This window comes from Kitasatospora sp. NPDC094015, from assembly GCF_040304075.1.
GTDB lineage: Bacteria > Actinomycetota > Actinomycetes > Streptomycetales > Streptomycetaceae > Kitasatospora.
The window spans coordinates 170890-227460 of sequence record NZ_JBEOUL010000007.1 but is presented as its reverse complement, the minus strand read 5'-3'; the positions used below and the strand labels follow the sequence as shown (position 1 = coordinate 227460).

The following is a 56571-nucleotide window of genomic DNA, read 5'->3' as shown; positions in this document are numbered from 1 at the left end:
TTCAGCCCCTCACGGCTCGCCGGACCCGGCCCAGCAGCCCGCCGCCGCGCGGGGCGGCGGCCGCCCGCACCTCGGCGCGGATCAGCTTCGCCAGTGCCTCGCGCTCGGCCGCCTGCTGCGGCAGCGTCACCGCGCCCTGCTGCTTGCTGACGGCCTTTCGGACGCCGTAGCTGAAGGCCGCGACCTTGACCAGCGGGCCGCCGATGGTGGCGGCCACGGTCGAGGAGAGCGCGTTGGCGTTGGCGGCGGCGTCCTGCACGTTGGCGGTGATCTCGTCCACCCGCTCCAGCTGCTCGTTGGCGCTGCGGACCGCGCTGCCCGCGTCCACCAGCAGCGGCACGGCCTGCTCGGTCACGGCGGCGACCAGGACGGTGGCCTCCTTGAGCACCCGCGCCAGCCGGACCAGGACGACGGCGAGCAGCGTGACCAGCACCGCCCAGAAGACGGCCACCAGCAGGCCGGCCAGCTCTCCCACGGACACCGGTGCGCTCCCTCGCCTTGCCTCTTCAGCGGATCTTCCTCAAAGGTGAACCCTATCGCGGCCGACCGGCTTCGCCCGACCGGCTTTCCGGGAGCCGCGGCCGCCGGGGCCCGGGCCGCTCGCCCCGGCGCCGGGCGTGACCTCGCGCGGGCCGGGTCGTTGGGCCGGGTGGGCCCGTGCAGCGCGGGTCGCAGGGGCTCTCCGGGGTGCCCGTCCGGCCAGACAGGGGGCGGCAGTTGAGCAGCGAGCCGACGGTGGAGCGGAGCGGGGCCCCGGCGGGCCGGCTGCCCGCCGACGTGACCAGTTTCATCGGACGCCGCGCGGAGCTGGCCGCGCTGGCCGGGCTGCTCGCCTCGGCCCGGCTGGTGACGGTCACCGGGCCCGGCGGGGTCGGCAAGTCCCGGCTGGCGCTGCGCGGCGCCGCCGCGGCCGCCCGGGCCGGCCTCTTCCCGGACGGGGCCTGGCCGGCCGAGATCGGCGCCGTGCGCGATCCGCTGCTGCTCGGCCACGCGGTGCTGAACGCGCTCGGGCTCACCGACGCCACCGCCCGCCCACCGCTGGAGGTGCTGGTCGAGCAGCTGGCCGACCGGCGGCTGCTGCTGGTGCTGGACGGCTGCGAGCACCTGGTGGGCCCGTGCGCGGAGCTGGTCGACGCGCTGCTGCGGGCCGCCCCCGGGGTGCGGGTGCTGGCCACCAGCCGGCAGGCGCTGGGCGCGACCGGCGAGCACCTGCTGCCGGTGGCCCCGCTGGCGCTGGAGCCGGCCGCGGGCGGCGGGGCCGCCGACGCCGTCGCGCTCTTCGTCGACCGGGCGGCCGCGGTGCTGCCCGGCTTCGAGCTGACCGAGGCCAACCGGGCCGAGGTGGCCCTGCTCTGCCGCCGGCTGGACGGCATCCCGCTGGCGGTGGAGCTGGCCGCCGGCCGGCTGCGCGCGCTCTCGGTGGCCCAGCTGAACCTGCGCCTGGACGACCGCTTCCGGCTGCTCACCGGCGGCGCGCGGACGGCTCCGGAGCGGCACCGCACGCTACGCACCACGATCGGCTGGAGCCACGAACTCTGCAGCATGCAAGAACGTTTGCTCTGGGCCCGGCTCTCGGTCTTCGCCGGAGCCTTCGACCTGGAGGCGGTGGAGTACGTCTGCGCGGGCGGGGGCATCGAGGCCGAGGAGCTGCTGGAGCTGGTCGCGGAGCTGGTCGGCAAGTCGGTGCTGCTGCGCGAGGAGGGCCCGCACGGGGTGCGGTTCCGGATGCTCGACACCCTGCGCGAGTACGGCGGCTACTGGCTGCGGGCCGGTGGCGAGCAGCACCGGTTGCTGCGGCGCCACCGCGACTGGTACCTGGGGGTGGCGACCTGGGGCGAGGTGGAGTGGTTCGGGCCGCGCCAGGCGGAGACCGCCGAGCGGACCAGGCTCGCCCACCCCAACCTGCGGGCCGCGCTGGAGTTCTCGCTGGGCGAGCCGGGCGAGGAGCAGCTCGCCCTGGTGCTGGCCGGCACGCTGTGGTTCTACTGGGTCGGCTCCGGCCACCTCGGCGAGGGCCGGCACTGGCTGGACCGCGCGCTCGCGCTGGCCCCCGAGCCGACCGAGGCCCGCGCCAAGGCACTCTGGGTGACGGGCTACATGGCGATCCTCCAGGGCGACCTGGCCCGGGCCCGGCCCGCGCTGGAGGAGTGCCGCCGGCAGGCGCTGACCACCAGCGACGACCGGGCGCTGGCGTACGCGGTGCACCGGCAGGGCTGCGCGGCGCTGATCGGCGACGCCCCGGAGCGGGCGGCCGAGCTGTTCGAGGAGGCGCTGTGGCACTACAACGCGCTCGGCGAGCTGAACAGCAACGTCCTGATGGCGATGTTCGAGCTGGGCATGGCGTACCTGTTCCTCGGCGACGGCGACAGCGGCGAGGTGTGGATCGACCGGGTGCGCGAGCTGGCCGAGGAGCACGGCGAGCAGTGGGCGTACGCGTACGCGCTGTACGCGCTGGCCTACGCCCGCTGGTCGGCCGGCGAGGTACGGCGGGCCCGGGCGTACGCACGGGAGTGCGTCCGGCTGAACCACCTGTTCCGGGACCTGCTGGGGATCGTGCTGGCGATGGACGTGCTGGCGCTGCTGGAGACCGAGGGGCCGGACGGTGACCTGGTGGAGGCCCGGGTGCTGCAGGGCGCGGCGCACCGGATCTGGCAGGCCGTCGGCAAGCCGTTCTTCGGGTCCCGCTCGTTCAACGGGCCGCACCTGGAGTGCGAGCAGCGGGCCAGGGACGGGCTGACCGACCAGGAGTTCCACGAGGCGTTCCGGCTCGGCGGGCTGCTCGACCTGGACGCCGCCGTCTCCCGGGCGCTGGGCCGTGGCGGCCGGCCCGGTCCGGGGGGCCTGCCCGGCCCGCGCCCGGTGCGGCCCTCACCGGTGCCGGCGGGCTGACCCGGGCCGCGGGGCCCCGGACAAGGGCCGAGCCCCGCGGCCGGAAGGCCACGGGGCTCGGTGTGGTACTCGCTCGCGGGTCAGCGCGAGTAGTACTCGACGACCAGCTGCTCGTCGCAGATCACGGGGATCTCGCGACGCTGCGGCTGGCGGTCCAGGCGGAAGGCCAGCGCCTTCAGGTTGACCTCGAGGTACTTCGGGGTCTGGCCCTCGCCGGCGTTGCCGCCCTCGCGAGCCACCTGGAAGGGGGTCTTCTCCTTGGACTTGTCCTTGACGGTGACGACAAAGCCCGGCTTCATCTGGAACGACGGCTTGTTGACCTTGCCGCCGTTGACCTCGATGTGGCCGTGCACGACCATCTGACGGGCCTGGTAGATGGTGCGGGCGATGCCCGAACGCAGGACCAGGGCGTCGAGACGGGTCTCCAGCTCGGCGATGAGCGCCTCGCCGGTCTTGCCCTCGACCTTCTTGGCACGGTCGAACGCCCGCGCCATCTGCTTCTCGCTCAGGTCGTACTGCGCGCGCAGACGCTGCTTCTCGGTCAGACGGACCTTGTAGTCAGAGTTCTGCTTGCGGCCACGGCCGTGCTGGCCGGGCGGGTACGGGCGGGCCTCGAAGTACTTGACGGACTTCGGGGTCAGCGGGATACCAAGGGCACGAGCGATCTTGACCTTGGGACGCTTCTGGTTCGCCATGAACCAAACCTTCCTTGCTTTTCGAATACGGCTTCACCAGGTGTTGACGGAGGTCGCTCCTCGCGACCCGGAGAAAAACCACCCGCAGGGGTGGTCAGCCGCTCTCCGGAGCCGGGCACATCCGTGCATGCACACGAGAGGCCCACCGGCCGCGAAGGTGGTGGGCTGCCCGCGACACCGTGAAACGGTGCGCGACGCTCCATGGGCCGCTCCCGGAGGAGGGCCCGTTGGCCGGTGCCCCGCTGGTGCGGCCGGTCGGTCGGGTTCTCACCCGCCGCCGTGCCCGGGACATGGCACTCCGGGACAGTGTACAGGCGATCTCAGCCCGCCTGGTCCGCGCCCCCGTCGGGCTGCGACGGCTTCGGCGGCTGCTCCGCCGGCTGCTCCTGGGGCTGCCGGGCGGCGGGTCCGGGCTCGCCGCGCAGCCGGGCCCTGGTCCAGGCCACGGTGTCGGCGTACCGGGCCTCGGCGCCGCGCCGGGTCGGGGTGTAGTACTCCCGGCCGTGCACCGTGTCCGGCGCGTACTGCTGCGCGGCGATGCCCTCCGGCAGGTCGTGCGGGTAGCGGTAGCCCTGGCCGTGGCCGAGCTTGCCGGCGCCGCCGTAGTGGGCGTCGCGCAGATGCGGCGGGACGGCGCCGGCCAGGCCCTGCCGGACGTCGGCCAGGGCGGCGTCGATGGCCAGGTAGGCGGCGTTGGACTTGGGCGCGAGGGCGAGCGCGACCGCGGCCTGGGCGAGGATGATCCGCGCCTCCGGGAAGCCGATCAGGGCGACCGCCTGCGCGGCGGCCACGGCCGTCGACAGCGCCGTCGGGTCGGCCAGCCCGACGTCCTCGCTGGCCGAGATCATCAGCCGGCGGGCGATGAACCGCGGGTCCTCGCCGGCCTCGATCATGCGGGCCAGGTAGTGCAGGGTGGCGTCCACGTCGCTGCCGCGGATCGACTTGATCAGGGCGCTGGCGACGTCGTAGTGCTGATCGCCGTCCTTGTCGTAGCGGACCGCGGCCTGGTCCACCGCGGTCTCGGTGGTGGCCACCGTGATCCGCGGCTCGCCCTGCTCGAGCGCGGCGCCGGCCGCCGCCTCCAGCGTGGTGAGCGCCCGCCGGGCGTCGCCGCCGGCCAGCCGGACCAGGTGGTCCTCGGCCTCGGCGGTCAGCTCGACGGCGCCGGCCAGCCCGCGCTCGTCCTCCACCGCGCGCCGCAGCAGGGCCCGCACGTCCGCGTCGGTGAGCGACTCCAGGGTGAGCAGCAGCGAGCGGGACAGCAGCGGGGAGATCACCGAGAAGTACGGGTTCTCGGTGGTCGCGGCGATCAGGGTGACCCAGCGGTTCTCCACCGCGGGCAGCAGGGAGTCCTGCTGGGCCTTGGAGAAGCGGTGGATCTCGTCCAGGAACAGCACCGTCTCGCGGCCGGACATGCCGATCGCGCGGCGGGCGCCCTCGATCACCGCCCGGACCTCCTTGACGCCGGCGGTGATCGCCGAGAGCTCCACGAACCGGCCCTCGACGGCCTGGCTGATCACGTGCGCCAGGGTGGTCTTCCCGGTGCCGGGCGGGCCCCAGAGGATCACCGAGCTGGTCGCCGCCGGGCCGCGCGAGCCGGCCACCAGGCGCCGCAGCGGGGAACCGTCCTTGAGCAGCCGGCGCTGCCCGGCCACCTCGTCCAGGGTGCGCGGGCGCATCCGTACCGCCAGCGGGGCCCGGCCGGGCTCGGCGGCCTGGCGCTCCTCGGCGGCTGCGGTGAAGAGGTCCGGTTCTTCCACGCCTGAAGCGTATGCGAGCGGACCGACAGTTCGGGACCAGGTAGTTCGAATTTGAACGGGACGGCGTAGGCTGGTCGGACCACCTGGAAGGAGCAGTACGCCATGGCCGTACGCCGTCTCAACCACGCCGTGCTCTGGATCCGCGACATCGACCGCTCGGTCGAGTTCTACCGCGAGGTCCTCGGCTTCGGGGTCGACCACCTGATGCCCGGCCGGGCCGCGTTCCTCAGCGCCCCCGGCAGCGACAACGACCACGACCTCGGCCTGTTCGCGATCGGCGCGGACGCCCCCGGTCCCGAACAGGGCCGGGTCGGGCTCTACCACCTGGCGTGGGAGGTCGGCACCCTCGGCGAGCTCGCGGCGCTGGGCCACCGGCTGGCCGAGCGCGGCTCCCTGGTCGGCTCCACCGACCACCTGGTCTCCAAGTCCTTCTACGCCAAGGACCCGGACGGCAACGAGTTCGAGCTGATGTGGCGGGTCCCGAAGGCCGACTGGCCGGCCGCCGACTCCGCCGCCCGGCCCGGCCCGCTGGACCTCGCCGCCGCCATCGACCGCTGGGGCTCCGACCTGGCCACCGGCGCGGCGGCCGGGTCGGCCACCTGACGCGGGAGCGCGCTAGGTTCTGACCCGGATCATCGCACCGGGGGGAAGGACCGCAGTGACGCACGCAGACGAGCACGGCGACGGGAGGCTGGCCGCCGAGGGGGAGGTGGCGCTGGCCCGGCTCGCCCTCGCCGACCGGGACCTGACGCACGCGGCCGGCCACCTGGCCAACGCCGCCGCGCTGGACCCGGCCCTCCCCGAGGTCCACGAGGCGCTCGCCGAACTGGCCGTCCGCGCCGGCGGCCCGGCGGCCGCGCTGGACTGCTTCCCGCTGGAGCAGCCCACCATCGGCGAGGTCGGCTGCCGCGCCTCGCTCGCCGCGGCGGCCGGCCACTGGGAGGAGGCGGTCGGGCTGCTCTCGCACGTCCTGCGCGAGGAGCCCGACCGCCCGTGGGCCTCGGTCGCCTGGCTCGGCCACCCCGAGCTGCCTGCCCGGATCGGCCCCGAGGCGGCCCTGCGGGCGATCGCCCGGGTGGTCGGCGGCGGCCTGCCGGACCCGCTGCCCACCGCGGCGGCCGAGCGGCTGCGCCCGTTCTACGACCTGGTCCGCGGCTGCGTGGCCCGCTCCCCCGAGCACCCCGGCCTGCTCACCATGGCCTCCGGCCTGGCCCGCCGGTACGGCGACCACACCACCGCCGTCCGCTGGGCCCGCGAGTCGCTCGCCGCCGCGCCCTCGCACAGCGGCGCGGTGATGCTCGGCTTCGCGCTGCGCTCGGCCGGGCGGCCCGAGGAGGCACTCACCGTCTGGGAGCGGGAGCTGCGCGAGGAGCCGTCGGACCTCTCGCTGCACGTGGACGTCGGCGAGCTGTACGCCACCCTGGGCCGCCCCGCCGAGGGCCTGAGCTGGATCGAACGGGCACTCGCCGCCGACCCGGACCACCCGCAGGCCGGACCCGCCCTGCACGGCGTGCGGTTCGCCCTCGACCAGGACGGCACCCACCTGGCCGCGCTCGCCGACCACCTGCGCGACCACCCCGACCACGGCTACGCCTCCACCGTGCTGGCCCGGTGCAGCGAGGGCCGCCCCTGGCTGCGGCACGTCGCCTCCGCCTCCGAGGCGATCATCGGCGTGCTGCACCAGGTACTCGAACAGGAGGGCTCGACCGCCGGCGCCTGCACGCTCTCCGCCCCGGAGCCGCCGAGCGCGCTGGCCCTCTTCCGCGCCACCCTGCCCGGGTCCCGGGTGAGCATCCGGGCCGTGCCCGAGCCGGACCTGCGCGAGCCGCTGCGCCCGGTCGGCGTCCGGCTCTGGCACTACGAGGGCACCGAGGCCCGGCCCGCCGTGCCACCCCCGTCCGCCGAGGCGGCCGAGCTGCTGCGCTCGGTGGCCGACCTGTCCTGGCCGCACCTGCCGGCCGCCTACGACCACGCCGTGGCCCTGTCCTCGCTGCCGCTGGAGGACCTGCTGGGCTGCCTCGTCCACCCGCCCGCGCCCGGCGAGGACGCGACCGGCCGCCGGCTCGCCGACCGCTGGCCCGACCTGTGGGTCCGGGCCACGCAGACCTTCGCCTGCCTCGGGCTCACCCACCACCGCACCGACCAGCCCTGGGCCGGCTCGGACCGCCGCCGGGTGCTGGCCGACCTGCTCCACGGCCCCGAGGACTGGGTCACCGAGACGGCCGCGCTCGCCCTGGTCGCGGTCGCCTGGACCGACCCCGGCGCCCGCCGGGACGCCGCCGAACTGGTGGCCGGGCGGATGCTGGACGCCGTCCGGGCCCGCCGCACCCGCGCCGTCACCGTCCTCGACTCGCTCTGCCGGCTGACCCTGGCGATGCCCGGACTGCCCCCGGAGGTCACCGCCGCCGCCCGCCGGGAGCTCGCCGCCACCGGCCCCGACCACCCGACCGACGGCCGACGCCGGGCCGAGCGGCCGGAGCGCCCCGGGCGCCGCTGGTTCCGCCGCCGCGACCGGCCCCCGACGAGCCCCTGACGAGCCCCGGCCGAGCCTGGAAGAGGCGGCCTAGCCCCGCCGCTCCAGTGCCGCCGCGTGGTCCGGCACGTACTTCTGCAGGTCCCGCGGCGGCCGCTGGTAGCCCTGCGGCCGCGGGCGGGGCGGCAGTTGGACCTCCGGCCGGCGCACCTCCCGGTACGGGACGGAGCCGAGCAGGTGGGCGATCATGTTGATCCGGGAGCGCCGCTTGTCGTCGCTCTCCACCACGTTCCACGGCGCCTCGGGGATGTCCGTGTGGACGAACATCTCGTCCTTGGCCCGCGAGTAGTCCTCCCAGCGGGTGATCGACTCGACGTCCATCGGCGACAGCTTCCACTGCCGCATCGGGTCCTCCATCCGGTCCCGGAAGCGCCGCTCCTGCTCCACGTCGCTCACCGAGAACCAGTACTTGCGCAGCTGGATCCCGGCCTCGATCAGCATCCGCTCGAAGGTCGGGCACTGCCGCAGGAACTGCTGGTACTCCGCCGGGGTGCAGAAGCCCATCACCTTCTCCACGCCGGCCCGGTTGTACCAGCTGCGGTCGAACAGCACGATCTCGCCCGCCGCCGGCAGCTGCTCGACGTAGCGCTGGAAGTACCACTGGCCGCGCTGGCGCTCGGTGGGTGCCGGGAGCGCGGCGACCCGGGCCAGCCGCGGGTTGAGGTACTCGGTCACCCGCTTGATCGCGCCGCCCTTGCCGGCCGCGTCCCGCCCCTCGAAGACCACCACCAGCCGGACGCCCTCGCTGCGCACCCACTCCTGGAGCTTCACCAGCTCGTACTGCAGGCGCAGCAGCTCGGCCTCGTAGGGCTTCCTCGGCAGACGATCCTTTTGCTTCCCCGCCACCCTGACCTCCGCTCGCGTTCAGCTGACGGTCACTCACGCTACGGGCGATCGGACCGGCGCGCAGTTCGGCGCGGCCCGGGAGGTGGCGAACGGACGCGGGGCCCGGACCGCGGCAGGTCCGGAAACGCCGATCGGGCGGCCCGGTCCGGCAGTCCCCTGCGCTGCCGGCGCCGGGGGCCGCCCGACGAGTGATCAACTGTCCCCCGGACCCCGCCCGCGGGGCAAATTACCCGACTCATAACCTTGCGGCATGGACATCGACACCCGCCTGCTGCGCTACTTCGCCGCGGTCTACGAGGACGGGCAGCTGACCGGGGCGGCCGCGCGGCTGTCCGTGAGCCAGCCGACCCTGACCAAGCAGATCCGGCAGCTGGAGGCGCAGCTCGGGGTCCTGCTCTTCGAACGCTCCCGGGAGGGGATGGCACCCACCCCGGCCGGCGACGCGCTGGCCGCCCGGTCGGCGGCGCTGCTGGCCGGCTGGGAGGAGGCCCTGCGGGCCACCCGTCAGGCGGCCACCCGGGCGGCGGGCACCCTGCGGGTCGGCTTCGAGGGCAGCACCATCAACGTGGTCGACCGCGCCACGGTCGAGGACTTCACCCGCCGGATGCCCGGCTGGCAGGTCCAGATGCGCCAGAACAACTGGTTCGACCCCACCTCCGGACTGGCGTCGGGCGAGATCGACCTGGCGCTGTGGCACGCGCCTGAGTCGATGGCGGACGAGTACAACCACGCCGAGCTGGGGGTGGAGGAGCGCTGCGCGGTGCTGCCGGCCGGGCACCGGCTGGCCGGCCGGGAGCTGCTGGACCTCGCCGAGCTGCTGGACGAGGACTTCGTCGCCATCCCCCGGGAGGCCGGCACCTGGCGGGACTTCTGGCTGGCGGCCGAGGAGCGCGGCGGCCGGCCGGCCCGGATCGGCGCGGTCGCGCACAACGCGGACGAGTGGCTGACCGCGGTGGCCTGCGGCCAGGGCATCGGCTTCGCGCCGGCGACGATGAGCCGGCTGGCCTCCCGGCCCGGGGTGGTCTACCGGCCGGTCCGCGGGCTCGCCGCCAGCCGGGTCGGCCTGTACTGGCCGCTGGACCAGCCGCTCACCCCGGCGATGGCCGCCTTCATCCGCAGCTGCCGGGAGACCGTCCGGGTCGGGGCGGGGATCACACCGCCGCCGGGGCGGGACTCGGTGCCCGCGCAGCGCCGGACCGGCCGGACCGCTCCGCCCGCCCGGACCGCCCGGCAGGCCGCTCAACAGTCCGCTCAGCAGGCCGCTCAGACCGCAGCGAACGGCGCCGGGTAGCGGCAGACGCCCTGGGTGCTGCCGTCGTAGCCGCCCAACCGCAGCACCTGGAAGTAGGCGTCGGGCGCCTCGAACGGCCCGGTCACCTGGTGCCGGGAGGCCGGCTCGAAGCCGAACCTGCCGTAGTAGTCGGGGTCGCCGAGCACCACCACCAGCTGCTCCCCGGCCGCCTCGGCGGCGGCCAGCGCGGCCCGGACCAGGGCGTCGCCGACCCCCTTGCGCTGCCACTCCGGGGCGACCGCCACCGGGGCGAGCGAGAGCGCCCGGCCCTCGCCGACCTGGAGCCTGCTCATCAGCACGTGCCCGATGATCAGGTCACGCTCGTCCACCGCGACCACCGAGAGGGCCGGCACCCAGGCCTCGTCCCGGCGCAGCGCGTCCACCAGGTCCGCCTCCTCCGGGCCGGGGAAGGCGGCCATGTGGACCCGTCTGGTGGCGGGGGCGTCCGCCGGGTTCTCGACTCTGGTACGGATGGTCATCCTCGACCCCTCTGCTGTGGCACGTCGTTGTGCACCGGCCCCGGGCGGGGTGAGCCTACCTTGCGGAGGTTCACCCCGGCCGGGGCCGTGAGCATGGTGTTACTGACCGGGTGTCAGGCCTTGACCTCGGACTCCGCGGCGCCGGCCGCCGGCTTCTCCTCGCCCTTCGGCCGGGCGTCCACGCCGGCCTCGCGGCGCTGGGCCGGGGTGATCGGGGTCGGCGCACCGGTGAGCGGGTCACCGCCGGTGCTGGTCTTCGGGAAGGCGATGACGTCCCGGATGGTGTCGTACCCGCCGAGGAGGGTGACGATACGGTCCAGGCCGAAGGCGACCCCGCCGTGCGGCGGCGGGCCGTAGTTGAAGGCGTCCAGCAGGAAGCCGAACTGCGACTGCGCCTCCTCCTCGGACAGGCCGATCGCGTCGAAGGCCCGCTTCTGCACGTCGCGCTGGTGGATACGGATCGAGCCGCCGCCCAGCTCGGAGCCGTTCAGCACCAGGTCGTAGGCGTTGGACAGGGCGCTGCCCGGGTCGGTGTCGAAGCTCGCCAGCGACTCGGCGGTGGGCGCGGTGAACGGGTGGTGCACCGCGTGCCAGCCCTGGAACTGGCCCTTGTCGTCCTCGATCGGCTCGAACATCGGGAAGTCGACCACCCAGAGGAAGGCCCACTTCGACGCGTCGATCAGCTCGCAGCGGCGGCCGATCTCCAGCCGGGCCGCGCCGAGCAGCTCCTGCGAGGCGGTCTTCTTGCCGGCCGCAAAGAACACCGCGTCGCCCGGCTTGGCGCCGGCCGCGGCGGCGAGGCCCGCCAGGTGCTCCTCGGAGAGGTTCTTGGCCACCGGGCCGCGCAGCTCGCCGGTCTCGGCGTCGACCAGCACGTACGCCAGGCCGCGGGCGCCGCGCGCCTTGGCCCAGTCCTGCCAGGCGTCCAGCTGCTTGCGCGGCTGGGAGGCGCCGCCGGGCATCACGACCGCGCCGACGTACGGGGCCTGGAAGACCCGGAACTCGGTGCCCCGGAAGTACTCGGTCAGGTCGGTGAGCTCCTGGCCGAAGCGCACGTCCGGCTTGTCGGAGCCGTAGCGGTTCATCGCGTCCGCGTAGGTCATCCGGGGCAGCGGGTTCGGGATCTCGTACCCGTGCACCTCGCGCCAGATGGCACCGACGATCTTCTCGCCGAGGGCCAGGATGTCCTCCTGGTCGACGAAGGAGGCCTCGATGTCCAGCTGGGTGAACTCCGGCTGGCGGTCCGCGCGGAAGTCCTCGTCGCGGAAGCAGCGGGCGATCTGGTAGTAGCGCTCCATGCCGGCCACCATCAGCAGCTGCTTGAACAGCTGGGGCGACTGCGGCAGGGCGTACCAGTGGCCCGGCTGCAGGCGGACCGGGACCAGGAAGTCGCGGGCGCCCTCGGGAGTGGAGCGGGTGAGGTACGGCGTCTCGATGTCGAGGTAGTCGTTCTCCTCCATCACCGTGCGGATGATGTGGTTGACCTTGGAGCGCAGGCGCAGCGCGCGGGCCGGGCCCTCCCGGCGGAGGTCCAGGTAGCGGTAGCGCAGGCGCACCTCCTCGTTGACCGTGCCGGGCTCGTACTCGGCGACCGGGAACGGCACCGGGGCGGCCTCGGAGAGCACCTCCAGCTCGTTCACCACGACCTCGATCGCGCCGGTCGCGATGTCCGGGTTCTCGTTGCCCTCCGGGCGGACCCGGACCTCGCCGGTGACCTTGACGCAGTACTCGGCGCGCAGGCTGCCGATGGCCTCCAGGTCGCGGGCCACGATCTGCACGGTGCCGGAGGCGTCGCGGAGGTCGATGAACGCGACTCCGCCGTGGTCACGGCGGCGGGCGACCCAGCCGGCCAGGATGACGGTGGTGCCGGCGTGCTCCGCGCGGAGCGTGCCCGCGTCGTGCGTGCGGATCACAGCTGCTTCTCCTTCAGGGTGGTGACGAGTGCTTCGAGGGCGACGGGCGCCTGCTCGCCGGTGGTCATGTCCTTGAGCTGGACGACGCCTTCGGCGAGGTCCCGGTCGCCGGCGATCAGCGCGAAGCGGGCGCCCGAGCGGTTGGCGGACTTCATGGCGTTCTTGATGCTCTTGACGCCGAACGCCAGGTCGGTGGCCACGCCGGCCCGGCGCAGCTCCACCACCTTGGCGAACAGGACGTTCTTGGCCTCCTCGCCGAGCGCGACCGCGTACACCTCGGTGGCGGCCGGCAGGTCGAGGACGATGCCCTCGGCCTCCATCGCCAGGTAGGTGCGGTCCACGCCCAGGCCCCAGCCGACCGAGGGCAGCGCCGGGCCGCCGAGCATCTCGGACAGGCCGTCGTAGCGGCCGCCGCCGCCGATCGCGGACTGGGCGGCGAGGCCGTTGTGCACGAACTCGAAGGTGGTGCGGGTGTAGTAGTCCAGCCCGCGGACCAGCTTGGGGTCGTCCACGAAGGCGACGCCGGCCGCGGTGAGCAGCTCGCGGACCTTCTCGTCGTACGCCTTGCAGTCCTCGCACAGGTAGTCGCGCAGCATCGGCGCGTCGGCGAGCTGGGCCTGCACGGACTCGCGCTTGTCGTCGAGCACCCGCAGCGGGTTGATCGCGGCCCGGCGGCGGGTGTCCTCGTCCAGGTCGAGCCCGGCCAGGAAGTCGACCAGTGCGGCCCGGTAGACCGGACGGCACTGCTGGTCGCCGAGGCTGTTGATCAGCAGCGAGTAGTTCCGCAGGCCGAGCGAGCGGAAGGCGTCGTCGCCGAGGATGATGATCTCGGCGTCCAGCGCCGGGTCCTCGGCGCCCAGCGCCTCGGCGCCGACCTGGGAGAACTGCCGGTAGCGACCGGCCTGGGGGCGCTCGTAGCGGTAGAAGTTGCCCGAGTACCAGAGCTTGACCGGCAGGTTGCCCAGCTTGTGCAGGTTGGCCTGGAGGGTGGCGCGGACCACCGAGGCGGTGCCCTCGGGGCGCAGCGCGAGGTCCTCGCTGCCGCGCTTGGTGAGGGTGAACATCTCCTTGGTGACGATGTCCGTGGACTCGCCGACGCCGCGGGAGAACAGCCCCAGATCCTCGAAGACCGGCGTCTCGACGTAGCCGTAGCCGGCCCGGCGCAGCGGGGCCGAGAGCCGGTCGCGGATCGCCAGGTAGACCGCGGAGTTCGTCGTCGGCAGCAGGTCGTAGGTGCCCTTGGGGGCGGTGAAGGTGCTCAACTTCTCTTCCGTCACATTCCTCGTCGCGGGAAGGCCGGAGCGTCGAGCGCTCCCGCCGCCTGCTTGAGGTAGGGGTTGGTGGCGCGCTCACGGCCGATGGTGGTCTGGGAGCCGTGGCCGGAGAGGACCACGGTGGCGTCGTCGAGGGGCAGGCACACCCGGGCCAGCGAGCGCAGGATCGCTTCGCCGTCCCCGCCCGGGAGGTCGGTACGCCCGATGGAGCCGGCGAAGAGCAGGTCGCCGGAGAACAACACCGGGGGGATGTCGTCGCTCGCGGGCGTCCTGAAGGTCACCGACCCCTTGGTATGGCCCGGCGCGTGGTCGACCGTGAGCCGCAGGCCGGCCAGCTCCAGCACGCTGCCGTCGGTGAGTTCCCGGACGTCGTCCGGCTCGCCGACGGTGAGGCTGCCCATCAGCTGCTGCCCGAGCGAGCGGCCGAGCGCGCGCTCCGGGTCGGCCATCATGTAGCGGTCCTCGGGGTGGATCCAGGCGGGCACGCCGCGGGCGCCGCAGACCGGCACCACGGAGGCGATGTGATCGATGTGGCCGTGGGTCAGTACCACCGCGACCGGCTTCAACCGGTGCTCGCGGATCAGCTCCTCGACGCCGTCGGTGGCCTCGTGCCCCGGGTCGACGATCACGCACTCCTCGCCGGCGGCCGGCGCGACCAGGTAGCAGTTGGTGCCCCAGGCCCCGGCGGGAAATCCGGCGACGAACAACGCGAGTCCTCCACGGTCGGGGGGCGGGTCCGCTGGAGTCACCGCCTGGTCACACCAGAGCCTACCGGCGCGACACCGCCGCGGGCGAACCGGTTCCCGGGCGTCGCGGCGCGCCCCGCCCGGCCGCCCGCGGCCCGCGGCCGGGCCCGCTTGACCTCGAACTTACGCACAGGGTCCTTACACTTGGCCGCCGACGGGTGCGATGATCCGCATCGACACTTTCCCAGACGTCCAGCGCACACGTAGGAGACCCGCCCGGTGGCCAGCAGCAACGAACAGCGACGGCGGCAGCTCGCCCGCGAGAAGTACGAGCGTCAGGCGGAGCGTCGGGCGCAGGCCCACAAGCGCCGCAAGCAGCGCAACGCGATCATCGGGGCCGCGCTCGCGGTCGTGGTGGTCGCCGCCGGCGGCGCCTGGGCCGGCGGGGTCTTCGACTCCGACGCCAAGGCCAAGACCCCGCAGGCGGCCCCGACCGCGCCGGTCACCCAGGTCAAGGGCTGCAACCCGCCGGCCGACGGCCAGCCGAACGGCAAGCAGTGGAAGACCGAGCCGGCGATGACGCTCGACACCAAGGCCGCCTACACCGCGACCCTGACCACCAGCTGCGGCCCGGTGACCGTCTCGCTGGACGCCGCCAAGGCGCCCCACACGGTCAACTCCTTCGCCTTCCTGGCCGGCGAGCAGTACTTCGACCACGTGAAGTGCCACCGCCTGACCACCGAGGGCATCTACGTCCTGCAGTGCGGTGACCCGACCGGCACCGGCTCGGGCGGCCCCGGTTACCAGTTCCCGGACGAGAACCTGACCGGCGCCACCTACCCGGCCGGCACCCTGGCGATGGCCAACGCCGGCCCGGGCACCAACGGCAGCCAGTTCTTCCTGGTCTACAAGGACACCCAGCTGCCGCCGAGCTACACCCCGTTCGGCAAGATCACCGGCGGCCTCGACGTGCTGCAGAACATCGCCACCGGCGGTGTCCAGGGCGGTGGCGGCGACGGCGCCCCGGCGGCGAACGTCGTGCTCGACAAGGTCACCGTGGCCAAGGGCTGACCTGCCGGGCGTCCGGGCCGGGCGCCGCGTACCACGCAAGGGGACGCGGCGCCGCCGGAAATCACCCGGGCGGGGATGCGGACAGCACCGGCGCTGGTCGCCTATGTTGCTGTTGTATAGGGTGCCCTGACCGTCGGCCGTCACCCTCGGCGCAAACAACGGACGGCTCGGACGGCGGACCTGCATCGGGCCGCCGCACATCAACTGTGGACGACGCACGCGCCCCGCACCCGCGGGCCCGCGGCGTCATGTGGAGGAGGCGCTGTGAGCAGCGACCCGTGGGGCCGTGTCGACGAGCAGGGGACCGTGTACGTCAGGACCGCGGACGGCGAACGCGCCGTCGGCTCCTGGCAGGCCGGTTCCCCGGAGGAGGCCCTCGCCTACTTCGAGCGGAAGTACCAGGGCCTGGAGGCCGAGATCGGCCTGCTGGAGCACCGCGTCCGCAAGACCGACCTGGCCGCGAAGGAGGCGCAGGTGGCCCTCGACCACCTGCGCGCACAGGTGGTCGAGGCGCACGCGGTCGGGGACCTGGACGCGCTGGCCAAGCGGCTCGACACCCTGGCCGGCGAGATCGAGACCCGGCAGACCGAGCGCCGCGCCGCCCGGGCCAAGGCCCAGGACGAGACCCGCACCGCCAAGGAGGCGCTGGTCGCCGAGGCCGAGCAGCTGGCCGAGTCCACCCAGTGGCGCGAGGCGGGCGACCGGCTGCGTGCGCTGGTGGACAGCTGGAAGGCGCTGCCGCGGCTCGACCGCAAGAGCGACGACGAGCTGTGGCACCGCTTCTCGCACGCCCGCTCGGTCTTCTCCAAGCACCGCAAGGCGCACTTCGCCGCGCTGGACACGGAGCGGGACCAGGCGCGTGCGGAGAAGGAGAAGCTGGTCGCCGAGGCGGAGGCGCTGTCCGGCTCCACCGAGTGGGGCGCGACCGCCGCCGCGTACCGCGAGCTGATGACCCGGTGGAAGGCCGCCGGGCGCGCCCAGCGGGACGCGGAGGAGGAGCTGTGGGCCCGGTTCCGGGGCGCGCAGGACGTCTTCTTCCAGGCCCGTTCGGCCACCTTCAGCGAGCGTGACGCCGAGCAGGGCGAGAACCAGAAGCTGAAGGAGGCCCTGCTGGTCGAGGCGGAGGCGATCCTGCCGATCACCGACCTCAAGGCCGCCAAGGCCGCGCTGCGCGAGGTCAACGAGCGCTGGGAGGCCGTCGGCCACGTGCCGCGCGACGCCCGGCCGAAGCTGGACGCCCGGCTGAACACCGTCGAGCGGGCCGTCCGCGAGGCGGAGGACGCCGAGTGGCAGCGCTCCAACCCGGAGGCCAAGGCCCGGGCGGCCGGCATGACCGGGCTGCTCCAGCAGGCCGTGGACAAGCTCCAGGCCGACCTGGACAAGGCCCGCGCGGCCGGCAACGCAGGCCGGGTCGCCAAGCTCGAGGGCGAGCTGGCGGGCCGCCAGGCCCTGCTGGACCAGGCGCTGAAGAGCCTCCAGGAGTTCAGCGGCTGATCCCGTTGCTTCCGTAGCTTCCGTGCGCGGATGCAGCAGGGCCCCCTCGGCTTCGAGGGGGCCCTGCCCCGTTCCGGGGGCCGGGGGCGGGGGCTCAGACGGTGGTGGTGGGCCCGGTGGCGCCGGACTCGCGCTGCAGCTCGTCGAGGTCGAGGGTCTGCTCGGGCGCGGGCGGGGTGGCGGCCACCTGGGCGCCGAAGTCCTTGAAGTCGAGCCGTCCGGCCTCCTCCCCCGCGACCTTCTCCAGCCGGACGGGGTACGGGCGGCCCTCCACCGACACGTAGAGCGTGCCCGGCCCGCCGTCCTGGGTGGTCATCACCGAGACCACCTGGGCGCCCTCGACCGTGCCGCGGGTGCCCGCGCTGAGCGGGCCGTTGTGGGTGCTGATCAGGTCGACGATCGAGTTGAGGTTGCAGAGCGCGCCGACCTCCGCGAAGTCCTGGTTGTCGACCGTGGTCCTGAGGTACTTGTCGCCGATCAGCTTGGCCACCGCAGGGCCGGCGTTCGCCGCCAGGAACGCGGCGTCCGGCTTGATCCACAGCTGTTGGCCGACCTTGACCAGGCGGAAGCCGCCCTGCCCGGCCATGTTCATGGTGCCGGCGCAGTTGGCGTCGGCGTCCAGCGCGAGGTCGATGCTGATGCCCTCGCCGCTGGCGTCCACGTCGCCGGTGACCCGGACGCTGCGGCCGTCCCGCAGGGCCTGCGCGGACCGCTCGACGATCTCGCGCGGTTCCAGCGCCTCGACGCCGTTCGGGGAGGCGGCCGGGGTGGCCGGGGAGCCGGACGCGCCGGTGGCGGCCGATCCGGAGGGGGTCGCGGCCGGGGCGGGGTCGGCTCCCTGGGAGCCGCTCCCACCGCTCGCGCACCCGCCGGCGCCCGCCGTCAGCCCGGCTCCCACCAGCACCGCCACGACCATCTGCCTGCCACGCATGGCGGCCTCCGCGACTCGACACATCAGCACCGCATCGGACGGTGACATTCTGTGCCGCCCGGGCGGGCCCCGCATCCGCAGCGGACGCGGGGCCCCCGGGCCGGCGGACTACTTGCGGGCCGAGGTGACCCGGTAGACGTCGTAGACGCCCTCGACCCCGCGGACCGCCTTCAGGACGTGGCCCAGGTGCTTCGGGTCGCCCATCTCGAAGGTGAAGCGGCTCATCGCCACCCGGTCCCGGGAGGTCTGCACCGCCGCCGAGAGGATGTTGACGTGCTGGTCGGAGAGCACCCGGGTGACGTCCGAGAGCAGCCGCGAGCGGTCCAGCGCCTCGACCTGGATGGCCACCAGGAAGACCGAGGACTGGGTGGCGGCCCACTCGACCTCGATCATCCGCTCCGGCTGCTGGGTCAGGGACTCCACGTTGACGCAGTCCGCCCGGTGCACCGAGACCCCGTTGCCCCGGGTGATGAAGCCGACGATCGGGTCGCCCGGCACCGGCGTGCAGCAGCGCGAGAGCTTGACCCAGACGTCCTCGACGCCCTTGACGATCACGCCCGGGTCGCCCTTGGCCCGGCGGCGCACCGCCCGGCTCTGGTGGGTCGGGGTGGCGGTCTCGGCGAGGTCCTCGACCGCGCCCTCCTCGCCGCCGAGCGCCTGCACCAGCTTCTGGACGATCGACTGCGCGGTGACGTGGCCCTCGCCGATCGCGGCGTACAGCGAGGAGATGTCCGGGTAGCGCATCTCGTGCGCCAGGGTGACCAGGGAGTCGCCGGTCAGGATCCGCTGGATCGGCAGGCCCTGCTTGCGCATCGCCCGGGCGATGGCCTCCTTGCCCTGCTCGATCGCCTCCTCGCGGCGCTCCTTGGAGAACCAGGCCCGGATCTTGTTGCGGGCGCGTGGGGACTTGACGAAGGTCAGCCAGTCTCGCGAGGGGCCGGCGTTCTCCGCCTTGGAGGTGAAGACCTCGACCGTGTCGCCGTTCTCCAGGGTGGACTCCAGCGGCACCAGGCGGCCGTTGACCCGCGCCCCTATGCAGCGGTAGCCGACCTCGGTGTGCACCGCGAAGGCGAAGTCCACCGGGGTGGAGCTGGCCGGCAGCGCTATCACGTCGCCCTTGGGCGTGAAGACGAAGACCTCGTTGTTGGAGAGGTCGAAGCGCAGCGACTCGAGGAACTCGCTCGGGTCCTCGGTCTCCTTCTGCCAGTCCAGCAGCTGGCGCAGCCAGGCCATCTCGTTGACGGCGTCGGCCTTGTCCTGCTTGCGCTCCTGGCGGGGGGTGTCGGTGCGGACCTTGGAGGTGCCGGCCACCGCGCGCTGCTTGTACTTCCAGTGCGCCGCGATGCCGTACTCGGCCCGGCGGTGCATGTCGAAGGTGCGGATCTGCAGCTCGACGGGCTTGCCGCCGGGGCCGATCACGGTGGTGTGCAGCGACTGGTACATGTTGAACTTGGGCATCGCGATGTAGTCCTTGAACCGGCCGGGGACCGGGTTCCATCGCGCGTGGATCGTGCCCAGCGCCGCGTAGCAGTCGCGGACGGTGTCGACCAGGACCCGGATGCCCACCAGGTCGTAGATCTCGGCGAAGTCGCGGCCGCGGACGATCATCTTCTGGTAGACCGAGTAGTAGTGCTTGGGCCGCCCGGTCACCGAGGCCGTGATCCGCGCACCGCGCAGGTCGCCCTGGACCTGGTCGATCACGGTCGCCAGGTACTCGTCGCGCTTGGGGGCGCGCTCGGCCACCAGGCGGACGATCTCGTCGTACATCTTGGGGTAGAGGATCGCGAAGGCGAGGTCCTCCAGCTCCCACTTGATGGTGTTCATGCCCAGCCGGTGCGCCAGCGGGGCGTAGATCTCCAGCGTCTCGCGGGCCTTCTTCTCCTGCTTCTCCCGCTTGAGGTACCGCATGGTGCGCATGTTGTGCAGCCGGTCGGCGAGCTTGATCACCAGGACCCGCGGGTCCTTGGCCATCGCGACGACCATCTTGCGGACGGTCTCCGCCTGCGCGGCCTCGCCGAACTTCACCCGGTCCAGCTTGGTGACCCCGTCGACCAGCAGCGCGACCGAGTCGCCGAAGTCACGGCGCAGCGTCTCCAGGCCGTAGTCGGTGTCCTCGACGGTGTCGTGCAGCAGCCCGGCCATCAGGGTCGGGGCATCCATGCCCAGCTCGGCCAGGATGGTGGCGACGGCCAGCGGATGGGTGATGTACGGGTCGCCGCTCTTGCGCTTCTGGCCGCGGTGCCACTTCTCGGCGACCGCGTAGGCGTTCTCGATGTCCTTGAGCAGCGCCGGGTCGGCCTTCGGGTCCTGGGCCCGGATGGTGCGGAACAGCGGCTCCAGCACCGGGTTGACCGTGGAGCTGCGCTGGCCGCCGAGGCGGGCCAGGCGGGCGCGCATGCCGCCGGAGGACGGCCGGGGCGCGGCGGGCGGCCCGGGGCGCACCGGGGCCGTACCGGAGGGCGCGGGCCGGGTCTGCTCAGCCGTGGGCACAACCTCGTCGGGCAAGGACACTCCTCGGGGGCGCGGGGCCTGCCCCTCGCACAAGTGGGCAGGGGTGAACCTTCATGGTACCGAGAGTGCAGGCCGGGCGTTCGGCCGCCCGGCCGGGAACGCCGCAGGGGGCGCACGGCAGATGCCGTGCGCCCCCTGCGGGACAGCGGTCGGAACCGCGGTCTCAGACGGTGACCAGGGTCTCCAGCGGAGCGCCACCGAGGTGCGGCAGCAGCCGCTCCCGGCCGGGCAGGAAGCTCAGCTCCATCAGCACCACCACGCCCACCAGCTCCACGCCGGCCTGGCGGACCAGGTCCACCGAGGCACCGATGGTGCCGCCGGTGGCCAGCACGTCGTCCACCACCAGGACCTTCTCGCCCGGGGCGAAGGCGTCGCACTGCACCTCGAGGGTGGCCGAGCCGTACTCCAGGTCGTAGGACTTGCGGAACACCTCGCCGGGCAGCTTGCCCGCCTTGCGGATCGGCACGAAGCCGAGCCCGGCCGCGAAGGCCGCCGGGGCGGCCAGCACGAACCCCCGCGCCTCCAGACCGACCACCTTCGTCGCACCGAGCGCCTTCGCCCGGTCGGCCAGCGCCTGGGTGAGGGCCGCGAAGGCCTCGGCGTCGGCCAGCAGCGGCGCGATGTCCTTGAACAGCACGCCGGGCTTCGGGTAGTCCGGTACGTCCCGGATCCGGCTGGCGAGCAGCTCGGCGAGGACGGGGTCAGGGGAGGTCACGGGGGTCCTTACGGAGTACGGGCTCAGTGCTTGCCGGAGGGGCGGCCCTTGCCGCGGGCCCGGCCGACCGGCTGGTTGCGCTGACCAACCATACCCGCCGCCGGCTCGGAACCGTCCTCGCCGCTCTCGTCGCCGTCGGTCGGCTCGGCCTCCCGCTCGGTGGCGGCCTTGGCGTCGGCGGCCCGGCGGGCCGCGACCCGCTTGGTGAGGTCCTTCATCTCCGGCGTCAGCTCCTTGAGCTGCGCCAGCAGCGGGGTGGCGACGCAGATGGAGGAGTAGGCACCGGCCGCGAGACCGATGAACAGGGCCAGCGAGATGTCGTTCAGCGTGCCGGCCCCGAGGATGCCGCCACCGATGAACAGCAGCGCGGCGACCGGGAGCAGCGCCACCACGGTGGTGTTGATCGACCGCACCAGGGTCTGGTTCAGGCCCAGGTTGGCGGCCTCGCTGTAGGTGCGCTTGTTCTGCTTGGTGATGCCCTTGGTGTTCTCCTTCACCGTGTCGAAGACGACCACGGTGTCGTAGAGCGAGTAACCGAGGATGGTGAGGAAGCCGATCACGGTACCCGGGGTGACCTCGAAGCCCACCAGGGCGTACACGCCGATGGTGATCAGGAGGTCGTGGATCAGGGCGACCAGGGCGGCCAGCGCCATCCGCCACTCGAAGGCGACGGCCAGGTAGATGGTGACCAGCACCATGAAGATCACCAGGCCGAGCAGCGCCTTCTGGGAGATCTCGTGGCCCCAGCTGGGACCGATCACCTGGGCGTTGACCTCGTTGGCCGGGATCGACAGCTCCTTGGAGAGCTGGTCGGTGAAGGTCGTGGCGTCCACCTCGGAGGCGGAGCTGACCTGGATCCGGATGTCACCCTTGTCGGTCGACTGCACCAGCGCGGTCGAATCGTGGGTGATCTTGTTGGCCACGTCCTGGGCCTGCGAGACCGACAGGCCCGGCTTGTTGACGGTGTAGACCGAGCCGCCCTTGAACTCGATGCCCAGGTGCAGCCCCATGGCCAGACCGATGGCCGCGACCAGGACGATCACGCCGGAGATCGAGTACCAGAGCTTGCGGCGGCCGACGAAGTCGAAGCTGATCTCGCCCTGGTAGAGGCGGTGGCCGATGTTGCCGAAGCGCGACATGGCGTCAGGCCTCCTTGGGGGCGCTGGTGGCGGGGCCACGACGGCGGCTGCTCCGGATCGGCGGGCGCGCGCCCAGCCGCTTCGGGTCCAGGCCGGACCACTTGTGGCCGCTGGAGAAGAACTTGGTGCGGGCCAGCAGGGTGATCAGCGGCTTGGTGAACAGGAAGATCACCACGACGTCGAGCAGCGTGGTCAGGCCCAGGGTGAAGGCGAAGCCCTGCACCTTGCCGACCGAGACCAGGTACAGCACGGCGGCACACAGGAAGGACACGAAGTCCGAGACCAGGATGGTGCGCCGGGCCCGCGGCCAGGCGCGCTGCACGGCCGGGCGCAGCGGGGCGCCGTCGCGGACCTCGTCGCGGATCCGCTCGAAGTACACGATGAAGGAGTCCGCGGTGATACCGATCGCGACGATCGCACCGCAGACCGCGGGCAGGTTGAGCGCGAAGCCGATGGTGCCGCCGAGCAGCGACATGATCGTGTAGGTCAGCGCGGCGGAGACCAGCAGACCCGCGATCGAGACCAGGCCGAGGCCGCGGTAGTAGATCAGCGAGTAGATGACCACCAGGACCATGCCGATCAGACCGGCGATCAGGCCGGCCTTCAGCTGCTCGCCGCCGAGCTGCGGGGAGACGGTGGTGACGTCGCTCTTGGTGAAGTCGAGCGGCAGGGCGCCGAAGCTCAGCACGTTGGCGAGGCCCTTGGCCTCCTCCTGGCCGAAGTTGCCGGAGATGACCGCGTTGCCGCCGGTGATCGACTGGCTGACGTACGGGTGGGACACCACCTGGCCGTCCAGCACGATGGCGAACTGGTTCGCCGGGGACTGCTGGGTGGCGAGCTGACCGGTGACGGCGGCGAAGGCCTTGGAGCCGGCGTCGGTGAAGGACAGCTGGACCTGCCAGCCGGCCGCCTGCTGGGTGTCGAAGCCCGCGGAGGCCTTGGCCACGTCGGCGCCGTTGATGGCGACCGGGCCGAGGATGAACTTGTTCCAGCTCTGCTGGCCCTTGACGCCGGTGTCCTCCTGCTTGAGCGAGCAGGCGACGGTCGGCTTGGTCGGGTCGGTCTGGAGGTCCTTGCGCTGCTTGGGGTCCGAGCAGTCCAGCGCGGTGAACTGCTGCTGCAGCGCCGCGATGGCCGGGTCGGCGGCCGGGTCCGGGGCGGTGCCCGGGTCGACCGGCGCGCCCGGGGAGGCGGCGGCGCTCGGGGAGGCGGCACCCGAAGCGGTCGGATCGGCCTGCAGGGCACCGCTGACGGCGCGGCCGGCCTTGCTGGCGCTGGCCGAGGCGCTGGCGCCGGTGCTCGGCTTGGTGGCGGCGGCACCGGTGGCCGAGCCGCTCGGGGCCGGGCTCGGCGAGCCGCTGCCGGAGGCCGAGGCGCTCGGCGAGGCCGAGGGGTCGGCGGCCGGCTGGCCGCTGGGCGCGTAGGTCAGCACGGGGCGGAAGTAGAGCTTCGCGGTGTCGCCGACCTGCTTGATCGCGGTCTGCTGGTCACCACCGTCCGGGATGTTGACGATGATGTTCTTGTCGCCCTGGGTCTGCACCTCCGCCTCGGAGACACCCATGCCGTTGACGCGCTGCTGAATGATGCCGACCGCGATGTCCATGTTGGACTTGTTGATCGCGGCGGGATCCTTCGACGTAGCGGTCAGCGTGATGCTGGTGCCACCGGCGAGGTCGATTCCGAGACGCGGGGTCTTGTGACCGGTCCCGAACATGAGGGCGACCAGTCCGACGGTCGCCACCAGGATGAGGGCCAGCGCCCGTCCCGGGTAACCGTCGCGCGGGCGCGACTTTGGTGTTGCCACCTTGCTCGTTTCTCCCTGTCCATGCCGCCGCGGGCACCGCCGCCCCCGGTCCGGCTTGTGGCGGGACGGGGGACACCGGCGCGGGACGGCCCTGAGGTCCTGTTGGCTAGCGGCGGGCTGCCGCTCGGTCGGGCAGGCCCGACCGTACTACTTGCTCTCGGGGGCCCCACCGTCGGCGCTGCCGTTGCCCGACTTGTCCTTGTCCAGGCTGAGCGGCCGGTCCTCGGCGGCCGGCTCGTCCGCGTCGTCCGCGTGCTCGGCGGCCTCGACCTCGGCGAGCTCCGCGGCCTCGTCCTCGACCGGACGGCCGTTGATGATCGCGTCGTACTCCAGCGGGTCCAGCACCGCCGCGACGGCGCCCTTGGTGAAGTGGGTGACCACACCCGGCGCGATCTCCAGCTCGATGGTCTCCTCGTTGACCGACTTCACCAGCGCGTAGAGGCCGCCGATGGTCCGCACGCCCGCGCCCGGCTCGAGAGCCTGCTGCATGGACTGCTGCTGCGACTGGCGCTTCTTCTGCGAGCGGAACAGCAGGAAGATCGCCACGAGCGGGAGGAGGAGGATGATCAGGTTCACAGCCAGGGTCCTTAACAGGCCACCTGCCGGGGCGGCCCATGGTATGCGTCGGCCCATCGGGCGAGAGGGGCGGTCCGGCGGAGTCTAGGCGACCCGCACTGATCGGACAACGCCAAGCATCGCATCATGCCGCCGAAAGTGGCGACCCTCAGCCTGCACGGATTCCGTCCGGTTCGCTCACGCCCCGATCGCGGCGCCCGCTCAGACCGTCCGCTTCCCGTCGGCCCCCTCGCCCGCCGCGCCCCACAGGCCCGGCTGGGCGGACGGCACCGGTCGGGGCTGCTGGAGCGGCGGGGTCAGGCCCAGGTGCTGCCAGGCCGCGGCGGTGGCGACCCGGCCCCGCGGGGTGCGGGCGAGCAGGCCCTCACGGACCAGGAAGGGCTCGGCGACCTCCTCGACGGTCTCGGCCTCCTCCCCCACCGCGACCGCCAGGGTGGACAGGCCCACCGGGCCGCCGCCGAACAGCCGCAGCAGCGCGTCCAGCACCGCGCGGTCCAGCCGGTCGAGCCCGCGGGCGTCCACCTCGTAGACCTCCAGGGCCCGGCCGGCGATCTCCTGGGTGATCATGCCGTCATGCCTGACCTGGGCGAAGTCCCGGACCCGGCGCAGCAGCCGGTTGGCGATCCGGGGCGTGCCCCGGGAGCGGCCGGCGATCTCGGCGGCGCCGGCCGGGTCGATCTCCACGTCCAGCAGGGCGGCCGAGCGGTGCACCACCCGCTCCAGCTCGGCCGGGGTGTAGAACTCCATGTGCCCGGTGAAGCCGAACCGGTCGCGCAGCGGCGGCGGCAGCAGGCCGGCCCGGGTGGTCGCGCCGACCAGGGTGAACGGCGGCAGCTCCAGCGGGATCGCGGTGGCGCCCGGGCCCTTGCCGATGATCACGTCGACCCGGAAGTCCTCCATCGCCAGGTAGAGCATCTCCTCGGCGGGCCGGGACATCCGGTGGATCTCGTCCAGGAAGAGCACCTCGCCCTCGGTGAGCGAGGAGAGGATCGCGGCGAGGTCGCCCGCGTGCTGGATGGCCGGGCCGGAGGTGATCCGGATCGGGGCGTTCAGCTCGGCCGCGATGATCATCGACAGGGTGGTCTTGCCGAGGCCGGGCGGGCCGGAGAGCAGGACGTGGTCGGGCGCGCTGCCGCGCCGGCGGGCCGCCTGGAGCACCAGGGAGAGCTGCTCGCGCACCCGCTCCTGGCCGATGAACTCGTCCAGCGCCTTGGGACGCAGCGCCGCCTCGACCGCCTGGTCCTCGCCGTCGGCGGCCGCCCGCACCAGCCGGTCGGCGCCCGGGAGGTCGGTGGGGTCGGGGTCGTACGGGCTCATCGGGGCGGGCTCCAATGTCGACAAGGGAACAGGTCGTCAGATGGCTGAGGCGACGGAACGGGGTGTCAGCGGGTGCGGTTCAGCCCGCGCAGGGCGGCCTTCAGCAGGACCCCGACGTCCGGCACGGCCTGCGCCTCGGCCTCGGGGGCGACCGCGGCGACCGCGTCGTCCGCCTCGCGCGGGGCGTAGCCGAGGCCGACCAGCGCGGCGTGCAGCTGCTCGTGCCAGGGGGCGGGCCCGGCGGCGATCGGCTTCTGCGCCGGCACGGTGCCGTGCGGGGCGCCCAGCTTGTCCTTGTACTCCAGCAGCAGCTTGGCCGCCTTGGCCTTGCCGATGCCGGGCACCGCGATCAGCGCCCGCTCGTCGCCGCCGGCGATCGCCACCCGCAGCGCCTCCGGGCTGTGCACCCCGAGCATGGCCTGCGCCAGCCGGGGGCCGACACCGGGGGCGGCCTGGAGGACCTCGAAGGTGGCCCGCTCGTCGTCGTCCGCGAAGCCGTACAGGGTGAGCGAGTCCTCCCTGACCACCAGTGAGGTGGCCAGCCGGACGCTCTCGCCGAGCCGCAGCCGGGCCAGCGTGGCCGGGGTGCACTGGACGGCCATCCCGACGCCGCCCACCTCGACGACGGCGGTGGTGGCGGCGACGGCCGCGACCGGGCCCTGGACGAACGCGATCATCGGCGGTACTCCTGACGGACGGTGGGACGGGTGGTGCGGGAGGCCGTGGTGCGGGCCGCGGGGGCGGCCTCGGCGGCCCGGGCGATCGCGGCGGTGAGCCGGTTGGTGGCGCCGCCGCGCCAGATGTGACAGATGGCCAGTGCCAGCGCGTCGGCCGCGTCGGCCGGTTTCGGTGGGGCGTCCAGCCGCAGCAGCCGGGTGACCATCGCGGTGACCTGGGCCTTGTCCGCCCGGCCGGAGCCGGTGACGGCCGCCTTGACCTCGCTCGGGGTGTGCAGGGTGACCGGGATGCCGCGCCGGGTGGCGCAGAGCATCGCGACCGCGCTGGCCTGCGCGGTGCCCATCACGGTACGGACGTTGTGCTGGGCGAAGACCCGCTCGACCGCGACCAGGTCGGGCCGGTGCTCGTCCAGCCACTGCTCGATGCCCTGCTCGACCAGCAGCAGCCGCGGCCCGATCTCGGCGTCCGCGGGGGTGCGCACGACGCCGACCCCGACCATGGTCAGCGGCCGGCCGGGCGTACCGTCCACCACTCCGACGCCGCACCTGGTCAACCCAGGGTCCACACCCAGCACCCGCACTGCCAGCCCCGCCTCTCGTCCGACTCGGGAAGGCTACCGGTCGCCTCCGACAGCCGGACCGACGACACCGGCCCGGCGGTCCGAGGCGGACGGCCGGGCCGGTGTGCGAGGGGGTGCCTACTCGGCGTCGAGCTCGGCCCCGACCTCGTCGCTGATGTCGAAGTTGGCGAAGACGTTCTGCACGTCGTCGCTGTCCTCCAGGGCGTCGATCAGCTTGAAGATCTTGCGGGCGCCGTCGACGTCCAGCTCGACCTGCATGCTGGGGACGAAGTTGGCGTCGGCCGAGTCGTAGTCGATCCCGGCGTCCACCAGCGCGGTGCGGACCGCGACCATGTCGGTGGCCTCGGAGATCACCTCGAAGGTGTCGCCCAGGTCGTTGACCTCCTCGGCGCCGGCGTCCAGCACGACCTCGAAGACCTTGTCCTCGTCCACGCCGTCCGCCTTCGGGACGATGATGACGCCCTTGCGGTTGAACAGGTAGGACACCGAGCCCGGGTCGGCCATGTTGCCGCCGTTGCGGGTCATCGCGACCCGGACGTCGGAGGCGGCGCGGTTGCGGTTGTCGGTGAGGCACTCGATGAGCACCGCGACGCCGTTGGGGCCGTAGCCCTCGTACATGATCGTCGAGTAGTCGGCCCCGCCGGCCTCGGCGCCCGAGCCGCGCTTGACGGCGCGGTTGATGTTGTCGATCGGGACGGAGCTCTTCTTCGCCTTCTGGATGGCGTCGTACAGCGTCGGGTTGCCCGCCGGGTCGCCGCCGCCGGTGCGGGCCGCCACCTCGATGTTCTTGATCATCTTGGCGAAGAGCTTGCCGCGCTTGGCGTCGATCACGGCCTTCTTGTGCTTGGTGGTAGCCCACTTAGAGTGGCCGGACATCGCCAGCTCCTTTACGTCGCCAGATGGAAATGAACAGAGGAGATCCTACCGGTGTCGTCACCGGCACCTCGCACACGGTCAGCGCGAGCCGTCCAGAGCGCTCTCGACCATGGTCACGAAGTAGGCGTGCACCCGGTGGTCACCGGTCAGCTCGGGGTGGAACGAGGTGGCCAGCAGGTTGCCCTGGCGCACCGCGACGATCCGGCTGTCGGGCCCGTCGGCGGCCGGCACCTCGGCCAGCACCTGGACGCCCTGGCCCACCGACTCCACCCAGGGGGCGCGGATGAACACGCCGTTGACCGGCTCGCCGCCCAGACCCTGGAACGGGATCGCGGACTCGAAGGACTCGTTCTGCCGGCCGAAGGCGTTGCGGCGCACGGTCATGTCGATGCCGCCGACGGTCTCCTGGTCGTCCCGGCCGTCGAGGATCTTGTCCGCCAGCATGATCATGCCGGCGCAGGTGCCGTAGACCGGCATCCCGGCGGCCACCCGCTCGCGCAGCGGGTCCATCACGCCGAACAGGATCGCCAGCTTGGACATGGTCGTGGACTCGCCGCCGGGGATCACCAGCGCGTCGACCTCGGCCAGCTCCTCGGCCCGGCGCACCGGGCGGGCGAGGGCGTCGGCGGCGGCGAGCGCGATCAGGTGCTCGCGGACGTCGCCCTGCAGGGCGAGGACGCCGATCACGGGGTTGTTGGAGGACACGGTTGTTACCCCTTGGGATTGCGGTCTGGGTACGTGGCGCGGCCCGCCGCGCAATGGAGCCGCGGCGGGCCGTCGAGCGTGCTGCGGGCGGGTTACCAGCCGCGGTTGGCGTAGCGCTCGGTCTCCGGCAGGGTGTCGCAGTTGATGCCGACCATGGCCTCGCCCAGGTTGCGGGAGGCGTCCGCGATGATCTTCGGGTCGTCGTAGAAGGTGGTGGCCTTGACGATCGCGGCGGCGCGCTTGGCCGGGTCGCCCGACTTGAAGATGCCGGAGCCGACGAAGACGCCCTCGGCACCGAGCTGGCGCATCAGCGCGGCGTCGGCCGGGGTGGCCACACCACCGGCGGAGAACAGCACCACCGGGAGCTTGCCGAGCTCGGCGACCTCCTTGACCAGCTCGTACGGGGCGCGCAGCTCCTTGGCGGCGGCGTACAGCTCGTTGTTGTCGAAGCCGCGCAGCTTGGCGATCTCGTTCTTGATCTGGCGCAGGTGGCGGACGGCCTCGACCACGTTGCCGGTGCCGGCCTCGCCCTTGGAGCGGATCATGGCCGCGCCCTCGGCGATCCGGCGCAGCGCCTCGCCCAGGTTGGTGGCGCCGCAGACGAACGGCGTGGTGAAGGCGAACTTGTCGGAGTGGTTGACCTCGTCGGCCGGGGTCAGCACCTCGGACTCGTCGATGTAGTCGACGCCCAGCGACTGGAGGACCTGGGCCTCGACGAAGTGGCCGATCCGGGACTTCGCCATGACCGGGATGGAGACCGCGGCGATGATCTCCTCGATCATGTTCGGGTCGGACATCCGGGCCACGCCGCCGTCCTTGCGGATGTCCGCGGGGACCCGCTCCAGCGCCATGACGGCCACCGCACCGGCGTCCTCGGCGATCTTCGCCTGCTCGGCGTTGACCACGTCCATGATCACACCGCCCTTGAGCTGCTCGGCCATGCCGCGCTTGACGCGGGCGGTGCCGATCTGCGGCTGGTCTGCGGTGATGGGGGTGGTGGACACGTGAGACCTCACTCGAAGATGAACCAGTGCTATCGCCCTATCGTAGGCCCGAAGAGCCCGTGACCCATGCGCCATCCAGTCCATCGCCGCGATCCGCATACGACAAACAGGCTGGATCCGGGGAGCGCCGCTACGCGGGAGCACCCTCCGGAGTCAGGGCCACCGGCGGCTCATCGTCCATCTCGAAGGCCAGCGGGAAGGGCGCCCGTCCGGCCAGCCGGAAGTAGCGAACCAGCCGGTGCTCGCGTACGGCTCGGGCCGCCCGCACCGCGTCGTTGTGGAACCGGCGCGCCATCGGCACCCGGCGCACCGCCGCCGTCAGGTCCTTCACCGCCTCCGCGCCGCCCGGCGCCGCCAGCAGCGCCCGGACCTGCTCCGGCTCCGCGAGGACCGCGCGCAGCGCCAGGCTCAGCTCGCTCTCGGCCACCTCGCGGTGCTCGTCCTCGCTCTGCCGGGCCGCGTGCGAGGCCTCGTACAGCAGGATCGAGGCCGCCGGGTCGAGCAGCGAGGAGGTGGCCAGCTCCATCGCCACCGAGGCGCGCCGGACCAGCTGCGCGTCCAGCGAGGCCTTCGCCGCGTCGATCCGCGCGTGCAGCCGGTCCAGGCGCCCGGCCGTCCAGCTCAGGTAGACGGCGAACAGCACGACCGCCGCGGCGGCCCAGATCCAGGTAGTCACGGGGCGTTACGCTACCCCGCCGCCGAAACCGACTTCCGGTAGGTCCGCCGGTCCATCTCCACCACGTCGACGGCCAGGTGCAGTTCCACACCTTCGGCCGGCACCGCGTGCCGCTCCAGCAGGGCCAGCAGCGCCTCGGACAGCGCGGCCTTCTGCTCGGTGGTGCGGCCGTCCAGCAGCCGGATCTCCAGCAGCAGCAGCTCGCGGGACGGGTCGCCGTCCCCGACGTAGCTCTCCTCGACCCGGCGGAAGCGGGTCTTGCACGACGGGACGTCGGCGTCGACGGTCGCGGCGAGGAGCGGATGCAGCTCGGCGGCGAAGGCCCGCCGGTCCAGCCGCACCCGGTCCGGGTGTTCGACGATGATCTGCGGCACGGGAGCCCTCCCCTGGGCACGGACGACGAAGACCCCATCTTCGCGCACCCGCCCCGGGGCTCGGTCCCGGGTCTCAGTCCCGGGCCAGCCCGAACCGCTCGCGCCAGCCGGACCGCTCGTCCTCGGCGACCGGCGGCATCCCGTCCGTCACCGTCTCGTACACCGAGAGGATCTCCGCCCCGACGGTGTCCCAGTCGAACCGCCGCACGTGCCGCGAGGCCGCGTCGCGCAGCTCCGCCAGCCGCTGCGGGTTGCCCAGCAGCTTCACCGCCGCACCGGCCAGCGCGTCGGCGTCCTCCACCGGGAACAGCTCCCCGGCGCCGCCGCCGTCCAGCACCTGCCGGAACGCGTCCAGATCGCTGGCCAGCACCGGGGCACCGGCCGACATCGCCTCGACCAGGATGATCCCGAAGCTCTCCCCGCCGGTGTTCGGCGCCACGTACAGGTCCACGCTGCGCAGCAGCCGGGCCTTGTCCGCGTCCGTGACCATGCCGAGGAACTCGACCTGGGCCCGCACCTCGGGGGCCAGGCCCGCCACGGCCTCCTCCTCGTCGCCCTTGCCGGCCACCAGCAGCCGCACCCCCGGGCGCTCGGCGAGGATCCGCGGGAACGCCGCCAGCAGCGTCGGCAGGCCCTTGCGCGGCTCGTTGATCCGGCCGATGAAGCCGATCGTGCCCGCGCCGCCGTCCACCGCCGAACCCTGCCAGCGCGGATCCGGCTCGGCGTCCGCGAAGAACCGCACGTCCACGCCGTTCGGGATGACCACCGCGTCACCGCCCAGGTGCTCCACCAGGGTCCGCCGGGCGTACTCGCTGACCGCGATCCGGGCGCTCATCTTCTCCAGCCCCGGCTGGAGGATCGGCGAGGCCGCGATCATCGCCCGGGAGCGCGGGTTGGAGGTGTGGAAGGTCCCGACCATCGGACCGGAGGCCGACCAGGCGGCCAGCATCGACAGGCTCGGCGAGTTCGGCTCGTGCACGTGCAGGATGTCGAACCGCCCGTCGTGCAGCCACCGCCGCACCCGGGCCGCCGACAGGATGCCGAAGCTCAGCCGGGCCACCGAGCCGTTGTACGGCACCGCGACCGCCCGCCCGGCCGACACGACGTACGGCGGCAGCGCCTCGTCGTCCTCCGCCGGCGCCAGCACCGACACCCGGTGCCCGAGCCCGATCAGGTGCTCCGCCAGGTCGCGGATGTGGAACTGCACCCCGCCGGGCACGTCCCAGTCGTACGGGCAGACGATGCCGATCTTCACTGCTCCCCCTTCGCCGGCCGCGTCCCGTCCAGGTCCGCCAGCCACAGCTTCTGCAGCATGTGCCAGTCCACCGCGTGCTCGCGGATCCCCTCGGCCCACACGTCGGCCAGCGACTGCACCATCGCCGTGGTGCGCTCGCGCCGGTCGCCCCCGGCCGGCACCGGCACCTCCGGGTGGACCTCCGCGCGCAGCATCGGGCCGTCGTACCAGAGCGTCACCGGGAACAGCGCCGCACCGGTCTGCTGGGCCAGCGCCGCCGGGCCGGCCGGCATCCGGGTCGGCTCGCCGAGGAAGTCCACCGGGATCCCCGCCGCCGACAGGTCGCGGTCGCCCACCAGGCAGACCAACCCGCCCTTGCGCAGCCGCCGGGCCAGCGTGCCGATCACCGACACGTCGCTGCCGGTCAGCGCCAGCACCTCCATGCCCAGCCCCTCGCGGTAGGCCACGAAGCGGTCGAACAGCGACTCCGGCTTCAGCCGCTCGGCGACGGTGGTGAACGGGTACCCGCCGGCCGAGGCGATCCACGCCCCGGCCAGGTCCCAGTTGGCCATGTGCGGCAGCGCGAGAACGGCCCCGCGGCCGGACGCCATCGCCTCGTCCAGCGCCTCGATGTTCTTGACCGTTATGGCGTCGGCGATCCGCGCCAGGCTCCAGGCCGGCAGCCGGAAGGACTCCATCCAGTACCGCAGGTACGAGCGCATCCCCGCCCGGGACAGCTCGCGCAGCCGCGCCGCGTCCGCCTCCGGGTGCACCCGGGCCAGGTTCTTCTCCAACTGGCGCACGCCCTTGCCCTGCTTGCGCCAGGCCACGTCCGCGATCCGGTCGAACAGCGCCCGGGCGGCCGGCTCGGGCAGCCGCTTCACCGCGGCCCAGCCCAGCGCGTAGGCCGCGTCCACCAGCCGGTCCTTCACTCCGCCCCCTCGGCGGCGGCCGGCGCCGCCGCCCGCTCCATCTCGATCGACTCGCGGCGCACCGTCAGAATGCGCTGGAGCATCGTCACCAGGCTGCCGGCCGCCACCACCCACAGCGCGAACGGCAGCAGCCACTCCACGTACGGCAGGCCGAAGGTGTGCAGACCGGCCACGCCCGCCGCGACCAGAGTGATCACCAGCCGCTCGGCCCGCTCCACCAGCCCCGACACGTCCACCGGGAAGCCGAGGCTCTCGCCGCGCGCCTTGGTGTACGAGACCACCTGGCCGCTCGCCAGGCAGAACATCGCCACCACGCACAGCAGGTTGTTGTCGCCCTTCCCGGCGTACCACATCGCCAGGCCGCCGAAGATCGCCGCGTCCGCGACCCGGTCCAGCGTGGAGTCCAGGAACGCGCCCCACTTGCTGGAACGCCCCGCCTGGCGGGCCATGTTGCCGTCGACCAGGTCGGAGAAGATGAACAGGGTGATGGTGATGGTGCCCCAGAAGAACTCGCCCCGGGGGAAGAACACCAGCGCCCCCGCCACCGACCCGGCGGTACCGATCAGCGTCACCGCGTCCGGGCTCACCCCCCAGCGGAGCAGCAGGGCGGCGAACGGCGTCAGGACACGTGTGAAGAAGGCACGCGCGTATTTGTTGAGCATGGCCTTCCGGACCGCTCCGATTCTCGGGATTCCGCTCCGGACCGCTGCCGGCACCGGGCGGCCGAGCGGATCGTCCCACCCGGCCGGACAATGGTATCCACGCTGCTCGCGCGCTCCGTCGCCCCACGCCCGCGAGCGGGCATTCAGGCCAACTGACCACCGCCCAGGGCAGTTCGGCACCAACGGGACGTGATCGGACCGTCCCCGACAGTAACGGACCAGCGGGGCGCACGGAGGTCGCACAGCCATGGCGGACCGTACAGTCACCCACAGCCCGGCCCCCACCGTCGAGCGACCCGACCAGCTGCGCAACGTCGTACTGGTGGGCGCCAGCGGTGCCGGCAAGACCACCCTCGCCGAATCGCTCGCCCTCGCCGCCGGCGCCCTGACCAGGGCCGGTACCGTCCCCGACGGCACCACCGTGAGCGACCACGAGGAGATCGAGCACCAGCAGCAGCGCTCCGTCCAGCTGTCGCTGCTGCCGCTCTCCTGGCGCGACACCAAGATCAACCTGCTGGACGCGCCCGGCTACGTGGACTTCGCCGGCGAGCTCCGGGCCGGCCTGCGGGCCGCCGAGGCAGCCCTGTTCGTGATCTCCGCCACCGAACCCGTCGGCCCCGCCGTCCTCGCCCTGTGGCGCGAGTGCGCGGCCGTCTCGATGCCCCGGGCCGTGGTCCTCACCCACCTCAACGCCGCCCGGATCCGGCTCGACGAAACCCTCGACGAGCTCCGGCGGACCCTCGCCGACGGCCGCGCCGACACCCTCCTGCCGCTGCACCACCACACCCTCACCGACGGCCACCTCACCGGCTCCGTCGACCTGCTCACCGGCGCCCGCACCGGCGACAACGGCGACACCGGCGACCTCACCGAGGAACGCGCCCGGCTGGCCGAGGCCATCGCGGGTGAGGACGACGAACTTCTGGAGGCCTACCTGGCCGGCGAGGAACTCGACACCGCCGCCCTCACCGCCGCCCTGCGCCGCGAACTGCGCCAGGACACCCTGCATCCCGTCCTCGCCACCGCCCCGCCGACCGACCCCGGCGGCCCGGCCCCCGGCGTCACCGAACTGCTCGACCTGATCGCCGACGCCTTCCCCTCCCCGCTCGACCGCGCCGACGAACTCCCGCCCTGCGACCCCGACGCCCCGCTCGCCGCCCAGATCGTCCACACCGGCGAGGACCCGTACGTCGGCCGGCTCAGCCTCACCCGGATCTTCGCCGGTACCCTGCGCCCCGACACCGCCGTCCACCTCCCCGGCCACGACGACGAACGGGTCACCGCGCTCAGCTGCCCCTTCGGCCGCCAGCAGCGCCCGGTGGCGCACGCCGTCGCCGGCGACCTGGTCTGCCTCGCCAAGCTCACCGCCGCCCGCACCGGCGACACCCTCACCACCGGCCCGGACACCCTGCCGCCCTGGCCGGTGCCCGAGGCCCTGCTCCCGGTCGCCGTCGAGGCCCACAGCAAGGCCGACGAGGACCGGCTCTCGCAGAGCCTGGCCCGGCTCGCCGCCCAGGACCCGGCGCTGCACGTCGAGCAGAACCCCGACACCCACCAACTCGTGCTCTGGTGCACCGGCGAGGCCCACCAGGCGGTCACCCTGGACCGGCTGCGCACCCGCTACGGCGTGCACGTGGACACCGTGCCGTTCCGGGTCGCCCTGCGCGAGACCTTCGGCAGCCGCGCCGAGGGCCACGGCCGGCACGTCAAGCAGTCCGGCGGCCACGGCCAGTACGCGATCTGCGACCTCACCGTCGAGCCGCTGCCCGGCGGCGGCTTCGAGTTCGTCGACCACGTGGTCGGCGGCTCCGTCCCGCGCAACTTCATCCCCTCGGTGGAGAAGGGCGTCCGCGCCCAGCTCGCCCACGGCGTCCTCGCGGGCTACCCGGTCACCGACATCCGGGTCACCCTCACCGACGGCAAGGCGCACTCGGTCGACTCCTCCGACGCGGCCTTCCAGACCGCGGCCGCGCTCGCCCTCAAGGAGGCCGCCGGGCACGCCAAGGTCCAACTGCTCGAACCCGTCGACGAGGTCAGGGTGCTGCTGCCCGACGAGTACCAGGGCGCCGTGCTCAGCGACCTGTCCGCCCGGCGCGGCCACGTGCTCGGCACCGAACCCGGCGGGCCCGGCCTCAGCCTGGTCCGCGCCGAGGTCCCCGAGATCGAACTCACCCTCTACCCGGTCGAACTGCGCTCCCTCTCGCACGGCACCGGCAGCTTCTCCCGCAGCTACCTGCGGCACGCCCCGATGCCCGGCACCGTCGCCGCCCGCTACGAACACGCCTCCTGAGCCGACCCGGCCCGGCTGCCCTAGGACCTACCGCCGGGGCAGCGCGCAGGCCGCCGTACCGCCCGGCAGCTGGTGGCGGTGGCGGGCCGTCAACCGGTAGACCGCCGCGGCGAGCGGGCGCACCGGCGCCAGCGTGAGCAGCGCCCCCAGGTACGCCCAGGCGCCGCCGGAGCGCAGCAGCAGCCGGGCGGCCGCCTGTGCGCCGCCGTGCACCGCGCCGGACGGCGTCACCCAGAGCACCTCCCGCTCGGCCCGCTCCGCCGTCACCAGCCCCCGGCCGCCCGCCCGGGCGTCCAGCGCCGCCAGGTCGGCGAACTGGTACGGCACCGCGTCCCACCCGCCGGAGGACAGGCTCGCCCTCAGGTAGCGCTCCGCGAAGTTCACGCACGTGGTGCAGAAGCCGCAGTCGCCGTCGAAGACCAGCACCGGATCCCGCGAAATGTCCTCAGCCATGCCCCCGATCCTGCCGCATCCGGGCACCGCCGGAAGTCAACCGATCACCCGAGGATCGAACCGCGCCGCGAACGGGCAGCATCTGGACGGGATCGGCGGTGGCCGAGATGTGACAGCGGTTCAGACGATCATCCACGCGAGCGGGCGGCGGCACGGTAACCTGCCGCTGACAAGGGGAGGAGGGCCTGCCACAGTGAGCCAGCTCGACATGACCCCGGGTGCGCAGATACCCCGGACGGACGTCGGCAACCAGACCGCGGTCACCCAGGCGCTCTCCTCGGCCGCCTACCGGGACGCCCCGTACTCGGCGCTCGGCGACCTCCCCGGGGTCAAGGTCAAGGGGGGCAAGTTCGCCCTGTTCCGGCCGAGCGCCGGCGAGGCGTTCAGCCGCGCCCTGCTCGACCGCACCCTGCCGCCCAAGCGCAACCCGCTGGTGCCGTCCTTCGGCACCGACGTCCGCATGGTGGTCGAGCACTGCCTCGCCGCCCAGGACCTGCGCGACGCCCGGGACAAGCAGCTCAGCACCGTCACCCTGGTCTGCGGCGGCCTGTTCCTGCCCGGCACCCTGGTCTGGCTCGCCGCCTACCAGGTGCGCGCGCACTTCGCCAAGGCCGGCTCGGCCCGGGACGGCTTCTTCGGCACCCTCGCCCTGCTGGTGGCGGCCGGCCTCGCCGTCCTGCTCGCCGTCCGGCCCCCCGTCGGCGGCCTGTGGAGCCTGTACTTCCGGGTGGTGATGCTCGGCCCGGTGGTCGGCTGGTTCCTGGCCAAGCGGATCGCGCTGCGCACCACCCTGGAACAGCGGGCCCGCTGGGCGGGCCTGGTCGGGGGCAGCGCGGTCGCGGCCACCGTGCCCAAGGCCGTGCCCCGCGACCACCTCGACAAGAAGGCCACCGAGCTGAAGGGCTCGCTGGACCGGCTGACGGCCGAGCAGGAGACCAACGTCCAGCACTACGCGGGCGCGAAGGGCGTGCTCGGGGTCGGCGCCCGCTGGGCGAACTGGGACCTCTCCGAGGACCTGCGCCCGGCCGACGGCCACGAGGACTTCCGGACCTTCCACATCTACGACCTGGCCCGCAAGATCGCCGACCGGCTCGGCTCCCTCGCGACCAGCGAGATCCCGAACGGCGCGATGCCCCGGCCCGCCATCCACCAGTGGGTGGTGCAGGACATCCCGGAGGGCGCGGACGAGATCGGGCGCCCCGGCGGCAGCGAGATGGACGGCTACCGGATGCGGGACTTCGCCGTCGGCGAGGTGGCCAACCGGCAGACCTACGGCACCGACCTGCGGCACCGGATCGCCGTCCAATTCGTGCTGCACAAGGGCCAGTTGGTGGCGACCATGCTGGTCGACATCTCGGTGCTGCACAACAACCTGCGGGTCAGCGTGACCGGGCACGCGCTCGGGCCGATCGCCGGGTACTTCACGGCCAAGCCCAAGCCCAAGGAGAAGAGCATCCCCAAGACGGTCCGGTTCTGGGAGGAACAGACCGTCCAGCTCGCCCTGGTGGACAACGACGAGGTGGTCCGGCAGGCGGTGCGCGCCCCGTTCATGCGCATCCCCACCCTGCTGACCTGGCTCGGCGGCTCGATCGGCTTGCCCGAGCCGTTCAGCCTGCGCGCCTCCTGGGCGGACAAGACCTGGCCGAGCCGGTTCAAGTCGGACGACGTCATCCAGGGCGCGACCCCCGTGGTGAACGTGATCCTCGCCGCGACCATGGACTTCCTGGAGGAGCACGACGTCAGCGTCGACCGCTTCACCAACCGGTCCAACATCATGAAGTCCGAGATACAGAGCGCCCGCCCGTACCACGCGGACCGCTACGACGCCGGCTGACCGGCAGCCCGTACGCCGTAGGGCCGGCACCCCGCGCGGGGTGCCGGCCCTACGGCGTCGACGGACGGCTCAGCCCTGCGGCCAGAGGTCGGCCAGCATCTTGCGGGTGTCGGCGAGCAGCTGCGGCAGCACCTTGGTGTGCCCGACCACCGGCATGAAGTTGGTGTCCCCGCCCCAGCGCGGCACCACGTGCTGGTGCAGGTGGGCGGCGATCCCGGCGCCGGCCGCCGCGCCCTGGTTCATCCCGATGTTGAAGCCGTGCGCACCGGCGGCGGCCCGCAGCGCGGTCATCGCGCGCTTGGTGAAATCGGCCAGCTCCGCCGTCTCCGCCTCGTCCAGGTCGGTGTAGTCGGCGACGTGCCGGTACGGGACCACCATCAGGTGGCCGCCGTTGTAGGGGTAGAGGTTGAGCACCGCGAAGACCGCGGCGCCGCGGGCGATGATCAGCCCGTCCTCGTCGCTGAGCTCGGGGATCGAGCAAAACGGGCAGCCGTCGCCGGGGGCCGGCCCGGTGGGCTTGTTCTCACCCTGGATGTACGCCATCCGGTGGGGGGTCCACAGGCGCTGGAAGCCGTCCGGCTCCCCCACGCCCTGCTGCAGTTCCGGCTCGCTCGTCATGCTGATCAGCATAGGCGCCGCAGCCCGCCGGGAAACCAGTGCGGGGCAGACTCCTTCGAGCCCGCCCCGCACCGGATCACACCTTCCGGGTCACACCTGGATCCGGCGCTCCACCGCGTCGACGATCTCGGCGACCGCGTCGGCCACCGGGACGCCGTTCTTCTGCTCGCCGTTGCGGTAGCGGAAGGACACCGCGCCGGCCTCGACGTCGTCGTTGCCCGCGATCAGCATGAAGGGGACCTTCTGCTTCTGCGCGTTGCGGATCTTCTTCTGCATCCGGTCGTCCGAGGCGTCCACCTCGACCCGGATCCCGTGCTTCTTGAGCTCGGCCGCGACCTCGCGCAGGTACGGGATGTGCTCGTCGGTGATCGGGATGCCGACCACGGTGACCGGGGCGAGCCACGGCGGCATGGCGCCGGCGTAGTGCTCCAGCAGCACCGCGAAGAAGCGCTCGATCGAGCCGAACAGCGCCCGGTGGATCATGACCGGCCGCTGGCGGTTGCCGTCCGAGCCCTGGAACTCCAGCTCGAAGCGCTGCGGCAGCTGGAAGTCGACCTGGATGGTCGACATCTGCCAGGTCCGCCCGATCGCGTCCTTGGCCTGCACCGAGATCTTGGGACCGTAGAAGGCGGCGCCGGCCGGGTCGAGAACGAGGTCGAGGCCCTGCTTCTCGGCGGCCGCCCGCAGGGTCTCGGTGGCCTCCTCCCAGTCCTCGTCCGAGCCGATGAACTTCTCCGGATCCTTGGTCGAGAGCTCCAGGTAGAAGTCGTTCAGCCCGTAGTCGCGCAGCAGGTTCAGCACGAAGGTGAGCAGCGAGTCCAGCTCGTCGGCCATCTGCTCGCGGGTGCAGTAGATGTGCGCGTCGTCCTGGGTGAAGCCGCGGGCCCGGGTCAGCCCGTGCACGACGCCCGACTTCTCGTACCGGTACACGGTGCCGAACTCGAAGAGCCGCAGCGGCAGTTCGCGGTACGACCGGCCGCGCGAGCGGTAGATCAGGTTGTGCATCGGGCAGTTCATCGGCTTGAGGTAGTAGTCCGTCTCGCCGTCGAGCTTCATGGGCGGGTACATGCCGTCGGCGTACCAGTCCAGGTGGCCGGAGAGCTCGAACAGGGTGCCCTTGGTGGCGTGCGGCGAGTAGACGAACTCGTAGCCGGACTCCTCGTGGCGCTTGCGCGAGTAGTCCTCCATCACCCGGCGCATCACTCCGCCCCTGGGGTGGAAGACCGCGAGGCCGGAGCCGATCTCCTCCGGGATGGAGAAGAGGTCGAGCTCGCTGCCGAGCTTGCGGTGGTCGCGCTTGGCGGCCTCCTCCAGGAACTCCAGGTGCGCCTTCAGCTCGTCCTTGGTCGGCCAGGCGGTCCCGTAGAGGCGCTGGAGCTGGGGGTTCTTCTCGCTGCCGCGCCAGTAGGCGGCGGCCGAGCGCATCAGCTTGAAGGCCGGGATGTTGCGGGTGGACGGCAGGTGCGGGCCACGGCACAGGTCGCCCCAGCACACGTCGCCGGTCTTGGCGTCCAGGTTGTCGTAGATGGTCAGCTCGCCGGCGCCGACCTCGACCGAGGCGCCGTCCTCGACCGAGGCGCTGCCCTTGAGGCCGATCAGCTCCAGCTTGAACGGCTCGGCGGCCAGCTCCTCGCGGGCGGCCTCGTCGGTGACCACCCGGCGGGAGAACTTCTGCCCGCGCTTGATGATCTCCTGCATCTTCTTCTCGATGGCCTTGAGGTCATCGGGGTGGAACGGCTTCTCGACGTCGAAGTCGTAGTAGAAGCCGTCCTTGATCGGCGGGCCGATGCCGAGCTTGGCCTCCGGGAAGAGCTCCTGCACGGCCTGCGCCATCACGTGCGCGGTCGAGTGCCGCAGGATGTCCAGGCCGTCCTTGCTGCCGATCGCGACCGGCTCGACCTCGTCGCCCTCGCCCACCTGGTAGGCGAGGTCCTTCAGCGCGCCACCGACCCGGGCGGCGATGATCGAGCGGTCGTCGGCGAAGAGGTCGGCGGCGGTGGTGCCCGTGGTCACCACGCGCTCTTCCCGATCGGGTTCGCGGTTGATGATGATCCGGGCGTCGGTCACCGGTCTCTCCTGACATCTGTCTGCCACAGCACTCTGCTGCGCACCCCCGATGGTACCGAGCCGTGACCGGCCGCCGCGCACCGATATCACCCCGCCGCCCCGGTGAGCACTCCCTCACCCTCCGTGAGGCGCCGCCGCCCGGCCGCGCCACGCCGACCCTGGATTGAGTGGGCGTCAACTGCGGTATCACCTCTGCGTAACGCCGCTGGGCGCGGCGCGCCGCTGGTCCTCGGCGGCGCGCGGCGCCCCGCCCGGTGGCACCGTGAGGGGCAGTCATGCAGCAGTCAGGGCACTGGTACGAAGGTCCGCTCGCCTCGTTCGACACCGAGACCACCGGCGTGGACGTCGAGTCCGACCGGATCGTCTCCGCCGCCCTGGTCCGCCAAGGCGCCCCCGGCCTGCCCGTGCGCACGGTGCAGTGGCTGGCCGACCCGGGCGTCCCGATCCCCGACGGCGCCCGCGCGGTGCACGGCATCAGCGACGAGCACGTCCGCAGCCACGGCCGCCCGGCCCGGGCCGTGGTGGGCGAGATCGCCCGCGCGCTGGCCGAACAGGCCGCCGCCGGCGTCCCGGTGGTGGTGATGAACGCGCCGTACGACCTGACCCTGCTCGACCGCGAGCTGCGCCGGCACCACGGCGGCACGCTGGCCGGCGCACTGGCCGGCGGCGAACTCCTGGTGCTGGACCCGTGGGTGCTGGACAAGCACGTGGACCGCTACCGCAAGGGCCGCCGCACCCTGACCGACCTGTGTGCCCACTACGACGTCAGCCTGGTCGGCGCGCACGACGCGGCCGCCGACGCCCGCGCCGCCCTCGACCTGGTCCGCGCGCTCGGCTCCCGCTTCCCCGAGCGGATAGGCACGCTGGCCCCGCCCGAGCTGCACCTGCGCCAGGCGGTCTGGCACGCGGCCCAGGCCCGCGGGCTCCAGCGCTGGTTCGACCGCTCGGGCACCCCGGAACAGGTGGACTTCGCCTGGCCGTTGCGGCCGGCCCGGTGCGCCTGCGGCCGCCGGCTCAGCGCCGAGCACCGGTGCGACCTGGCGGCCTGACCGGTCCGGGCCGCCGGTCGAACCACCCGTAACGACAGTCAGGCCCCGACCAACTGGTGGTCGGGGCCTGACTGCTGTGCTCGGTGGGCGATACTGGGATCGAACCAGTGACCCCTTCGGTGTGAACGAAGTGCTCTCCCGCTGAGCTAATCGCCCGGGCAACGAGAAGAAGACTAGCACTACTTGGCCGCAGGTCTCCAACCGCTTCCGCCGGCTCCGGCCGACGCTCCCACAGATCCCCACACGCAGCTGCCCGGTGAATAGGCATCAGGAGATGTCGGATATCGGAAAACACGGAGGGCCCCGGCCAAAGAATGGCCGGGGCCCTCCGTCTTGCTCTGCATTCCGGTGGGCGATACTGGGATCGAACCAGTGACCCCTTCGGTGTGAACGAAGTGCTCTCCCGCTGAGCTAATCGCCCGGGTGCAGGGAAAACATTACCCCATCTGCGGGGGTGCTCCGAACACGCCCGCACCCCGTCCGGTCACCACGGCATCGCCAGGCCGTAACGCCACAGGTACCAGCCGGCCGCCGCGGCGATCAGCACGACGACGGCAGCCGTGATCGCCAGGTTGCGCCGGCGGACCGCCGGGTCCATGGCACGGTGTGCCGCCTCGGCAACCTTGCGCCTGGTCCAGCTCAGCACCCGCTGGGCCCAGGTGAACTCGGTCGCCCACACGCCCATGCCCAGGAAGATGACCACCCAGCCCGGTCCGGGCAGCGGGAGCAACAGGACGCCGGCGCCGACCACCGCCAGACCGGCCACGAAGATCATCACCCGCCAGGCCCGGTGCAGCGCCGGCGAGCGCCGGACGAACGCCGGCGCCCTCGATCCGGCGGGCCGCCCGGCACCGTCCTCCACCGCGGTCCCGGCCACCGTCGCCACCCGTTCCTTGTCGCTTCGCACAGACATGCCGCGAAAAGTACCCGAGTTCCGGGCCGGACGGGGCCGGGCGGCCCGGCCGGGCCGATTCCGCAATGCGCCGGAAGGGGTACGACTCGCACCTGAATCAGGACAGACGGGTTTACACCGGGCTTAGAGGTGGGATGGTCCGTTCGCCGACGTGCGATTCCCCGAGCGCACACTGAGCGAAAGGCCCTGGCGCTTATGAACACCACGGTCAGCTGCGAGCTGCACCTGCGCCTCATCGTGTCCAGCGAGTCCTCACTGCCCGTCCCCGCGGGCCTGCGCTACGACACCGCCGACCCCTATGCCGTGCACGCGACGTTCCACACCGGTGCCGACGAGACCGTTGAGTGGGTGTTCGCCCGTGACCTCCTCGCGGAGGGGCTGCACCGACCCACCGGCACCGGCGACGTGCGGGTGTGGCCCTCGCGCAGTCATGGACAGGGGGTGGTCTGCATCGCCCTCAGTTCTCCGGAAGGAGAAGCCCTGCTGGAGGCCCCGGCTCGTGCACTGGAGTCTTTTCTCAAGCGCACCGACGCCGCCGTGCCGCCCGGCACCGAACACCGTCACTTCGACCTGGACCGGGAGCTGTCCCACATCCTCGCCGAGAGCTGATCCCGATCGAGGTGCCCGCCGCCCGCGAGCGGCGGGGTGATCCTCAGCGCGTCCGTCCAACTCGGGGGCACGGACGCTGACCCGGCCGCCGCGCGCGGTCCGGGGCCGGCCCAGAGCGAGGAACATGATCCGCAACGCAGCATCGAACACCCAGTACGGCACACACCTGCGGCGCGGCCGCCACCCCTGACCGGGTGGGGGTCGCGTCGCAGGCGTCCGCGCACCGCCACAGGGCCGGCGGGATGTCGCGTACGCGCCTGTTCACCGCCGGGTGACGGCGGCTGCCGGTAGAGTCACGGGTGATGACCGACGCGGGTGGCACCTGGCCCCCGCCGCGTGAGGAGCCCCCACGTGCTGATCACCCATGACACCGAGTGCGCCCTGAGCATTCTGGTCGAGCTGCTCAACACCGCGCCCGAAGCGTGCGGCGCCGAGCAACTGCCCGATGTCGCGGCGCTGTCCGGATTCGTGGTGGGGCAGGAGATCAGCGAGATCGACTCCCTGACCCCGGCCGACCTGGCAGCGGTGCAGGCGCTGCGCGGCCAGCTGCGCGCGGTGTTCTCCGCCGGGACCACCGAGCAGGCCGCCGAGCTGGTCAACGCGCTGGTGGCGGCCGCCGGCACCACCCCGCGGCTGACCAACCACGACCACCACGGCTGGCACATCCACTACTTCGCCCCGCACGCCGCGATCGGCGACCACCTCGCGGCCGAGCTCGGCATGGCGCTGGCGTTCATCGTGATGGCGGGCGAGCGCGAGCGGCTGCGCCGCTGCGAGGCGCCGGACTGCGCCCGGGTCTTCGTGGACCTCTCCCGCAACCGCTCCCGCCGCTACTGCGACAGCCGGACCTGCGGCAACCGGCTGCACGTGGCCGCCTACCGGGCCCGGCAGCGCTCGGCGGAGGCGCTCTCCGCGGGCTGATCCGCCCGGCCCCGGTCGGCGCCGCCCCCGGATGGGAGACTGGGAGGCATGACCGACGCTTCCCTCCCCCGCCTCGAGCTCTGGTGCGACCTCCAGTGCCCGGACTGCCGTACCGCCCTCGACGACGTCCGGGCGCTGCGCGCGAGCTACGGCGACGCTCTCGTGATCGAGCTGCGGCACTTCCCGCTGGAGAAGAACAAGTACGGGTACCCGGCGGCCGAGGCCGCCCAGGAAGCCTTCGACCAGGGGCGGGGCTGGGAGTACGTCGAGGCGGTGCTGGGCCGGGTCGAGGAGCTGGCCCGGGACGGCCAGAAGTTCCTGGTGGCGGTCGCCGAGGAGCTCGGGCTGGACTCCGAGGAGCTGGACCTGGCGCTGATCGACGGGCGGCACATGCTGCTGGTCGACGCCGACCAGGCCGAGGGCAAGGCGATCGGCGTCAGCGGCACCCCGACCTATGTGATCGCCGGGCAGCGGCTGGACGGCGGCAAGAGCCAGGACGGGCTGCGCGAGCGCATCGTCGAGCTGATCGAGCAGCACCGGGCCGGCTGAGCGGGCACTCGGTACAGCTGCTTGCTCAGTACAGCTGTTTGCCGAGCACCCGCAGGGTGACCCGGTAGCCCAGCGAGCGGTACAGCCCGGTGGCCACCTCGTTGTGGCTGAACACGTTGAGCCCGAGGTGGTGGACGCCCGCGGCGAGGCACTCGTGCTCGGCGAGCAGCATCAGGCTGCGGCCGTGCCCGGCGCCGCGGCGCGCCTCGGGGACCTGGACCACCATGACCCAGGCGAGCGGGCTGCCGTCCGGGACGGTGGACTGTCTCAGTGCCAGCCACAGGCTGCCGAGCACGGCGCCGCCGTCGTCGCGCAGCTGCCGCAGGGCGACTCCTTCGGTGGCCTCGCGCTGCGGCAGGACGTGCTGGTGGTCGGCGTCCGCCTTGGCCCGGGCCTGCGCTCCGGTGAGGCCCGAGCCGAGCAGGTCGGCGAGGTAGCCGGCCTCCGACTCGGCCAGCCACCCGTCGTACTCGGCCGGGCCGATCCGATGCACCGTCAGGCCGCCCGGCAGCGGTGGCGGGCTGCCGAGCGGCTTGGCCATGTTGCGCATCCGCTCGGTGTAGCCGAGCACTCGGGCCAGGGCCAGGGCGCCGGTGGCCTCGGCCGGCACCGCGACGTCGAGCCGGGTGCAGCCCCAGCCGCGCAGGACCTCCTCGGCGGCCAGCGCGCCGATGGTGGCCCGGCCGCGGCGGCGGCCCTCGGTGACCTCCAGCTCGGAGATCTCGCCCCACCACTGCGAGCCCCGGGGCAGCGCGGTGGTGCGCAGGCCGCCGACCGGCCGGCCGTTGACGCAGATCTGCCAGCGTCGGCTGCGGCCGCCGCCGGGCCAGGAGTGCTCGGCGCCCTCGGGGCGCAGGGTGGTGGTCATGAGGGCTCCCTTCCCGGCGGGAGCCGGGTTCTACCCCGCGCGGGCAGGACCGGCCGGGGCGGTCCGGGCCGGCTCAGGGGTCGAGGTCGTCCGCGCTGCGCTCGGCGAACTGGGCCATCGCCTTGAGGGTGACCGGTCCGGGGGCGGGGAGCTCGCGGCCGTCGATCCGGCCGACCGCCTGGACGTCGCGCAGGGTGGAGGTGAGGAAGACCTCCTCGGCGTCGAGGAGCGCCTCGAAGGGGAGGTCGCGCTCCTGGGCGCCGGTCCAGTCGACGGTGAGCTGCCGGGTGATGCCGGCCAGGCAACCGGAGGCGAGGGTCGGGGTGACCAGGTGCCCGTCGAGGACCAGGAAGACGTTGGAGCCGGTGCCCTCGCAGAGCAGGCCGGCGGTGTTGGCGAACAGCGCCTCGGAGGCGCCTTCGCGGTGGGCGGCGGCGAGGGCGACCACGTTCTCGGCGTAGGAGGTGGTCTTCAGGCCGGCGACGGCGCTGTGCTCGTTGCGGCGCCAGGGGACGGTGACCACGGCCGTGGTGTCGGGACGGGGCTTGGCGGTGCCGAGGGCGGCGACCAGGCTCGGCGGCTGGTCGCCGCGCTCGGAGCCGAGCGGGCAGACGCCGCCGGTGTAGGTGATCCGGAGCCGGCCGAGCGGCATCGGGTTGGCCCGCAGCACCTGCTCGCAGGCCTCGCGGACCTCCGCGTGGTCGGGGTCGGGCAGCCCGAGGCCCCGGGCGGAGCGGGTCAGCCGGTCGAGGTGGCGGGTGAGGGCGAAGGCGCGGCCGTCGACCGTCTTCACGGTTTCGAACACGCCGTCGCCGACGGTCAGTCCGTGGTCGAGCACGGACAGGGCGGCACGGTCGCCGTCCGCCAGGGATCCGTTGACCCAGATCTTCATCGGGCACCGCTCCTCGGGGTGGGATCAGAACAGGTGGGTGCCCGACGCTATCGCGACCAGGCGGGCGGCCTTGAGTTCGGTCTCGTCCCATTCGCGTTCCGGGTCCGAGCCCCAGGTGATGCCGGCGCCGGTGCCGAACCGCAGCACCGGGCGGCCGGCGGTCCGGTCGATCCAGAAGGTGCGGATGCCGACGGCGAGTTCGGCCCGGCCACGGTCCGCGTCGACCCAGCCGATCGCGCCGCAGTACGGGCCGCGCGGGGCGGTCTCCAGCTCCTCGATGATCCGCAGCGCGCTGGACTTGGGGGCGCCGGTGACCGAGCCGGGCGGGAAGGTGTCCGCCAGCAGCTCGGGCCAGCCGGCGCCGTCGCGCAGGGTGCCCTGGACGGTGGAGACCAGGTGGACCAGGCCGGGGTGCTTCTCGACCACGCACAGGTCCGGGACGGTGATGCTGCCCGTCCCGCAGACCCGCCCGAGGTCGTTGCGGACCAGGTCGACGATCATCACGTTCTCGGCGTGGTCCTTGTCCAGCAGGTCGGCCTCGGTCCGGCCGGTGCCCTTGATCGGCCCCGAGGACACGGTGGCGCCCTGCCGGCGCAGGTAGAGCTCGGGCGAGGCGGTGGCGATCTCCACGCCGTGCTCGGGGAGGCGAATCGTTCCTGCGTAGGGCGCGGGGTTGCCGTGGGCGAGCAGGGCGGTCAGGGCGTCGACGTCGGAGCGGGCCGGGTCCGGCAGCGGCGCGGACAGCACCCGGCAGAGGTTGGCCTGGTAGACCTCGCCGGCCGCGATGTGCTCCCGGATGCGGCGGACGCCGGCGGTATAGGCGGCGCGGTCGAGCGAGCTGTGCCAGCTGTCGGGGCTCGGCCCGAGCCAGCCGCCCCGGGCCGCCGCGCCACCGGGCGGGGTCGGGTCGGGGCGCAGCTCGTCGAAGCGGGCGCAGACCAGCCGGCCCTCGAAGTCGTGGGCGACCGCCCAGAAGCCGGCGGAGTCCAGCGCGGCCGGGTCCGAGGTGACCTCGCGCAGACCGGTCGCGAGGAGCCCGCCGAAGCGGGCCATCGGCTGGTCGGGGCTGAGGGGGGTGGTGCGGCCGGACACGGTTCTCCTGCGCGGATATCGGTACTGCTGGCCCGGGTGCGGGCGCGCGGACCGGGGTGGCCCCGGTGCCTGAAGTGTAGGTCGGCGTCCCCCGGGGCGCGGCGCCTCCACGTGCCGCTACGGCTGACGAACCGCCACCTTGCGGCCACCCCCGCGCCACGCTGCGGGAACGGATTTTTAGCTGGCCCGGGAATCCGCTAGAGTTCAACACGTCGCCGGGACGCGGAACCGAGGAAACACGGGGAAGCAGCCGGGAGACAGGCGGACGTGGCTCAGTTGGTAGAGCATCACCTTGCCAAGGTGAGGGTCGCGAGTTCGAATCTCGTCGTCCGCTCGATGGGGAACAGGGTAAGATCGTTCTTCAGAAGTTGCCTGGTGGAGTGGCCGAGAGGCGAGGCAACGGCCTGCAAAGCCGTGTACACGGGTTCAAATCCCGTCTCCACCTCCAAGAGGTGTCCCCGGTTCGCCGGGGCCCTCCCCGCGCGATTAGCTCAGCGGGAGAGCACTACCTTGACACGGTAGGGGTCACTGGTTCAATCCCAGTATCGCGCACTCGGATCCACCGGGGTCAGCCCCGGGACGGCACATCAGTGCTGGTCGAGCGCGATTAGCTCAGCGGGAGAGCACTACCTTGACACGGTAGGGGTCACTGGTTCAATCCCAGTATCGCGCACTCGGATCCAACCGGGGTCAGCCCCAGGTCGGCGCGTCAGTGCTGGTCGAGCGCGATTAGCTCAGCGGGAGAGCACTACCTTGACACGGTAGGGGTCACTGGTTCAATCCCAGTATCGCGCACTCGGATTCGTAGGATCCGCAACAGCATGACCGTGGCTGTGACATCGGTCGAGCGCGATTAGCTCAGCGGGAGAGCACTACCTTGACACGGTAGGGGTCACTGGTTCAATCCCAGTATCGCGCACCGCAGCAGAGAGCCGAGGCCTTCCGGGCCTCGGCTCTCTGCGTTCGCCGTGATCTCTGCGTTCTCCGCTGACGGCTGACTGCGGACATGCGTGTCGCCGGGTACGGCACTGCCCTCACCGACAGTCCGTACCCGGCAACCACGCTCCGGGGTCGCTCCGTTACCACCGCTGTGCTCCTGCTACCCGCATCGCCCGTCCAGTGCCCCGCGGGTGGGAGCGGCGCGGTGCGCGAGCCCCGGCCGACACCGATCTCCCCCGAGATCAGCGCCCGATCAGATCGGCGACCGCCCTCGTCTGGGTCACCAGTTGGTCCCACCCGCCGAACAGCACCAGGAGCAGGACCGCGCAGGGGACGGCGATGGCGAGGGCCACCGCCGGGTGCCTGGTGTCGGCCCCGGCGTGCGAGGCGGCGGCCCGGTGGCGGCGGCCGGCTCCGTTGAGCTGCATGGCCATGGTCTCTGCTCCTGCCGTCCTGCTCGGACCGGTTGGTCCCGTACGGCCTGTCCGGACGGGGTGGGAAGTGGGCGCGGCGGTGGATTCTCGGGGGACGAGGTGATCCGCCCGCCGCTGTAGACAAAGGTATGCGGCGGGTGGGGTGGGGGTCGTCATGCCCGCGTACCGTCCACGGGCCTCCGGGAGGATGACCCGGGGACGCGCCGCGTACTACTGGAGGCGGAGACCGGGTCGATCGGATCCCCGAGGGAACCCTGAGTCCGGCCCCGAGACGGGGCCGGCCGGTGGGGGCCCGACGGCATCCGGGAGCGGGTGCGGCAGCGTCCGGGTGCGGGCGGGCGGCGTGCGGGCCGGAGCAGGGTCGGGTACGGAGGAGCCGTGTGTCCGACAATCCGACCGGGCCCCGGGGTGTTGCGTATCAGCACACCGCATCGGGCAGTCCGTAAGCTGTGGGCCGACAGGATCTGACGATCCCCCATCCGACAGGGGATCACCCCACGGGCTGACGGGAACGAGCATGGCGATGATGCGGCTGCGGCGTGAGGACCCCCGCATCGTCGGCCCCTACCGACTGCACCGGCGGCTCGGGGCCGGCGGGATGGGCGTGGTCTACCTGGGCTCCGACCGCAAGGGGCAGCGGGTCGCGCTCAAGCTGATCCGGGCCGAGCTGGCCGAGGACGCCGAGTTCCGCACCCGGTTCGCCCGGGAGATCGCCGCCGCCTCGCGGATCCGGGGCGGCTGCACGGCGCGCGTGGTCGGCTCGGACATCGAGACCGAGCGCCCGTGGCTGGCGACCGCGTACGTACCCGGCCCCTCGCTGTACAAGCGGGTGGGCGACGAGGGGCCGCTGCCCTGGCCGGAGGCGGCCCGGATCGGCGCGGCGCTGGCCGACGGCCTGGTCAAGGTGCACGAGGCGGGGGTGGTCCACCGCGACCTGAAGCCGTCCAACATCCTGCTCTCCCCCAAGGGCCCGCGGATCATCGACTTCGGGATCGCCTGGTCGCGCGGTGCCAGCACGCTGACCCACGTCGGCACGGCCGTCGGCTCCCCCGGCTTCCTGGCGCCCGAGCAGGTGCGGGGCGCGGCGGTGACCCCGGCCACGGACGTCTTCGCGTTCGGCGCGACCCTGGCGTTCGCGCTCACCGGTGACACCCCCTTCGGCTCCGGGGCCTCCTCCGAGGTGATGCTCTACCGGGTGGTGCACGAGGAGCCCGAGCTGTCCGGGGTGCCGGCGCCGCTCGCCCCCCTGGTCCGGGCCTGCCTGGCCAAGGAGCCGGCCGAGCGGCCCCCCGCCGCCGCGCTGCACGAGCGGCTGAGCGAGCTGGCGGCCCGCGGGACGGCGGCGGGGACCGGCCGGGGCCGGGCCACCGTGCCGCCGCCCGCCGCGGCGGCCGCACCGGCACGCCCGGTGGCGGCGGCGCCGGGCGTACCCGCCGACCGCCCGGTCCGGCGCCGACCGGCGCAGCCCGCGACGGCTCCGATGCCGCGCCCGGACCACCACACCACGCACCCCCGCGAGCACGCCCGTGAGCACCCTCGCGAACACGGGCGCGAGCACGGACGCGAGCGCCAGCCGACGCCGGCGCCCGGTCGTCCGCCGGCCCAGCGCGACCGCCAGCACACCCCGCCGCCCGGTCGGCCGGTCGGCGCCCGCCGGCGGCTGCTGCGCCAGCGGGTGATCGTCTTCGTCACGGTCACGGTCGGCGTCGCGCTGGCGATCGCGGCCGCCCAGGGGTGCGAGAACCGCGGCAACCAGGGCCTGCCCCAGCAGCCGCCCGGCGTGTCCGGCACGCCGCAGGCCGACCAGCCCGCCCCGCTGTCGATCGACGGCGCCGGGGCGGCCGCGCCGCTGGCCACCGCCGCCCGCAGCGGCGGCGAGGCCGGGCTCGCCCCGGCCACCGGGCAGGTGCCGAACGGCGACTGGCCGAACCGCTCGTACACCGATCCGGCCGGGGGTCGGCCGATCCGGCTGAAGGACGGGCGCAGCGGCGGCGAGGGCGCGCAGACCGTGCTCACCACCGTGCTGGCGGCCCGCTACCGGGACGCGCCGGCGGCCGTGGTGGTGCTGCGGCGTTCGGAGGGGTCGGTCCCGGCCGATCTGGTGCAGCTGTTCGGCTTCAACGGTGACCAGCCCGTGCTGGTGGCCGCCAAGGCCTCGGCGGCGGACCCGCAGGCGGGGGCCGTCTGGCGGATCGAGAACGGGGCGCTGCTGCGGGAGGAGCGGGTGCCGCAGACGGGCGCGGTGTCCACCACGCGGTACACCGTGCGGACCGACGGCAGCCTGGAGGAGTCGTGGCCGGGGGCGGGGGTCTCCGGCGGGGTGAGCGGCCGGGCGGCGCCCTGAGCCGGGGCGGGTGCGGGGCCCCCGCCCCGGCCGACCGCCGGGCGTCCGGGCGGTGTCAGCCTGCGGTGACGGCGTAGAAGGCGACGGCGGCGGCCGCGCCCACGTTGAGCGAGTCGATGCCGTGGGCCATCGGGATCCGGACGGCGCGGTCGGCGGCGGCCAGCGCGTGCCGGGTCAGGCCGTCGCCCTCGGCGCCGAGCATCAGGGCGGCCCGTTCCAGGCGGTGCGGGGCCGCCCCGGCGAGGTCCACCGCGTGGTCCGCCGGGGTGAGGGCGAGCAGCTGGAAGCCGGCCGCGCGGACCGCGTCCAGGGCGGCGGGCCAGGGGTCGAGCCGGGCGTACGGGACGGCGAAGACCGCACCCATCGAGGTCTTGACGGCGCGCCGGTAGAGCGGGTCGGCGCAGTCCGGGGAGAGCAGCACCGCGTCCATGCCGAGGGCGGCGGCGCTGCGGAAGATGGCGCCGAGGTTGGTGTGGTCGACCAGGCCCTCCAGGACCGCGACGCGGCGGGCGCCGGCCAGGATCTCGGCGGCCTCGGGCAGCGGCTTGCGTTCCATCGAGGCGAGCGCGCCGCGGTGCACGTGGTAGCCGGTGACCTGTTCGGCGAGGGCCGGTTCGACCAGGTGGACCGGGGCCTCGGCGGCCTCGATCACATCGGCCATCACGCCCAGCCACTTGGCGGTGAGCAGCATCGACCGCATCCGGTAGCCGGCGTCCAGCGCCCGGCGGATGACCTTCTCCCCCTCGGCGATGAACAGGCCCTCGGCGGGCTCGCGGCGGCGCCGCAGCTCGACGTCGGTCAGGCCGGTGTAGTCGGCGAGGCGGGGGTCGGCGGGATCGGTGACGGTACTCGGTTCGGACACGGGCCCGATCCTGCCCGGCGAGTGGGTGCGCAGGCAAACCCGGCCCGGGGCGCCCGGTGTGCGGGGCGCCCCGGGCCGGGTCAGCGGGTCCGGGTCAGCGGGTCCGGGTCAGGGGGCCAGGACGTTGACGACCTCGCCGATCACGATGACGGCCGGCGGCCGGATCTGCTCGGCGGCCACGGTCGCGGCGACCGTGGCGAGGGTGGCGTCCACCCGGCGCTGGGCCGCGGTGGTGCCCTCCTGGACCACGGCGACGGGGGTGTCGGCCGGGCGGCCGGCCTCGATCAGCCGGGCGGCGATCGCGCCGATCTTGTCGACGGCCATCAGCAGCACCAGGGTCCCGGTCATCCGGGCCGCGGCCTCCCAGTTGACCAGCGAGCGCGGGTCGCCCGGGCCGACGTGGCCGGAGATGACGGTGAACTCGTGGGTCATCCCGCGGTGCGTGACCGGGATGCCGACGGCCGACGGGACGCTGATCGAGCTGGAGATGCCGGGCACGACGGTGACCGGCAGCCCGGCCTCGACGCAGGCCAGCAGCTCCTCGCCGCCCCGCCCGAAGACGTACGGGTCGCCGCCCTTGAGGCGGACCACGAACTTGCCGGCCTTGGCGTGCTCGACCAGGGTCCGGTTGATCGCCTCCTGGGCCATGAAGCGGCCGTACGGGATCTTGGAGGCGTCGATCACCTCGACGTGCGGGGGGAGTTCGGCGAGCAGCTCGCGGGGGGCCAGGCGGTCGGCGACCACCACGTCCGCGTCGGCGAGCAGCCGGCGGCCGCGGACGGTGATCAGGTCCGGGTCGCCGGGGCCGCCGCCGACCAGGGCGACGCCGGGGGTGCGGTCGCGGTACTGGCGGGCGGTCAGCGAGCCGTCCCGCAGGGCGTCCACCACGGCGTCGCGCAGTCCGGCGGAGTGCCGGGGGTCGCCGGTGAGCACGGCCACGGTGGCGCCGCCGTCCCGCCCGCTGGCCGGGGTCCAGGCGGAGGAGGCCGCCGCGTCGTCGCTGCGGGCGCAGAACACCCGGAGCCGTTCGGCCTCCTCGGAGACGGCCGCGTTGACCTCCGGGTCGTCGGTGGCGACCAGGACGTACCAGGCGGCGGTCAGGTCGCCGTCGGCGTAGCCGCGGCGGTGCCAGGTGAGCTCGCCGGCCTCGGCCATGGCGTGCACGGCGGGCGTGGTGGCCGGGGAGATCAGCTGGATGTCCGCGCCCGCGGCAATCAGCGCGGGCAGCCGGCGCTGGGCGACCTGGCCGCCGCCGACCACGACCACGCGCCGGCCGGCGAGCAGCAGGCCGACGGGGTACGGGGTCAGGCCCTCGGTACTGGGGTGCGGGTTGGGCGCGGTCATCGGCAGTGCTCCAGGTGGGGGTTGGGGACGGGCGTACAGCTGCGCCCCGTACCGGCGCGCCCTCGGGCCGGTACGGGGACTGGCTGAAGGATCAGCCCTTCTCGGTGACTCCGGCGGAGTCGAAGGTGGCTACATCGTGCATCGCCCGGGCGGCACTCTGCACCAGCGGCAGGGCCAGCAGTGCGCCCGTGCCCTCGCCGAGCCGCAGGTCGAGGTCGATCAGCGGACGCAGCCCGATCTTGGCGAGCGCGGCCTGGTGGCCGGGCTCGGCGGAGCGGTGGCCGGCGATGCAGGCGGCCAGCACCTCGGGGGCGATGGCCTTGGCGGCCAGTGCGGCGGAGCCGGCGATCACCCCGTCGAGGATGACCGGGGTGCGCAGCGAGGCGGCGCCGAGCAGGAAGCCGGCGATCGCCGCGTGCTCCAGGCCGCCGACGGCGGCGAGGACGCCGATCGGGTCGGCCGGGTCCGGCTGGTGCAGGGCGAGCGCCCGGCGCACCACCTCGACCTTGCGGTGGTGGGTCTCGTCGTCGATCCCCGTGCCGCGGCCGGTGACCTCGGCCGGGTCGGTGCCCGTGAAGACCGAGATCAGCGCGGCGGAGGCGGTGGTGTTGGCGATGCCCATGTCGCCGGTGATCAGCACCTTGTTGCCGGCCGCGACCAGGTCGCGGGCGGTCTCGATGCCGACCTCCAGGGCCTTGAGGGCCTCGTCCCTGGTCATCGCCGGGCCCTGGGTCATGTCGTCGGTGCCCGGCTTGACCTTGCGCGGCAGCAGACCGGTGGACCGGCCCTGCTGGACCGGCTCGGGCAGCTCGGCCTTGACCCCGACGTCGACCACGCAGACCTCGGCCCCGACCTGGGCGGCGAAGGCGTTGACGACCGCTCCCCCGGCCAGGAAGTTGGCCACCATCTGGCCGGTGACCTCCTGCGGCCAGGGGGTGACGCCCTGGGCGTGCACGCCGTGGTCCCCGGCGAAGATCGCCACGCAGGCGGGCTCCGGGATCGGCGGCGGGCACTTGCGGGACAGGCCGCACAGCTGGGCGGCGATTATCTCCAGCAGGCCGAGCGAGCCGGCCGGCTTGGTCATCCGCTTCTGGCGGTCCCAGGCCTCGCCGAGGAACTTGGCGTCCAGCGGCCGGATCCCGCGCAGGGTCTCGGAGAGCAGACTGTGCGGCTCCTCGCCGGGCAGCGCGCGGTTGCCGTACTGCTCCTCGTGCACGACCCAGGCCAGCGGGCGCTTCCGGGCCCAGCCCTGCTGCTGGAGCTCGGGCTCGTCCGGGAAGGCGTCGACGTAGCCGACGCAGAGGTAGGCGACCACGTCGAGGTGCTCGGGCAGGCCGAGCTCGCGGATCATCTCCTCCTCGTCGAAGAAGCTCACCCAGCCGACGCCGAGGCCCTCGGCGCGGGCGGCCAGCCAGAGGTTCTCGACGGCCAGCGCGGCCGAGTACGGGGCCATCTGCGGCTGGGTGTGCCGGCCGAGGGTGTGGCGGCCGCCGCGGGTGCGGTCGGCGGTGACCACGATGTTGACCGGGGTCTCGAGGATGGCCTCGATCTTGATTTCCTTGAACTGCTTGGCCCGGGCCTTGGGCAGCGAGTCCGCGTACGCCTCGCGCTGGCGCTCCGCGAGCGCGTGCATCTTCTGCCGGGTCTTCGAGGACCGGATGACCACGAAGTCCCAGGGCTGGGAGTAGCCGACGCTGGGCGCGGTGTGGGCCGCCTCCAGCACGCGGATCAGCACCTCGTGCGGGATCGGGTCCGGGCGGAAGCCGTTGCGGATGTCGCGGCGCTCGCGGATCACCTGGTGGACGGCGTCGCGGCCGGCCTCGTCGTAGCCGGGGGCGGCGGGCGGGCGCTCGACGGCGACCGGCTCGGGCTGGACGGCTTCGGGCTCGACGGCTTCGGGCTCGGTGGGTGCGGGCTCCGCGGCTTCGGGCGCGGCGGGGGCGGGCTCGACGGCTTCGGGGCCGGCGGCTTCGGTCGCAGCGGTCGGGGGCTGCTCGGTGGGGTCGGCGGCCGGGGCGGGCTCGGCCGGGGCGGGCTCGGCCGGTGCGGGCTCGGCGGGTGCCTCGGCGACGGGCTGCTCGGTGCCGGGCAGCTCCGGGGCGGGCTCGACCGGGTCGGCCGGTGCCGGCTGCTCGGTGACGGCCTCCTCCGGGGCGGGCTGCTCCGCGACGGGCAGCTCGGCTTCGCTGGGCTGCTCCGCGACGGGCAGCTCGGCTTCGGCGGGCTCCTCGGCGGCGGCCTGCGGCTCGTCCTGCGCGGGTGCCGGGTCCGCCTGGGTCTCGGCGTCCACCGGGGGCTCGGCCTGCTCGGGGGTGACCGGCTCGGGGGCGGTCTCGACCACCGGGGCGAGCGGCTCGGTGAGCAGGTCACCCGTGCCGGCCGCGACCGGTGCGGACAGGCCGCCACCCGCCGCCACCGGCTCGACGATCGGCAGGCCGTGCGGCGCCGGGGCGGCGAGGAAGGCCGAGATCCGCCGGTGCTGCCCGGCGGGGGCGGCCGCCTGCGCGGGGATGGCGACGGCCGGCGGTGCCTCCTCGACGGCGGTCCCGACCGCGACGGCTGCCGGCGCGGCGGCCGGCGCCTCGGGCACCGGAACGGCGGCGGGCGCGGGCGCCTCGGCGAAGACCGGCTCCACGAACACGGGCGCGGCCGGGGCGGCCGCCACCACGGGCTGCTGCTCGACCGGCGGTGCCACGGGCTCGGGCTGCGGCGGCACCTCGACGGACGGCGCGGCCGGAGCGTCCGGCACGATCGCCGCCGGCGCGGGCTCGACCACGGGCGCGGGCTCGATCAGGGGCGCGGGCTCCGGCGTGGGCTCGGCGGCGGGCGCCTCCACCGGGGCCGGCAC

Annotated in this window: 48 protein-coding genes, 8 tRNA genes and 1 pseudogene (1 of these 57 only partly in view); 19 read left to right on the top strand and 38 right to left on the bottom strand. The window is 73.4% G+C overall.

What is annotated here, in order from left to right:
• Position 1: 1 nt before the first annotated feature.
• The gene (locus ABT014_RS12085) at positions 2 to 481 is read right to left on the bottom strand and encodes a DUF948 domain-containing protein (RefSeq protein WP_350638580.1); all 480 of its coding nucleotides are present in this window, start codon (positions 479 to 481) and stop codon (positions 2 to 4) included.
• Between the two features lie 236 nt (positions 482 to 717).
• Between ABT014_RS12085 and ABT014_RS12080 the strand changes: the two genes are divergently transcribed.
• The gene (locus tag ABT014_RS12080; RefSeq protein WP_350638579.1) at positions 718 to 2889 is read left to right on the top strand and encodes an ATP-binding protein; all 2172 of its coding nucleotides are present in this window, start codon (positions 718 to 720) and stop codon (positions 2887 to 2889) included.
• Positions 2890 to 2969: 80 nt separating this feature from the next.
• Here the strand turns inward: ABT014_RS12080 and rpsD are convergent, their stop codons facing one another.
• Positions 2970 to 3584: a 30S ribosomal protein S4 gene (rpsD, locus tag ABT014_RS12075; protein WP_350638578.1), complete on the bottom strand. Its 615-nt coding sequence runs from the start codon at positions 3582 to 3584 to the stop codon at positions 2970 to 2972.
• A gap of 320 nt (positions 3585 to 3904) precedes the next feature.
• A complete protein-coding gene (locus ABT014_RS12070) occupies positions 3905 to 5344 on the bottom strand; it encodes a replication-associated recombination protein A (protein WP_350638577.1) in 1440 nt (479 codons plus the stop codon).
• A gap of 102 nt (positions 5345 to 5446) precedes the next feature.
• Between ABT014_RS12070 and ABT014_RS12065 the strand changes: the two genes are divergently transcribed.
• Positions 5447 to 5947: a VOC family protein gene (locus ABT014_RS12065; RefSeq protein ID WP_350638576.1), complete on the top strand. Its 501-nt coding sequence runs from the start codon at positions 5447 to 5449 to the stop codon at positions 5945 to 5947.
• A 55-nt stretch (positions 5948 to 6002) separates the two neighbouring features.
• Positions 6003 to 7877: a tetratricopeptide repeat protein gene (locus ABT014_RS12060; RefSeq protein WP_350638575.1), complete on the top strand. Its 1875-nt coding sequence runs from the start codon at positions 6003 to 6005 to the stop codon at positions 7875 to 7877.
• A 30-nt stretch (positions 7878 to 7907) separates the two neighbouring features.
• On the opposite strand, the gene ppk2 is transcribed toward ABT014_RS12060, so the two are convergent.
• Positions 7908 to 8723 (bottom strand): polyphosphate kinase 2, encoded by an 816-nt coding sequence (ppk2, locus tag ABT014_RS12055; protein ID WP_350638574.1) that lies wholly within the window; start codon positions 8721 to 8723, stop codon positions 7908 to 7910.
• Between the two features lie 250 nt (positions 8724 to 8973).
• Between ppk2 and ABT014_RS12050 the strand changes: the two genes are divergently transcribed.
• The gene (locus tag ABT014_RS12050) at positions 8974 to 10014 is read left to right on the top strand and encodes a LysR family transcriptional regulator (protein WP_350638573.1); all 1041 of its coding nucleotides are present in this window, start codon (positions 8974 to 8976) and stop codon (positions 10012 to 10014) included.
• On the opposite strand, the gene ABT014_RS12045 is transcribed toward ABT014_RS12050, so the two are convergent.
• The 4 genes from ABT014_RS12045 to ABT014_RS12030 form a co-directional block, all read right to left on the bottom strand.
• Positions 9987 to 10493, bottom strand: coding sequence for a GNAT family N-acetyltransferase (locus ABT014_RS12045; protein WP_350638572.1), 507 nt, complete (start codon positions 10491 to 10493; stop codon positions 9987 to 9989). The genes ABT014_RS12050 and ABT014_RS12045 overlap by 28 nt on opposite strands.
• 113 nt (positions 10494 to 10606) lie before the next feature.
• A complete protein-coding gene (gene aspS, locus ABT014_RS12040) occupies positions 10607 to 12406 on the bottom strand; it encodes an aspartate--tRNA ligase (protein WP_350638571.1) in 1800 nt (599 codons plus the stop codon).
• Positions 12403 to 13668 carry a histidine--tRNA ligase gene (gene hisS, locus ABT014_RS12035; protein WP_350638570.1) on the bottom strand — a complete coding sequence of 422 codons (1266 nt, stop codon included), beginning with the start codon at positions 13666 to 13668 and terminating at the stop codon, positions 12403 to 12405. The genes aspS and hisS overlap by 4 nt, the downstream gene beginning before the upstream one ends.
• An 11-nt stretch (positions 13669 to 13679) precedes the next feature.
• Positions 13680 to 14387: an MBL fold metallo-hydrolase gene (locus ABT014_RS12030; protein WP_350638569.1), complete on the bottom strand. Its 708-nt coding sequence runs from the start codon at positions 14385 to 14387 to the stop codon at positions 13680 to 13682.
• 258 nt (positions 14388 to 14645) lie between these two features.
• On the opposite strand from ABT014_RS12030, the gene ABT014_RS12025 reads away from it, so the two are divergent.
• Both ABT014_RS12025 and ABT014_RS12020 read left to right on the top strand, forming a co-directional pair.
• Positions 14646 to 15437 carry a peptidylprolyl isomerase gene (locus ABT014_RS12025; RefSeq protein ID WP_350638568.1) on the top strand — a complete coding sequence of 264 codons (792 nt, stop codon included), beginning with the start codon at positions 14646 to 14648 and terminating at the stop codon, positions 15435 to 15437.
• Positions 15438 to 15701: 264 nt separating this feature from the next.
• Positions 15702 to 16931, top strand: coding sequence for a DUF349 domain-containing protein (locus ABT014_RS12020; protein WP_350638567.1), 1230 nt, complete (start codon positions 15702 to 15704; stop codon positions 16929 to 16931).
• Positions 16932 to 17025: 94 nt separating this feature from the next.
• On the opposite strand, the gene ABT014_RS12015 is transcribed toward ABT014_RS12020, so the two are convergent.
• The 17 genes from ABT014_RS12015 to pgsA all read right to left on the bottom strand — a co-directional run bounded on the left by ABT014_RS12015 (position 17026) and on the right by pgsA (position 33645).
• Complete coding sequence (locus tag ABT014_RS12015) at positions 17026 to 17862, bottom strand: hypothetical protein (protein WP_350638566.1); 837 nt, start codon at positions 17860 to 17862, stop codon at positions 17026 to 17028.
• A 108-nt stretch (positions 17863 to 17970) separates the two neighbouring features.
• Entirely contained in the window at positions 17971 to 20367 is a 2397-nt protein-coding gene (locus tag ABT014_RS12010; RefSeq protein ID WP_502894947.1) for a RelA/SpoT family protein, read from the bottom strand.
• A gap of 169 nt (positions 20368 to 20536) precedes the next feature.
• Positions 20537 to 21088: an adenine phosphoribosyltransferase gene (locus ABT014_RS12005; protein ID WP_350638565.1), complete on the bottom strand. Its 552-nt coding sequence runs from the start codon at positions 21086 to 21088 to the stop codon at positions 20537 to 20539.
• 23 nt (positions 21089 to 21111) lie between these two features.
• Positions 21112 to 22227, bottom strand: a complete 1116-nt coding sequence (gene secF / locus ABT014_RS12000; RefSeq protein ID WP_350638564.1) for a protein translocase subunit SecF — start codon at positions 22225 to 22227, stop codon at positions 21112 to 21114.
• Between the two features lie 4 nt (positions 22228 to 22231).
• The gene (gene secD / locus ABT014_RS11995; RefSeq protein ID WP_350638563.1) at positions 22232 to 24031 is read right to left on the bottom strand and encodes a protein translocase subunit SecD; all 1800 of its coding nucleotides are present in this window, start codon (positions 24029 to 24031) and stop codon (positions 22232 to 22234) included.
• A gap of 147 nt (positions 24032 to 24178) precedes the next feature.
• Positions 24179 to 24607 (bottom strand): preprotein translocase subunit YajC, encoded by a 429-nt coding sequence (yajC, locus tag ABT014_RS11990; RefSeq protein ID WP_350638562.1) that lies wholly within the window; start codon positions 24605 to 24607, stop codon positions 24179 to 24181.
• A gap of 201 nt (positions 24608 to 24808) precedes the next feature.
• On the bottom strand, positions 24809 to 25924 hold the full coding sequence (gene ruvB / locus ABT014_RS11985) for a Holliday junction branch migration DNA helicase RuvB (protein ID WP_350638561.1): 1116 nt from the start codon (positions 25922 to 25924) through the stop codon (positions 24809 to 24811).
• 65 nt (positions 25925 to 25989) lie between these two features.
• Positions 25990 to 26601 carry a Holliday junction branch migration protein RuvA gene (ruvA, locus tag ABT014_RS11980; RefSeq protein WP_350638560.1) on the bottom strand — a complete coding sequence of 204 codons (612 nt, stop codon included), beginning with the start codon at positions 26599 to 26601 and terminating at the stop codon, positions 25990 to 25992.
• Positions 26598 to 27182: a crossover junction endodeoxyribonuclease RuvC gene (gene ruvC, locus ABT014_RS11975; protein ID WP_350638559.1), complete on the bottom strand. Its 585-nt coding sequence runs from the start codon at positions 27180 to 27182 to the stop codon at positions 26598 to 26600. The genes ruvA and ruvC overlap by 4 nt, the downstream gene beginning before the upstream one ends.
• Before the next feature lie 117 nt (positions 27183 to 27299).
• A complete protein-coding gene (locus ABT014_RS11970; RefSeq protein WP_350638558.1) occupies positions 27300 to 28058 on the bottom strand; it encodes a YebC/PmpR family DNA-binding transcriptional regulator in 759 nt (252 codons plus the stop codon).
• Between the two features lie 78 nt (positions 28059 to 28136).
• Complete coding sequence (gene pdxT / locus ABT014_RS11965; RefSeq protein WP_350638557.1) at positions 28137 to 28763, bottom strand: pyridoxal 5'-phosphate synthase glutaminase subunit PdxT; 627 nt, start codon at positions 28761 to 28763, stop codon at positions 28137 to 28139.
• Between the two features lie 92 nt (positions 28764 to 28855).
• Positions 28856 to 29767, bottom strand: a complete 912-nt coding sequence (gene pdxS, locus ABT014_RS11960) for a pyridoxal 5'-phosphate synthase lyase subunit PdxS (RefSeq protein WP_350638556.1) — start codon at positions 29765 to 29767, stop codon at positions 28856 to 28858.
• 130 nt (positions 29768 to 29897) lie between these two features.
• Positions 29898 to 30443, bottom strand: a complete 546-nt coding sequence (locus ABT014_RS11955) for a hypothetical protein (protein ID WP_350638555.1) — start codon at positions 30441 to 30443, stop codon at positions 29898 to 29900.
• An 11-nt stretch (positions 30444 to 30454) separates the two neighbouring features.
• Positions 30455 to 30817 carry an isomerase gene (locus ABT014_RS11950; RefSeq protein WP_350638554.1) on the bottom strand — a complete coding sequence of 121 codons (363 nt, stop codon included), beginning with the start codon at positions 30815 to 30817 and terminating at the stop codon, positions 30455 to 30457.
• A 73-nt stretch (positions 30818 to 30890) separates the two neighbouring features.
• Positions 30891 to 32072: a glycosyltransferase family 4 protein gene (locus tag ABT014_RS11945; RefSeq protein ID WP_350638553.1), complete on the bottom strand. Its 1182-nt coding sequence runs from the start codon at positions 32070 to 32072 to the stop codon at positions 30891 to 30893.
• Positions 32069 to 32983 (bottom strand): phosphatidylinositol mannoside acyltransferase, encoded by a 915-nt coding sequence (locus ABT014_RS11940; RefSeq protein WP_350638552.1) that lies wholly within the window; start codon positions 32981 to 32983, stop codon positions 32069 to 32071. The genes ABT014_RS11945 and ABT014_RS11940 overlap by 4 nt, the downstream gene beginning before the upstream one ends.
• Positions 32980 to 33645, bottom strand: a complete 666-nt coding sequence (gene pgsA, locus ABT014_RS11935; RefSeq protein ID WP_350638551.1) for a phosphatidylinositol phosphate synthase — start codon at positions 33643 to 33645, stop codon at positions 32980 to 32982. The genes ABT014_RS11940 and pgsA overlap by 4 nt, the downstream gene beginning before the upstream one ends.
• A 247-nt stretch (positions 33646 to 33892) precedes the next feature.
• On the opposite strand from pgsA, the gene ABT014_RS11930 reads away from it, so the two are divergent.
• The gene (locus tag ABT014_RS11930) at positions 33893 to 35935 is read left to right on the top strand and encodes an elongation factor G-like protein EF-G2 (protein ID WP_350638550.1); all 2043 of its coding nucleotides are present in this window, start codon (positions 33893 to 33895) and stop codon (positions 35933 to 35935) included.
• 27 nt (positions 35936 to 35962) lie between these two features.
• Here ABT014_RS11930 and ABT014_RS11925 read toward each other — a convergent pair whose 3' ends face one another.
• Positions 35963 to 36388, bottom strand: coding sequence for a thiol-disulfide oxidoreductase DCC family protein (locus tag ABT014_RS11925; protein ID WP_350638549.1), 426 nt, complete (start codon positions 36386 to 36388; stop codon positions 35963 to 35965).
• A 193-nt stretch (positions 36389 to 36581) separates the two neighbouring features.
• Between ABT014_RS11925 and ABT014_RS11920 the strand changes: the two genes are divergently transcribed.
• Positions 36582 to 38222, top strand: coding sequence for an AbeC-like domain-containing protein (locus ABT014_RS11920; protein WP_350638548.1), 1641 nt, complete (start codon positions 36582 to 36584; stop codon positions 38220 to 38222).
• A gap of 69 nt (positions 38223 to 38291) precedes the next feature.
• On the opposite strand, the gene ABT014_RS11915 is transcribed toward ABT014_RS11920, so the two are convergent.
• Positions 38292 to 38852 (bottom strand): HIT family protein, encoded by a 561-nt coding sequence (locus tag ABT014_RS11915; protein WP_350638547.1) that lies wholly within the window; start codon positions 38850 to 38852, stop codon positions 38292 to 38294.
• Positions 38853 to 38930: 78 nt separating this feature from the next.
• A complete protein-coding gene (gene thrS / locus ABT014_RS11910; protein WP_350638546.1) occupies positions 38931 to 40907 on the bottom strand; it encodes a threonine--tRNA ligase in 1977 nt (658 codons plus the stop codon).
• Positions 40908 to 41182: 275 nt separating this feature from the next.
• On the opposite strand from thrS, the gene ABT014_RS11905 reads away from it, so the two are divergent.
• Positions 41183 to 41956: an exonuclease domain-containing protein gene (locus tag ABT014_RS11905; RefSeq protein ID WP_350638545.1), complete on the top strand. Its 774-nt coding sequence runs from the start codon at positions 41183 to 41185 to the stop codon at positions 41954 to 41956.
• 84 nt (positions 41957 to 42040) lie between these two features.
• On the opposite strand, the gene ABT014_RS11900 is transcribed toward ABT014_RS11905, so the two are convergent.
• The 3 genes from ABT014_RS11900 to ABT014_RS11890 form a co-directional block, all read right to left on the bottom strand.
• Positions 42041 to 42112, bottom strand: a tRNA-Val gene (locus ABT014_RS11900).
• A 193-nt stretch (positions 42113 to 42305) separates the two neighbouring features.
• A tRNA-Val gene (locus ABT014_RS11895) sits at positions 42306 to 42377 on the bottom strand.
• Positions 42378 to 42440: 63 nt separating this feature from the next.
• Positions 42441 to 42869: a TIGR02611 family protein gene (locus tag ABT014_RS11890; protein WP_350638544.1), complete on the bottom strand. Its 429-nt coding sequence runs from the start codon at positions 42867 to 42869 to the stop codon at positions 42441 to 42443.
• A gap of 195 nt (positions 42870 to 43064) precedes the next feature.
• Here ABT014_RS11890 and ABT014_RS11885 point away from each other — a divergent pair, with 195 nt between their 5' ends.
• The 3 genes from ABT014_RS11885 to ABT014_RS11875 all read left to right on the top strand — a co-directional run bounded on the left by ABT014_RS11885 (position 43065) and on the right by ABT014_RS11875 (position 44948).
• Complete coding sequence (locus ABT014_RS11885) at positions 43065 to 43478, top strand: SsgA family sporulation/cell division regulator (protein WP_030056266.1); 414 nt, start codon at positions 43065 to 43067, stop codon at positions 43476 to 43478.
• Between the two features lie 351 nt (positions 43479 to 43829).
• Positions 43830 to 44399, top strand: a complete 570-nt coding sequence (locus ABT014_RS11880; RefSeq protein WP_350638543.1) for a CGNR zinc finger domain-containing protein — start codon at positions 43830 to 43832, stop codon at positions 44397 to 44399.
• 48 nt (positions 44400 to 44447) lie between these two features.
• A complete protein-coding gene (locus ABT014_RS11875; RefSeq protein ID WP_350638542.1) occupies positions 44448 to 44948 on the top strand; it encodes a DsbA family protein in 501 nt (166 codons plus the stop codon).
• 25 nt (positions 44949 to 44973) lie between these two features.
• On the opposite strand, the gene ABT014_RS11870 is transcribed toward ABT014_RS11875, so the two are convergent.
• The 3 genes from ABT014_RS11870 to ABT014_RS11860 form a co-directional block, all read right to left on the bottom strand.
• The gene (locus ABT014_RS11870; protein WP_350638541.1) at positions 44974 to 45816 is read right to left on the bottom strand and encodes a GNAT family N-acetyltransferase; all 843 of its coding nucleotides are present in this window, start codon (positions 45814 to 45816) and stop codon (positions 44974 to 44976) included.
• A 73-nt stretch (positions 45817 to 45889) separates the two neighbouring features.
• Complete coding sequence (locus ABT014_RS11865; RefSeq protein WP_350638540.1) at positions 45890 to 46708, bottom strand: aminotransferase class IV; 819 nt, start codon at positions 46706 to 46708, stop codon at positions 45890 to 45892.
• Between the two features lie 24 nt (positions 46709 to 46732).
• Positions 46733 to 47761: a chorismate-binding protein gene (locus ABT014_RS11860; protein ID WP_350638663.1), complete on the bottom strand. Its 1029-nt coding sequence runs from the start codon at positions 47759 to 47761 to the stop codon at positions 46733 to 46735.
• A 300-nt stretch (positions 47762 to 48061) separates the two neighbouring features.
• Here ABT014_RS11860 and ABT014_RS11855 point away from each other — a divergent pair.
• The 6 genes from ABT014_RS11855 (at position 48062) to ABT014_RS11830 (ending at position 48719) form a co-directional block, all read left to right on the top strand.
• A tRNA-Gly gene (locus ABT014_RS11855) sits at positions 48062 to 48134 on the top strand.
• A 40-nt stretch (positions 48135 to 48174) separates the two neighbouring features.
• Positions 48175 to 48248 (top strand) — tRNA-Cys (locus ABT014_RS11850).
• A gap of 32 nt (positions 48249 to 48280) precedes the next feature.
• Positions 48281 to 48352 (top strand) — tRNA-Val (locus ABT014_RS11845).
• A 49-nt stretch (positions 48353 to 48401) separates the two neighbouring features.
• A tRNA-Val gene (locus ABT014_RS11840) sits at positions 48402 to 48473 on the top strand.
• A gap of 50 nt (positions 48474 to 48523) precedes the next feature.
• Positions 48524 to 48595 (top strand) — tRNA-Val (locus ABT014_RS11835).
• 52 nt (positions 48596 to 48647) lie between these two features.
• Positions 48648 to 48719, top strand: a tRNA-Val gene (locus ABT014_RS11830).
• Positions 48720 to 48981: 262 nt separating this feature from the next.
• On the opposite strand, the gene ABT014_RS11825 is transcribed toward ABT014_RS11830, so the two are convergent.
• The gene (locus ABT014_RS11825; RefSeq protein ID WP_350638539.1) at positions 48982 to 49173 is read right to left on the bottom strand and encodes a hypothetical protein; all 192 of its coding nucleotides are present in this window, start codon (positions 49171 to 49173) and stop codon (positions 48982 to 48984) included.
• 517 nt (positions 49174 to 49690) lie between these two features.
• Between ABT014_RS11825 and ABT014_RS11820 the strand changes: the two are divergent.
• A pseudogene (locus tag ABT014_RS11820) lies at positions 49691 to 50914 on the top strand (serine/threonine-protein kinase); the annotation flags it as partial.
• 658 nt (positions 50915 to 51572) lie between these two features.
• On the opposite strand, the gene ABT014_RS11815 reads toward ABT014_RS11820, so the two are convergent.
• The 3 genes from ABT014_RS11815 to cobT all read right to left on the bottom strand — a co-directional run.
• Entirely contained in the window at positions 51573 to 52379 is an 807-nt protein-coding gene (locus ABT014_RS11815; RefSeq protein WP_350638538.1) for a TrmH family RNA methyltransferase, read from the bottom strand.
• Positions 52380 to 52487: 108 nt separating this feature from the next.
• Entirely contained in the window at positions 52488 to 53723 is a 1236-nt protein-coding gene (cobA, locus tag ABT014_RS11810) for a uroporphyrinogen-III C-methyltransferase (protein ID WP_350638537.1), read from the bottom strand.
• Between the two features lie 91 nt (positions 53724 to 53814).
• Positions 53815 to 56571, bottom strand: partial view of a nicotinate-nucleotide--dimethylbenzimidazole phosphoribosyltransferase gene (gene cobT, locus ABT014_RS11805; protein WP_350638536.1) — the 3' portion only. The gene runs 930 nt beyond the window's last position; the window shows 2757 of its 3687 coding nt (coding positions 931-3687); its start codon lies off the right edge, out of view; it ends in the stop codon at positions 53815 to 53817.

What these genes read in the sequence shown, in the direction of transcription:
- rpsD (WP_350638578.1), bottom strand. Translation starts at nt 3,584, where the DNA reads ATGGCGAACCAGAAGCGTCCCAAGGTCAAGATCGCTCGTGCCCTTGGT.
- ABT014_RS12065 (WP_350638576.1), top strand. Translation starts at nt 5,447, where the DNA reads ATGGCCGTACGCCGTCTCAACCACGCCGTGCTCTGGATCCGCGACATC.
- ABT014_RS12050 (WP_350638573.1), top strand. Translation starts at nt 8,974, where the DNA reads ATGGACATCGACACCCGCCTGCTGCGCTACTTCGCCGCGGTCTACGAG.
- ABT014_RS12045 (WP_350638572.1), bottom strand. Translation starts at nt 10,493, where the DNA reads ATGACCATCCGTACCAGAGTCGAGAACCCGGCGGACGCCCCCGCCACC.
- ABT014_RS12015 (WP_350638566.1), bottom strand. Translation starts at nt 17,862, where the DNA reads ATGCGTGGCAGGCAGATGGTCGTGGCGGTGCTGGTGGGAGCCGGGCTG.
- secF (WP_350638564.1), bottom strand. Translation starts at nt 22,227, where the DNA reads ATGTCGCGCTTCGGCAACATCGGCCACCGCCTCTACCAGGGCGAGATC.
- ruvB (WP_350638561.1), bottom strand. Translation starts at nt 25,924, where the DNA reads ATGAGCCCGTACGACCCCGACCCCACCGACCTCCCGGGCGCCGACCGG.
- ruvA (WP_350638560.1), bottom strand. Translation starts at nt 26,601, where the DNA reads ATGATCGCGTTCGTCCAGGGCCCGGTCGCGGCCGTCGCCGCCACCACC.
- ABT014_RS11970 (WP_350638558.1), bottom strand. Translation starts at nt 28,058, where the DNA reads ATGTCCGGCCACTCTAAGTGGGCTACCACCAAGCACAAGAAGGCCGTG.
- pgsA (WP_350638551.1), bottom strand. Translation starts at nt 33,645, where the DNA reads ATGCTCAACAAATACGCGCGTGCCTTCTTCACACGTGTCCTGACGCCG.
- ABT014_RS11930 (WP_350638550.1), top strand. Translation starts at nt 33,893, where the DNA reads ATGGCGGACCGTACAGTCACCCACAGCCCGGCCCCCACCGTCGAGCGA.
- ABT014_RS11925 (WP_350638549.1), bottom strand. Translation starts at nt 36,388, where the DNA reads ATGGCTGAGGACATTTCGCGGGATCCGGTGCTGGTCTTCGACGGCGAC.
- ABT014_RS11915 (WP_350638547.1), bottom strand. Translation starts at nt 38,852, where the DNA reads ATGCTGATCAGCATGACGAGCGAGCCGGAACTGCAGCAGGGCGTGGGG.
- ABT014_RS11905 (WP_350638545.1), top strand. Translation starts at nt 41,183, where the DNA reads ATGCAGCAGTCAGGGCACTGGTACGAAGGTCCGCTCGCCTCGTTCGAC.
- ABT014_RS11890 (WP_350638544.1), bottom strand. Translation starts at nt 42,869, where the DNA reads ATGTCTGTGCGAAGCGACAAGGAACGGGTGGCGACGGTGGCCGGGACC.
- ABT014_RS11885 (WP_030056266.1), top strand. Translation starts at nt 43,065, where the DNA reads ATGAACACCACGGTCAGCTGCGAGCTGCACCTGCGCCTCATCGTGTCC.
- ABT014_RS11875 (WP_350638542.1), top strand. Translation starts at nt 44,448, where the DNA reads ATGACCGACGCTTCCCTCCCCCGCCTCGAGCTCTGGTGCGACCTCCAG.
- ABT014_RS11870 (WP_350638541.1), bottom strand. Translation starts at nt 45,816, where the DNA reads ATGACCACCACCCTGCGCCCCGAGGGCGCCGAGCACTCCTGGCCCGGC.
- ABT014_RS11865 (WP_350638540.1), bottom strand. Translation starts at nt 46,708, where the DNA reads ATGAAGATCTGGGTCAACGGATCCCTGGCGGACGGCGACCGTGCCGCC.
- ABT014_RS11860 (WP_350638663.1), bottom strand. Translation starts at nt 47,761, where the DNA reads ATGGCCCGCTTCGGCGGGCTCCTCGCGACCGGTCTGCGCGAGGTCACC.
- ABT014_RS11825 (WP_350638539.1), bottom strand. Translation starts at nt 49,173, where the DNA reads ATGGCCATGCAGCTCAACGGAGCCGGCCGCCGCCACCGGGCCGCCGCC.
- cobA (WP_350638537.1), bottom strand. Translation starts at nt 53,723, where the DNA reads ATGACCGCGCCCAACCCGCACCCCAGTACCGAGGGCCTGACCCCGTAC.